74 protein-coding genes and 1 pseudogene (2 of these 75 running past the window's edge) are annotated in these 54,360 nt (G+C 42.7%); 53 read left to right on the top strand and 22 right to left on the bottom strand.

Features of this window, described 5'->3' with window-relative positions:
- From dynA to exnP, 4 genes are all read left to right on the top strand, one after another.
- On the top strand, positions 1-2,020 hold the 3' portion of the coding sequence (gene dynA / locus M0696_RS10855; RefSeq protein ID WP_222143035.1) for a dynamin GTPase. Its footprint begins 1,562 nt before the window's first position; only the last 2,020 of its 3,582 coding nucleotides appear in the window; the start codon falls outside the window, past its left edge; its stop codon occupies positions 2,018-2,020.
- Between the two features lie 64 nt (positions 2,021-2,084).
- Positions 2,085-2,342, top strand: coding sequence for a YpbS family protein (locus M0696_RS10850; protein WP_166851525.1), 258 nt, complete (start codon positions 2,085-2,087; stop codon positions 2,340-2,342).
- 74 nt (positions 2,343-2,416) lie between these two features.
- Positions 2,417-2,563 carry a hypothetical protein gene (locus tag M0696_RS10845; RefSeq protein WP_003230761.1) on the top strand — a complete coding sequence of 49 codons (147 nt, stop codon included), beginning with the start codon at positions 2,417-2,419 and terminating at the stop codon, positions 2,561-2,563.
- Between the two features lie 99 nt (positions 2,564-2,662).
- A complete protein-coding gene (exnP, locus tag M0696_RS10840; RefSeq protein WP_166851528.1) occupies positions 2,663-3,556 on the top strand; it encodes a 5'-3' exonuclease ExnP in 894 nt (297 codons plus the stop codon).
- Between the two features lie 7 nt (positions 3,557-3,563).
- On the opposite strand, the gene sspL is transcribed toward exnP, so the two are convergent.
- Genes sspL through M0696_RS10825 form a run of 3 tightly spaced genes read right to left on the bottom strand, consistent with a single transcriptional unit; the run spans position 3,564 to position 4,820 of the window.
- On the bottom strand, positions 3,564-3,692 hold the full coding sequence (sspL, locus tag M0696_RS10835) for a small, acid-soluble spore protein L (protein WP_003218255.1): 129 nt from the start codon (positions 3,690-3,692) through the stop codon (positions 3,564-3,566).
- A gap of 40 nt (positions 3,693-3,732) precedes the next feature.
- Positions 3,733-4,131 (bottom strand): reverse transcriptase-like protein, encoded by a 399-nt coding sequence (locus tag M0696_RS10830; RefSeq protein WP_166851531.1) that lies wholly within the window; start codon positions 4,129-4,131, stop codon positions 3,733-3,735.
- Positions 4,131-4,820 carry a queuosine precursor transporter gene (locus M0696_RS10825; protein ID WP_166851534.1) on the bottom strand — a complete coding sequence of 230 codons (690 nt, stop codon included), beginning with the start codon at positions 4,818-4,820 and terminating at the stop codon, positions 4,131-4,133. Before M0696_RS10825 ends, M0696_RS10830 begins: the two co-directional genes overlap by 1 nt.
- Positions 4,821-4,902: 82 nt before the next feature.
- Here M0696_RS10825 and M0696_RS10820 point away from each other — a divergent pair, with 82 nt between their 5' ends.
- Both M0696_RS10820 and M0696_RS10815 read left to right on the top strand, forming a co-directional pair.
- Complete coding sequence (locus M0696_RS10820) at positions 4,903-5,583, top strand: ribonuclease H family protein (RefSeq protein WP_166854645.1); 681 nt, start codon at positions 4,903-4,905, stop codon at positions 5,581-5,583.
- On the top strand, positions 5,576-5,758 hold the full coding sequence (locus M0696_RS10815; RefSeq protein WP_004397944.1) for a zinc-finger domain-containing protein: 183 nt from the start codon (positions 5,576-5,578) through the stop codon (positions 5,756-5,758). The genes M0696_RS10820 and M0696_RS10815 overlap by 8 nt, the downstream gene beginning before the upstream one ends.
- A 28-nt stretch (positions 5,759-5,786) precedes the next feature.
- On the opposite strand, the gene M0696_RS10810 is transcribed toward M0696_RS10815, so the two are convergent.
- Entirely contained in the window at positions 5,787-6,056 is a 270-nt protein-coding gene (locus tag M0696_RS10810; protein WP_166851538.1) for a DUF2564 family protein, read from the bottom strand.
- A gap of 152 nt (positions 6,057-6,208) precedes the next feature.
- Between M0696_RS10810 and degR the strand changes: the two genes are divergently transcribed.
- Positions 6,209-6,391: a transcriptional regulator DegR gene (gene degR, locus M0696_RS10805; RefSeq protein ID WP_003218247.1), complete on the top strand. Its 183-nt coding sequence runs from the start codon at positions 6,209-6,211 to the stop codon at positions 6,389-6,391.
- Between the two features lie 51 nt (positions 6,392-6,442).
- On the opposite strand, the gene cspD is transcribed toward degR, so the two are convergent.
- The 4 genes from cspD to metA form a co-directional block, all read right to left on the bottom strand.
- Entirely contained in the window at positions 6,443-6,643 is a 201-nt protein-coding gene (gene cspD, locus M0696_RS10800; RefSeq protein WP_003230776.1) for a cold-shock protein CspD, read from the bottom strand.
- A 15-nt stretch (positions 6,644-6,658) separates the two neighbouring features.
- A complete protein-coding gene (locus M0696_RS10795) occupies positions 6,659-6,808 on the bottom strand; it encodes a hypothetical protein (protein ID WP_166851540.1) in 150 nt (49 codons plus the stop codon).
- Positions 6,809-6,887: 79 nt separating this feature from the next.
- Positions 6,888-8,036: a diglucosyl diacylglycerol synthase gene (locus tag M0696_RS10790; RefSeq protein ID WP_166851542.1), complete on the bottom strand. Its 1,149-nt coding sequence runs from the start codon at positions 8,034-8,036 to the stop codon at positions 6,888-6,890.
- Between the two features lie 229 nt (positions 8,037-8,265).
- Positions 8,266-9,171: a homoserine O-acetyltransferase MetA gene (metA, locus tag M0696_RS10785; RefSeq protein ID WP_166851544.1), complete on the bottom strand. Its 906-nt coding sequence runs from the start codon at positions 9,169-9,171 to the stop codon at positions 8,266-8,268.
- Between the two features lie 355 nt (positions 9,172-9,526).
- On the opposite strand from metA, the gene M0696_RS10780 reads away from it, so the two are divergent.
- From M0696_RS10780 to M0696_RS10730, 11 genes are all read left to right on the top strand, one after another.
- Positions 9,527-10,009, top strand: coding sequence for a glutathione peroxidase (locus M0696_RS10780; RefSeq protein WP_166851545.1), 483 nt, complete (start codon positions 9,527-9,529; stop codon positions 10,007-10,009).
- A gap of 13 nt (positions 10,010-10,022) precedes the next feature.
- Positions 10,023-10,640, top strand: a complete 618-nt coding sequence (locus M0696_RS10775) for an HD domain-containing protein (RefSeq protein ID WP_222143034.1) — start codon at positions 10,023-10,025, stop codon at positions 10,638-10,640.
- A gap of 59 nt (positions 10,641-10,699) precedes the next feature.
- Positions 10,700-11,833: a conserved virulence factor C family protein gene (locus M0696_RS10770; RefSeq protein WP_222143033.1), complete on the top strand. Its 1,134-nt coding sequence runs from the start codon at positions 10,700-10,702 to the stop codon at positions 11,831-11,833.
- A gap of 289 nt (positions 11,834-12,122) precedes the next feature.
- Positions 12,123-13,799: a dihydroxy-acid dehydratase gene (gene ilvD, locus M0696_RS10765; RefSeq protein WP_166851550.1), complete on the top strand. Its 1,677-nt coding sequence runs from the start codon at positions 12,123-12,125 to the stop codon at positions 13,797-13,799.
- Positions 13,800-13,905: 106 nt separating this feature from the next.
- Entirely contained in the window at positions 13,906-14,340 is a 435-nt protein-coding gene (gene brxA, locus M0696_RS10760; protein WP_248601951.1) for a bacilliredoxin BrxA, read from the top strand.
- Between the two features lie 41 nt (positions 14,341-14,381).
- Complete coding sequence (locus M0696_RS10755) at positions 14,382-15,167, top strand: class I SAM-dependent methyltransferase (protein WP_248601950.1); 786 nt, start codon at positions 14,382-14,384, stop codon at positions 15,165-15,167.
- A 259-nt stretch (positions 15,168-15,426) separates the two neighbouring features.
- Positions 15,427-16,041, top strand: a complete 615-nt coding sequence (locus M0696_RS10750; protein ID WP_222143031.1) for a YpjP family protein — start codon at positions 15,427-15,429, stop codon at positions 16,039-16,041.
- 17 nt (positions 16,042-16,058) lie between these two features.
- On the top strand, positions 16,059-16,592 hold the full coding sequence (locus tag M0696_RS10745; protein ID WP_166851567.1) for a phosphatidylglycerophosphatase A family protein: 534 nt from the start codon (positions 16,059-16,061) through the stop codon (positions 16,590-16,592).
- An 83-nt stretch (positions 16,593-16,675) separates the two neighbouring features.
- A complete protein-coding gene (locus M0696_RS10740) occupies positions 16,676-17,470 on the top strand; it encodes a thymidylate synthase (protein ID WP_222143030.1) in 795 nt (264 codons plus the stop codon).
- The gene (gene dfrA, locus M0696_RS10735) at positions 17,467-17,973 is read left to right on the top strand and encodes a dihydrofolate reductase DfrA (RefSeq protein ID WP_166851572.1); all 507 of its coding nucleotides are present in this window, start codon (positions 17,467-17,469) and stop codon (positions 17,971-17,973) included. The genes M0696_RS10740 and dfrA overlap by 4 nt, the downstream gene beginning before the upstream one ends.
- Positions 17,974-18,594, top strand: a complete 621-nt coding sequence (locus M0696_RS10730; protein WP_166851574.1) for a lysophospholipid acyltransferase family protein — start codon at positions 17,974-17,976, stop codon at positions 18,592-18,594.
- A gap of 32 nt (positions 18,595-18,626) precedes the next feature.
- On the opposite strand, the gene trhA is transcribed toward M0696_RS10730, so the two are convergent.
- Positions 18,627-19,268: a PAQR family membrane homeostasis protein TrhA gene (trhA, locus tag M0696_RS10725; protein ID WP_166851577.1), complete on the bottom strand. Its 642-nt coding sequence runs from the start codon at positions 19,266-19,268 to the stop codon at positions 18,627-18,629.
- A gap of 20 nt (positions 19,269-19,288) precedes the next feature.
- Positions 19,289-20,290 carry a sigma 54-interacting transcriptional regulator gene (locus tag M0696_RS10720; protein WP_222143029.1) on the bottom strand — a complete coding sequence of 334 codons (1,002 nt, stop codon included), beginning with the start codon at positions 20,288-20,290 and terminating at the stop codon, positions 19,289-19,291.
- 247 nt (positions 20,291-20,537) lie between these two features.
- On the opposite strand from M0696_RS10720, the gene ilvA reads away from it, so the two are divergent.
- The 7 genes from ilvA to M0696_RS10685 all read left to right on the top strand — a co-directional run bounded on the left by ilvA (position 20,538) and on the right by M0696_RS10685 (position 25,910).
- Complete coding sequence (gene ilvA / locus M0696_RS10715) at positions 20,538-21,806, top strand: threonine ammonia-lyase IlvA (RefSeq protein WP_248601949.1); 1,269 nt, start codon at positions 20,538-20,540, stop codon at positions 21,804-21,806.
- Positions 21,807-21,892: 86 nt separating this feature from the next.
- A complete protein-coding gene (locus tag M0696_RS10710) occupies positions 21,893-22,144 on the top strand; it encodes a DUF2535 family protein (protein WP_248601948.1) in 252 nt (83 codons plus the stop codon).
- Positions 22,145-22,294: 150 nt separating this feature from the next.
- A complete protein-coding gene (scuA, locus tag M0696_RS10705) occupies positions 22,295-22,876 on the top strand; it encodes a cytochrome c oxidase assembly accessory protein ScuA (protein ID WP_222143027.1) in 582 nt (193 codons plus the stop codon).
- 77 nt (positions 22,877-22,953) lie between these two features.
- A complete protein-coding gene (locus tag M0696_RS10700; RefSeq protein WP_222143026.1) occupies positions 22,954-23,721 on the top strand; it encodes an SGNH/GDSL hydrolase family protein in 768 nt (255 codons plus the stop codon).
- A 9-nt stretch (positions 23,722-23,730) separates the two neighbouring features.
- Positions 23,731-24,294, top strand: a complete 564-nt coding sequence (locus M0696_RS10695) for a YpmS family protein (protein ID WP_222143025.1) — start codon at positions 23,731-23,733, stop codon at positions 24,292-24,294.
- 12 nt (positions 24,295-24,306) lie between these two features.
- Positions 24,307-24,501: a protein YpmT gene (gene ypmT, locus M0696_RS10690; RefSeq protein ID WP_166851615.1), complete on the top strand. Its 195-nt coding sequence runs from the start codon at positions 24,307-24,309 to the stop codon at positions 24,499-24,501.
- Positions 24,502-24,572: 71 nt separating this feature from the next.
- Positions 24,573-25,910: an MATE family efflux transporter gene (locus tag M0696_RS10685; protein WP_248601947.1), complete on the top strand. Its 1,338-nt coding sequence runs from the start codon at positions 24,573-24,575 to the stop codon at positions 25,908-25,910.
- 51 nt (positions 25,911-25,961) lie between these two features.
- On the opposite strand, the gene M0696_RS10680 is transcribed toward M0696_RS10685, so the two are convergent.
- A complete protein-coding gene (locus tag M0696_RS10680) occupies positions 25,962-26,387 on the bottom strand; it encodes a MarR family transcriptional regulator (RefSeq protein WP_003241533.1) in 426 nt (141 codons plus the stop codon).
- 131 nt (positions 26,388-26,518) lie between these two features.
- Between M0696_RS10680 and msrA the strand changes: the two genes are divergently transcribed.
- Together msrA and msrB are read left to right on the top strand one after the other, a co-directional pair.
- Positions 26,519-27,052 carry a peptide-methionine (S)-S-oxide reductase MsrA gene (gene msrA / locus M0696_RS10675; protein ID WP_222143023.1) on the top strand — a complete coding sequence of 178 codons (534 nt, stop codon included), beginning with the start codon at positions 26,519-26,521 and terminating at the stop codon, positions 27,050-27,052.
- Positions 27,053-27,487, top strand: a complete 435-nt coding sequence (gene msrB, locus M0696_RS10670; protein ID WP_166851623.1) for a peptide-methionine (R)-S-oxide reductase MsrB — start codon at positions 27,053-27,055, stop codon at positions 27,485-27,487.
- A 43-nt stretch (positions 27,488-27,530) separates the two neighbouring features.
- Here msrB and M0696_RS10665 read toward each other — a convergent pair whose 3' ends face one another.
- The gene (locus tag M0696_RS10665) at positions 27,531-28,556 is read right to left on the bottom strand and encodes an SDR family NAD(P)-dependent oxidoreductase (RefSeq protein WP_248601946.1); all 1,026 of its coding nucleotides are present in this window, start codon (positions 28,554-28,556) and stop codon (positions 27,531-27,533) included.
- Positions 28,557-28,924: 368 nt separating this feature from the next.
- On the opposite strand from M0696_RS10665, the gene M0696_RS10660 reads away from it, so the two are divergent.
- Positions 28,925-30,073 carry a phytase gene (locus tag M0696_RS10660; protein ID WP_222143021.1) on the top strand — a complete coding sequence of 383 codons (1,149 nt, stop codon included), beginning with the start codon at positions 28,925-28,927 and terminating at the stop codon, positions 30,071-30,073.
- Positions 30,074-30,143: 70 nt separating this feature from the next.
- Here the strand turns inward: M0696_RS10660 and cgeB are convergent, their stop codons facing one another.
- Entirely contained in the window at positions 30,144-31,097 is a 954-nt protein-coding gene (gene cgeB, locus M0696_RS10655) for a spore maturation protein CgeB (RefSeq protein ID WP_166851633.1), read from the bottom strand.
- Positions 31,098-31,103: 6 nt separating this feature from the next.
- Positions 31,104-31,499, bottom strand: a complete 396-nt coding sequence (gene cgeA / locus M0696_RS10650; protein WP_166851636.1) for a spore crust protein CgeA — start codon at positions 31,497-31,499, stop codon at positions 31,104-31,106.
- Positions 31,500-31,705: 206 nt separating this feature from the next.
- Between cgeA and cgeC the strand changes: the two genes are divergently transcribed.
- The 14 genes and pseudogenes from cgeC (at position 31,706) to M0696_RS10585 (ending at position 42,141) form a co-directional block, all read left to right on the top strand.
- On the top strand, positions 31,706-32,008 hold the full coding sequence (cgeC, locus tag M0696_RS10645) for a spore maturation protein CgeC (protein ID WP_248601945.1): 303 nt from the start codon (positions 31,706-31,708) through the stop codon (positions 32,006-32,008).
- A 64-nt stretch (positions 32,009-32,072) separates the two neighbouring features.
- Entirely contained in the window at positions 32,073-33,353 is a 1,281-nt protein-coding gene (gene cgeD / locus M0696_RS10640; RefSeq protein WP_222143019.1) for a spore maturation glycosyltransferase CgeD, read from the top strand.
- A gap of 28 nt (positions 33,354-33,381) precedes the next feature.
- A complete protein-coding gene (cgeE, locus tag M0696_RS10635; RefSeq protein WP_222143018.1) occupies positions 33,382-34,161 on the top strand; it encodes a spore maturation N-acetyltransferase CgeE in 780 nt (259 codons plus the stop codon).
- A 1-nt stretch (position 34,162) separates the two neighbouring features.
- On the top strand, positions 34,163-34,354 hold the full coding sequence (locus M0696_RS21145; RefSeq protein WP_376768343.1) for a YjcZ family sporulation protein: 192 nt from the start codon (positions 34,163-34,165) through the stop codon (positions 34,352-34,354).
- A pseudogene (locus tag M0696_RS21140) lies at positions 34,348-34,504 on the top strand (hypothetical protein). Before M0696_RS21145 ends, M0696_RS21140 begins: the two are co-directional and overlap by 7 nt.
- Positions 34,485-35,819 carry an aspartate aminotransferase family protein gene (locus tag M0696_RS10625; protein WP_222143017.1) on the top strand — a complete coding sequence of 445 codons (1,335 nt, stop codon included), beginning with the start codon at positions 34,485-34,487 and terminating at the stop codon, positions 35,817-35,819. Before M0696_RS21140 ends, M0696_RS10625 begins: the two are co-directional and overlap by 20 nt.
- Before the next feature lie 6 nt (positions 35,820-35,825).
- On the top strand, positions 35,826-36,515 hold the full coding sequence (locus M0696_RS10620) for a CoA transferase subunit A (RefSeq protein ID WP_166851654.1): 690 nt from the start codon (positions 35,826-35,828) through the stop codon (positions 36,513-36,515).
- The gene (locus M0696_RS10615; RefSeq protein ID WP_222143016.1) at positions 36,500-37,153 is read left to right on the top strand and encodes a 3-oxoacid CoA-transferase subunit B; all 654 of its coding nucleotides are present in this window, start codon (positions 36,500-36,502) and stop codon (positions 37,151-37,153) included. Before M0696_RS10620 ends, M0696_RS10615 begins: the two co-directional genes overlap by 16 nt.
- A gap of 8 nt (positions 37,154-37,161) precedes the next feature.
- Positions 37,162-38,472 (top strand): peptidase, encoded by a 1,311-nt coding sequence (locus tag M0696_RS10610; protein WP_222143015.1) that lies wholly within the window; start codon positions 37,162-37,164, stop codon positions 38,470-38,472.
- Positions 38,450-39,277 carry a putative beta-lysine N-acetyltransferase gene (gene ablB, locus M0696_RS10605; protein ID WP_222143014.1) on the top strand — a complete coding sequence of 276 codons (828 nt, stop codon included), beginning with the start codon at positions 38,450-38,452 and terminating at the stop codon, positions 39,275-39,277. Before M0696_RS10610 ends, ablB begins: the two co-directional genes overlap by 23 nt.
- Before the next feature lie 31 nt (positions 39,278-39,308).
- Positions 39,309-40,724 (top strand): lysine 2,3-aminomutase, encoded by a 1,416-nt coding sequence (kamA, locus tag M0696_RS10600; RefSeq protein ID WP_222143013.1) that lies wholly within the window; start codon positions 39,309-39,311, stop codon positions 40,722-40,724.
- Positions 40,721-40,999, top strand: coding sequence for a YokU family protein (locus M0696_RS10595; protein WP_222143012.1), 279 nt, complete (start codon positions 40,721-40,723; stop codon positions 40,997-40,999). The genes kamA and M0696_RS10595 overlap by 4 nt, the downstream gene beginning before the upstream one ends.
- Positions 41,000-41,085: 86 nt before the next feature.
- A complete protein-coding gene (locus M0696_RS10590; RefSeq protein ID WP_166852045.1) occupies positions 41,086-41,310 on the top strand; it encodes a YozE family protein in 225 nt (74 codons plus the stop codon).
- Positions 41,311-41,460: 150 nt separating this feature from the next.
- Positions 41,461-42,141: a hypothetical protein gene (locus M0696_RS10585; RefSeq protein WP_014114114.1), complete on the top strand. Its 681-nt coding sequence runs from the start codon at positions 41,461-41,463 to the stop codon at positions 42,139-42,141.
- Here M0696_RS10585 and M0696_RS10580 read toward each other — a convergent pair.
- The gene (locus M0696_RS10580) at positions 42,138-42,281 is read right to left on the bottom strand and encodes a hypothetical protein (protein WP_003218150.1); all 144 of its coding nucleotides are present in this window, start codon (positions 42,279-42,281) and stop codon (positions 42,138-42,140) included. The genes M0696_RS10585 and M0696_RS10580 overlap by 4 nt on opposite strands.
- Before the next feature lie 120 nt (positions 42,282-42,401).
- Here M0696_RS10580 and M0696_RS10575 point away from each other — a divergent pair, with 120 nt between their 5' ends.
- The 3 genes from M0696_RS10575 (at position 42,402) to yodL (ending at position 43,644) form a co-directional block, all read left to right on the top strand.
- Positions 42,402-42,578, top strand: a complete 177-nt coding sequence (locus M0696_RS10575) for a YozD family protein (protein WP_003241581.1) — start codon at positions 42,402-42,404, stop codon at positions 42,576-42,578.
- A gap of 79 nt (positions 42,579-42,657) precedes the next feature.
- Positions 42,658-43,269 (top strand): phosphatidylglycerophosphatase PgpB, encoded by a 612-nt coding sequence (gene pgpB / locus M0696_RS10570; RefSeq protein ID WP_222143011.1) that lies wholly within the window; start codon positions 42,658-42,660, stop codon positions 43,267-43,269.
- A gap of 60 nt (positions 43,270-43,329) precedes the next feature.
- Positions 43,330-43,644, top strand: coding sequence for a shape determination protein YodL (gene yodL / locus M0696_RS10565; protein WP_003218144.1), 315 nt, complete (start codon positions 43,330-43,332; stop codon positions 43,642-43,644).
- A 38-nt stretch (positions 43,645-43,682) separates the two neighbouring features.
- Here the strand turns inward: yodL and M0696_RS10560 are convergent, their stop codons facing one another.
- A complete protein-coding gene (locus M0696_RS10560; RefSeq protein ID WP_003218142.1) occupies positions 43,683-43,808 on the bottom strand; it encodes a hypothetical protein in 126 nt (41 codons plus the stop codon).
- Positions 43,809-44,010: 202 nt separating this feature from the next.
- Here M0696_RS10560 and deoD point away from each other — a divergent pair, with 202 nt between their 5' ends.
- Together deoD and ldcB are read left to right on the top strand one after the other, a co-directional pair.
- Entirely contained in the window at positions 44,011-44,712 is a 702-nt protein-coding gene (gene deoD / locus M0696_RS10555; protein WP_166852048.1) for a purine-nucleoside phosphorylase, read from the top strand.
- An 82-nt stretch (positions 44,713-44,794) separates the two neighbouring features.
- Positions 44,795-45,616 carry an LD-carboxypeptidase LdcB gene (gene ldcB, locus M0696_RS10550; RefSeq protein WP_222143010.1) on the top strand — a complete coding sequence of 274 codons (822 nt, stop codon included), beginning with the start codon at positions 44,795-44,797 and terminating at the stop codon, positions 45,614-45,616.
- Between the two features lie 81 nt (positions 45,617-45,697).
- On the opposite strand, the gene M0696_RS10545 is transcribed toward ldcB, so the two are convergent.
- Both M0696_RS10545 and M0696_RS10540 read right to left on the bottom strand, forming a co-directional pair.
- Positions 45,698-45,949 carry a hypothetical protein gene (locus M0696_RS10545; protein WP_166852056.1) on the bottom strand — a complete coding sequence of 84 codons (252 nt, stop codon included), beginning with the start codon at positions 45,947-45,949 and terminating at the stop codon, positions 45,698-45,700.
- Positions 45,950-46,036: 87 nt separating this feature from the next.
- Positions 46,037-46,738 (bottom strand): class I SAM-dependent methyltransferase, encoded by a 702-nt coding sequence (locus tag M0696_RS10540; protein ID WP_222143009.1) that lies wholly within the window; start codon positions 46,736-46,738, stop codon positions 46,037-46,039.
- Between the two features lie 152 nt (positions 46,739-46,890).
- On the opposite strand from M0696_RS10540, the gene ctpA reads away from it, so the two are divergent.
- Complete coding sequence (gene ctpA / locus M0696_RS10535; protein WP_222143008.1) at positions 46,891-48,291, top strand: carboxy-terminal processing protease CtpA; 1,401 nt, start codon at positions 46,891-46,893, stop codon at positions 48,289-48,291.
- Between the two features lie 31 nt (positions 48,292-48,322).
- Here the strand turns inward: ctpA and M0696_RS10530 are convergent, their stop codons facing one another.
- Together M0696_RS10530 and M0696_RS10525 are read right to left on the bottom strand one after the other, a co-directional pair.
- Positions 48,323-49,813 (bottom strand): sodium:solute symporter family protein, encoded by a 1,491-nt coding sequence (locus M0696_RS10530; RefSeq protein WP_222143007.1) that lies wholly within the window; start codon positions 49,811-49,813, stop codon positions 48,323-48,325.
- Positions 49,813-50,013 carry a DUF3311 domain-containing protein gene (locus tag M0696_RS10525; protein ID WP_166852067.1) on the bottom strand — a complete coding sequence of 67 codons (201 nt, stop codon included), beginning with the start codon at positions 50,011-50,013 and terminating at the stop codon, positions 49,813-49,815. The genes M0696_RS10530 and M0696_RS10525 overlap by 1 nt, the downstream gene beginning before the upstream one ends.
- A 183-nt stretch (positions 50,014-50,196) precedes the next feature.
- On the opposite strand from M0696_RS10525, the gene M0696_RS10520 reads away from it, so the two are divergent.
- On the top strand, positions 50,197-51,108 hold the full coding sequence (locus M0696_RS10520; RefSeq protein ID WP_166852070.1) for a ring-cleaving dioxygenase: 912 nt from the start codon (positions 50,197-50,199) through the stop codon (positions 51,106-51,108).
- A gap of 15 nt (positions 51,109-51,123) precedes the next feature.
- Positions 51,124-51,726 (top strand): alpha/beta hydrolase, encoded by a 603-nt coding sequence (locus M0696_RS10515; protein ID WP_222143005.1) that lies wholly within the window; start codon positions 51,124-51,126, stop codon positions 51,724-51,726.
- Between the two features lie 42 nt (positions 51,727-51,768).
- Here M0696_RS10515 and M0696_RS10510 read toward each other — a convergent pair whose 3' ends face one another.
- Positions 51,769-52,377 carry a nitroreductase family protein gene (locus tag M0696_RS10510; protein WP_166852076.1) on the bottom strand — a complete coding sequence of 203 codons (609 nt, stop codon included), beginning with the start codon at positions 52,375-52,377 and terminating at the stop codon, positions 51,769-51,771.
- Positions 52,378-52,506: 129 nt separating this feature from the next.
- Between M0696_RS10510 and yodB the strand changes: the two genes are divergently transcribed.
- Entirely contained in the window at positions 52,507-52,845 is a 339-nt protein-coding gene (gene yodB, locus M0696_RS10505) for a transcriptional regulator YodB (RefSeq protein ID WP_088679220.1), read from the top strand.
- Positions 52,846-53,018: 173 nt separating this feature from the next.
- Entirely contained in the window at positions 53,019-53,285 is a 267-nt protein-coding gene (locus tag M0696_RS10500) for a hypothetical protein (protein WP_248601944.1), read from the top strand.
- Positions 53,286-53,342: 57 nt separating this feature from the next.
- On the opposite strand, the gene M0696_RS10495 is transcribed toward M0696_RS10500, so the two are convergent.
- The gene (locus M0696_RS10495; RefSeq protein ID WP_166852079.1) at positions 53,343-53,732 is read right to left on the bottom strand and encodes a tautomerase family protein; all 390 of its coding nucleotides are present in this window, start codon (positions 53,730-53,732) and stop codon (positions 53,343-53,345) included.
- A 353-nt stretch (positions 53,733-54,085) separates the two neighbouring features.
- Here M0696_RS10495 and M0696_RS10490 point away from each other — a divergent pair, with 353 nt between their 5' ends.
- A protein-coding gene (locus tag M0696_RS10490) for a gluconate:H+ symporter (protein WP_222143004.1) crosses the window boundary here: on the top strand, positions 54,086-54,360 show its beginning. Its footprint extends 1,060 nt past the window's final position; the window shows 275 of its 1,335 coding nt (coding positions 1-275); its start codon is at positions 54,086-54,088; the stop codon falls past the right edge of the window.

The following is a 54,360-nucleotide window of genomic DNA, read 5'->3' as shown; positions in this document are numbered from 1 at the left end:
TTGGGAAGAGGAGTCCGCATGCCCAATGCACATAGACACCGACTGGTTTAAAATGAAGAAAAAAACAGTGGCGGCTCCGGAACAGAAACGAAGCCAAGGCCAGCAGACGCAGCAGATGATGCGGAAACCAGAAACCAAAATGGAGCAAGAACTGCCGCTTCAAGACCAGATCGAACGCTTTCACACTTTGTCTGACCTTTTAGGTGAATACAGCATGTTGTCAAAGCAAACTTCAGCCTTTCGGGAAAGGATTAAAAGGCTAGAGGAACGGAAGTTTACACTTGCTCTTTTTGGAGGCTTCAGCTCGGGGAAATCATCATTTGCCAATGCGCTTGTCGGTGAAAGGGTGCTGCCGTCCTCGCCAACGCCAACCACAGCCACAATTAACAAAATCACAAAACCAACCAATGGCAACATCAACAAAACAGCGGATGTGGTATTTAAGACGGAGGAAGACATAACGGCTGACATTATGCAGCTCACCGGAATACAAAAAGAACCAGCAGGCCGTTCTTTCACAGAGAAGTGGGAAAAGGCAGTCAAAAAAAGCCGGCTGCAGGAAGAACACATCAAATTTATCAGCAACTTCCTGTTTGCATACGAAAAGTATAAGCAATATATACAGGAACAAAAGAAATTAACGATTCCGCTGTCTGAATTAAAACCGTATGTGGCAGAAGAGTCAACAGCCTGCGCTGTGAAAGAGGTAACAGTCTATTATGCATGCCAGCTTACTGAAAAAGGGATTACAATCGTTGATACGCCTGGTGCGAGCAGTATGAATAAACGGCATACAGAGCTGGCATACCAATATATTAAAGATGCCGACGCGTTTTTTTATATGACCTATTACCAGCATTCCTTTTCGAAAGGTGACCGTTCATTTTTGCGAAAGCTCGGGCTTGTAAAAGAATCACTCAGCATGGATAAAATGTTTTTCGTCATTAATGCAGCGGACCTTGCGAAAGATAAGACAGAGCTCGAAACAGTGAGCGATTATGTCAGCGCAGAGCTTGTAAAAGAAGGGATCCATGATCCGCAGATCTTTACCGTATCTAGTAAGGAGGAACTGCTGAGAAAACCGGAATCATTTTATAACCAGTTCCCGAAAGTAAGAAAACACTTAGACCGGTTTATAGATGTGGATGTAAAAAAAGCGTCAGCTGCACAGCTCAGTTCGGAAGCAGACAAACTATGCGAAACGGTTTTCCAGCTTCACCAATCCCAGCATCAGTCTAAGGAAGAAAAGGAAGCGGAGAAACAGCGCATTATGCTGTCATTTGAGCGGACAGCAGCTGAGATCGAGAAGCGGCGGAACTCAGAAACCATCATTGAGAAAGTAAAAAAAGACACAAAAGAACAGCTTTATCACATTACACAGCGATTATCCTTCTTTGCAAATGATTTATTAAAATCGGCATTTCATCCCGGCCTTCAGAACGGGGAATGGAAAAAGAACGTCGGCAATGCGATGACAACCGCCTTACATGAATATCAGTTTGAATATGTTCAGGAAATCAAAACGCTTGATGTTCGCATGAGCGGTTTCATCGAGCGACATATTGCCGAAGAGTGGCTGGAAAGCTTTCAAAAAACATTAAATGAGGATGGTTATTTTTCCATTTATGCAGGTGAGCAGCATTCGAACGGCATACAGCTTAAGGAAGTTGAACCTGAATTAGATGAACGTGCCTTTGAGCAGGAACAAAAAGAGATCAAATCACCGAAGCAGTTTTTTGAACAGAAAGGAAAAGCGGCCTTCATCGAAGCTGTACGGATGAAACTCACGAAAATCACCGAGGCTTGGGTGAAAAATGAAGAAGAAAGCCTTATCTCTCATTACACAGATCATCTCAGGCGTTTACAGGAGGATATGGCTGAAAAAGCAATTGAACAAATAAAGGATCAAAAAGATACGTATATAGGAGGATATGGGGAAGGGGAACATGCGAATGAGGTTGAAAAGGCATATCAAGCATGTATCTTCTGGCAAAGATCAGACAATACAATAAAAACGTAAAATTCAGTTGGCTTGTATTTCAAGTCGTGATAGACTAAATAGAAAAAAGCGAGATGAACGATTCATGTCAGAGGTACATAAAGCAATTTCAGCACATTCATCAAAACAGCACGAGCATATCAAAGCATTTATGCGTCTTGAAAACATGCGTGAAATGGCCATTGAAGAAGCGGTTTCAAAATGCAAAAACGATGAGCCTTTTACTACAGATGCAATTAATGAAATTACCGAGCAGATCAATCAGCTCGCCAAAAAAGGCATCGTCCCGACAAGACGCCTTGTATCAAAAGAAATGGTCAAAGAATACGTAAGCCGTATGTAAGCTGGATGATCCTGTCGCGAGTGAATCTCCTGCCGGAAGCATATACTATATGTATCCGACGTAAGGGGGGATTCATGTTGGGCAGAACAAAACTGGGAAACAGAAATGCACAGGCGAATAACAATGCCAAAAAGAAAAACGGATTTCAAACCCATTTTGACTCTTACGCAGGACGCGAAGCTGAAAAGCTGATCGCCAGCAACAAAAGACACAACGACTGATGTTATTAAAACAGTATCTCTAATCGAAGAGATGCTGTTTTTTATTTTTCCGCTGCTTTATGGTAAAATAGAAAGAATGAAAGAAAAGGGAGTTAACTTATGAATAATAATAATAAACTATTGCTAGTTGACGGCATGGCTCTTTTATTCCGGGCGTTTTTTGCCACGGCCGTGCATCGTAACTTTATGATAAATGACAGCGGGGTGCCGACGAACGGCGTCAACGGATTTTTAAAGCATTTGATCACAGCTGTTGAAACATTCCAGCCGACACACGTCGTCTGCTGCTGGGACATGGGAAGCAAAACGTACCGAAATGACCTGTTCCAAGATTATAAGGCGAACCGCAGCGCACCGCCTGTGGAGCTGATCCCGCAGTTTGATTTGGCAAAGGAAGCGGCTGATGAGCTCGGTATCATGAATATCGGCTTTGCCGGGTATGAGGCGGATGATTGTATCGGAACCCTTGCCGCTTTGTTTGCGAATGAAGCTGACATTACGATTGTAACAGGGGACAGAGATTTACTTCAGCTGTTAACGGATAAAGTAAGCGTGGCTCTGCTCCAAAAAGGAATTGGAAATTATAAAGTCTATACAACAGAGACTTTTTATGAAGAAACAGGCGTCCTGCCGAAGGCTTTAATAGATATTAAAGCGCTTATGGGTGATTCCAGTGATAACTATCCTGGTGTCAAAGGAATTGGAGAAAAAACAGCCTACAAACTGATTCGTGAATACGAAACGATTGACCGGTTATTAGAAAATCTTTCTCTTCTTCCGAAGGGACAGCAGGGGAAAATTCAGCAAGGTTTGAGCGATTTGGAGATGTCGAGGAAGCTTGCGGAAATTCATTGCTCCGTGCCGCTGGTCTGCACATTAAAAGACGCTCTATTTACCCTGAAAATGGAGCAGGCGGCTGACATGCTTCGCCGCCACCAAATCAAAGGAATTGAGCGTATGCTCGAAAAACTGAACGCTAGAGAGATCGTGTAGATCTTCTCTAGCGTTTTGTGTTGCTTTTTTTGGCTCTTTCCTCAAGCTCTGTTTTAGGGTCGTTATGTGTATTGCCTTCCAGGTCGCCTTGCGGAGTCACACCGCCGGTCAGCCGGCCTTTATCTTTCTTTTTCATGTTTGTTCACCTCGTCATTAGGATGACCATTGATCGAGATTTAATTCTTATCATTCAGCCGAACTGCTTCTTTTGCCAGATGGTCGGCTTTTTGGTTTTGCTTGCCCGGTATCCATTTGATGAAAAAAAGAGGGAAGGCCGCTTTTAATCGGATGATTTCTTCCACATACGGGTGAAACGTTTTATTTTTAACCATTTCAAACTCAGCGGCCCGTTCCACAATATCTGAATCGGTTCGAAAGGAAACAGATTGATACCCGCGCTTTGCACATAGCTTCATCCCTTCAATTAACGCAATAAATTCCGCTTCCTGGTTTGTATGCATTCCGATTGGAATAGAGAAAGATTCTGCTTTTCCTTCATGTTTGATAAAAATGCCGATACCGGAAGGCCCGGGATTACCGGCACTTGCGCCGTCTACATATATTTCTGTAGGCATTATGAACCCCTTTCGTCATTCGGTATCATTTTTTTTGCTGCATAGGCATAAGGCAATGAAATCAAAGATACCGCAAACTTAATCAAATATGTAGAAATAAAAATATGAAGCCAAACGCCTGCAGGATAAATGCCGAAAAAAGCGACTCCAGTAAATATAAATGTATCAAACAGCTGGCTGACAGCTGTACTGCCGCCATTTCTGAGCCATAAAAGCCGATCAGAAGGAAATATCCTTCTAATTGCCGAATATACATAAACATCCAGCGTTTGGCTGAAGATAAAGGCAAGCAGACTTCCTAGCGCGACGCGTGGAAGGAATCCGAAAATCGTTTCCAGCGCTGTTTGTGATATGTCGCTGGAAGCCGGTTCGAAAAGCAGCACGCCCTGCATGACAAATGTCAGCGTCAGGAGTGTTGAGAATCCGAGCCATACCGCTTTTTTGGCTTCAGCCGGTCCGTATTTTTCATTCAGCACATCTGTCGCAAAAAAGATTGTGCCGTACATCACATTTCCGAGTGTTGCTGTTAAGCCAAACAGTTCGACTGTTTTGACGACTTGAAGGTTGGCGCAGACTGTCGCAAAACCGATCCAAACAAATAGTCCCATTTTGCCAAATCCTTTATAAAATAAAAGAACAATGATAAAATGAATGATCGCAAAAATGATCCAAAACGAATTATTAAACAAAATGAAAAAGCTTCCTTTCCGGGGTAAGAGTGGTTTGATTATAGCACAAGCCCGGCAACTAATGAATGGTAAGGTGATCGTAATGAAGCTCAGACCGCATATGAAAATAGAAGCAAAAGGGACGGGATCCGTCTCATTTTTGGGCGAAGACTGGCTGACAGCTCAGCAAGCACGTATGCTCGCCAGAGAACTTGGCCGTTTTCCATACATGAAAGAACTCGAGTTCGAAGACGAGAAAGGCGGCAGCTGGTCGCTGAAGGAATTAGAAAAGCTGACAGAGGAACTTGCTCAAGAGCCTGATGACATTACTGTTTACTTTGACGGCAGTTTCGATAAGGAGAGCGAACTGGCCGGACTCGGAATCGTCGTTTATTATTCATTGGGAGGAATCCGGCATCGCTTGAGAAAAAATAAAAGCTTCCGGCTGAAAACCAATAATGAAGCTGAATACGCGGCGCTTTATGAAGCAATAAGAGAAGTAAGAGAGCTTGGGGCAAGCAGAAATTCAATTACGATCAAAGGGGACTCACTTGTTGTGCTGAATCAGCTTGACGGCAGCTGGCCTTGCTATGATCCGTCTCATAATGAATGGCTGGACAAAATAGAGGCACTCCTTGAATCGCTGAAGCTTACTCCAACCTACGAAACCATACAGCGGAAAGACAACCAGGAAGCTGACGGCCTCGCTAAAAAAATTCTATCTCATCAATTCGTAGAAAGCCACACGAAATTAGACCGTAACGGAGATGACGAAATTGGATAAGAAAATGATTTTTAAAGAACTGACAGAACTGCACGATGAATATTGCAAGGACTGTTTTATTAAGAAGCAGTTTCGCAAAGAATTTGGCAAAACCTATGCGCATTCATTTTGTATTAATAAATGTACGGTTGGTGAAAAGCTGAAAGCATATGGAGATGTCTTAACCAACCACTAAAGAATAAAAACCGCAGAAGCTGCGGTTTTTATTCTTTGAATTCATCAAGCTGGTGCTGGCTGTCATCCAGCAGCTGCTGTTGCTGCTGTACAAATTCAGGATCATCGAGAGCTGCCAGCTCTTCAGTTTGTGACAGTTCTCTTGCATCGTCAATGGCTTGGTATGCGGAATCGACTAAAGTTGTGCTTTGGCCTCTCGTCGCAGCTCCTGTCGTTTTCTGCGCTGTTTCCACCGCTAGTTCCAGCTGCCGCTTATCCGTAAAGCCAGTTTGATCCTCATCATGAAATTCTGAAGTCACAAAAAACACCTCCGCAATTATTTTGCAGAGTTTTTTAAAATATATGTACCAAAATAGAAAATAAAATGAAAATAAGCCGATATAACTATTGAACCAGAAAAAATAGGACTGTTTTACTATTTGAGGTATCTTGGCAGAGAAGGGGAGCAGCTATGGATGATAAAGACTTAAAGTCGATCCTTCACAAAACATTTATAGAAATATACAGTGATTTAGAAGAACTGGCGGATATCGCGAAAAAAGGGAAGCCGTCAATGGAAAAACATGTTGAAGAGATTGAACAGAGGTGCAAGCAAAATATTTTGGCGATTGAGATCCAGATGAAAATCAAATAGGAGAGGCAAATGCCTCTCCTCTATTTGTCATCTCATCATCATGTACTGAGTTTAGAGTTTTACAACATTAGAAGCTTGAGGTCCACGATTACCTTCGACAATTTCAAAAGAAACTTCTTGTCCTTCTTCTAATGATTTGTATCCATCTCCTTCGATAGCTGTGAAGTGAACAAATACATCGTCTCCGCCTTCAACTTCAATGAAGCCGAATCCTTTTTCGTTGTTGAACCATTTTACTTTACCGTTTTGCATATTGCTTAATTCCTCCTAGTACTGTAGCACCCGTGTGCTAAAAAAAATTTTGTCACCATTTAACAACGTTGATTCATTGTTAAATGATGGTTCAACTATACACCATCTGGGAGCACCCGTCAAGTTGTGAAACTGCTTATTTTTCAAAAGAAGGGCAAGTTTCACAAAAAAATGTAACCGCTTTTATAAAAATTGAATATAAATAAAAAGAGCACACGAATTTCATGTGCTCTCCAAAACAACATTAAGATAGCGCTTTGGCTTTTTGTTTGGCTGTCATCATTTCTGATTCCTTCAGGATATCCTCTAAAATCACTTCAGATGAGTTTGCTAAATGAAGGTCCTTAATGTTTTTCTTCATGCGCTGTAACGTATCTTCATCTGCGAGAAGGGAAGTGACTGACTCGAGAATCTCTTCATGACGGTTCACGACGATGGCAGCTCCCCGATCTTCAAAGAAGTTTGCATTTTCTTTTTCCTGGCCAGGCACTGGTTTGTACAGAATGACAGGCACACCGATGGCAGTCGCTTCCGTCAAAGTAATGCCTCCAGGTTTTGTAATCATGCAATCTGTGATCCGGAACAGCTCATCAATGCGCTCCACATAGCCAAGAACTTTTAATTTGTCACCGTTTTCTGCTTCAAGCGCACTTAAAGATTCTTTTAAAGCCGTGTTTTTTCCGCATACGACAACCACTTGCACATGGTCATCTTTGACAAGGTTTTCGCACAGCTCTTTTACATTCTTTAATACTCCGTGGGCGCCAGCCATGATCAGAAGCACTTTTTTGTTTGGTGAAAGATTGTATTTTTTATATATCGGCTCCACTGGCATGGATTCTTCAAATTGCGGCCTGATTGGAATCCCGGTGATTTTCACATTGCTTGGATGAGTGCCGATCTCCAACAGTTTTTCCTTCACATAATCTGTCGCCACATAATATTTATCCACGTTTTCGTGAACCCAAATTTTATGAAGGCAAAAATCAGTCATAACGTTGAAGGTAGGGATGACTCTTCCTGTTCGGCGTCTGTATTCCGGCACGACGATCATCGGAAATGTATTAATAATAATATCGGGCTGATGTTCCTCGACAAGTTCGCCCAATCGTTTATTACCCATTTTAAAGTAAATATTGAATTTACGTTTATTATAGATTTTGTCAACTCCGTAATAAAACAAACGATAAAACTGTTTCCCGATTGAGAAGCTTTTTAAATAAAGGTACTGAGTTACCTCTGAAACAATCGGATTTGACTCTTGGTACAAATTAGAAACTGTTACATGCTGAAAGCCGAGACGTACACATTGCTCATAAAGCGTTTTGGCTACCTGCACATGTCCATTTCCGTAATTTGCAGTCAAAATTAATACTCTTTTATTGGTATTCAAGTAAATTCACCTCAATGTAATCAACAACAAGCAAGCTTCATGCATCGTAAGGAGTTATTGTCTATACATAAACATAACACAAATACATAATCGAATTATTAATGCAGTGAAAAAATTAAGCTAATTTTAAAAGATTTGATTCCAGTATTTTAAAATTTTGTTATACGCAGACTGAATCAGATGTATTTTATCATATTTTTTGCTCAGCGTATCACTAAAAAAAGAAAAATTAGTCCCATTCATAAGGAGTTTCTTGGTAAACGTAATAATTCAGCCAGTTCATAAACAATAATGTCGCATGCGCTTTCCAGCGATTCACCGGCTCCTTGCTGTCTTCTGCAAAATAATGTTTAGGCGCCTCGACAGTAGAAAGGTTTCGTTCCAGATCTCTTTCATACTCTTGAAGAAGCGTATTTGTATCATATTCGGGGTGCCCTGTTAAAAAGACTTGTTTTTCGTCTTTAGACACAATTAAGCAAACCCCAGCTTCCTTAGATGCGGTAAGAATATTTAACTCGGGCACTGCTTGAAGCTGCTCCATATTTATATCTGTATGCCGGGAATGCGGCACGTAGTATAGCTCGTCAAAACCTCTGACCAATCTCTCGTGTTTTGAAAGAACTGTATGTTCGAACACACCGAAGATTTTTTTCGGCGTTTGAATTTTTTCTACACCGTAATGGTAATACAAACCTGCTTGAGCGCCCCAGCAAATATGCAAGGTTGAAGTGACATTTGTTTTGCTCCACTCCATGATCTCTTTGAGCTCTTCCCAATATGAAACATCTTCAAACGCCAAATGCTCGATCGGCGCACCGGTGATAATCATACCGTCAAACTTCTTGTGACGGATATTGGAAAAAGTCGTGTAAAATTCGTCAAGGTGTTCTCTTGCAGTATTTTTCGGCGTATGTGTGCTTGGGATCAAAAATGTAAAATGAACCTGTAAAGGCGAATTTCCAAGCAATCTGAGAAGCTGGGTCTCTGTTTGGATTTTTTTCGGCATCAAATTCAATATGATAATTTTTTGCGGCCGGATATCCTGATGAAATGCTCTACTTTCATCCATTACAAATATATGTTCACTCTCAAGCACCTGTTTTGCCGGCAGGTGTGTTGGTATATTAATAGGCAACGTGCCACCTCCATCATTTCCCCGTTTGATTTTCTTCATTATAGGAATTTTCACGCCAATTTTCAATCTATCTATAAGTGTTGAAGGGGAAACAACAGAAAACTCTTTAAATAAAACGCATAGATACGCCTTTTGGTTTCACAGTAAAATGATTTTTCATGATGTATCTCAGAAGGGAATTGTATTATTTTATAGAATGATAAGATAAAAAATGAGCCGCATGAATTTATAATGAGCAGATGTTCACAGCTTATTTGATTCATTTCTTAAGAGTTCTGATAAATGATGTTTGCATTTTGAATTGAGCTATAAAAAAGGTAAAATAATCAGCAGCAGGGACATAGGAGGGACTTACATGTCTATATATGATATGAAGGTACGTACAATAACAGGGAAAGACATGACACTTCAGCCTTTTGCCGGAAAGATATTGATGATCGTGAATACAGCGAGTAAATGCGGCTTTACTCCCCAATTGAAGCAGCTTCAGGAGTTATATGATACATATCAGCAGGAAGGCCTGGAGATCTTAGGGTTCCCCTGCAATCAATTTATGAACCAAGAGCCTGGTGACGAGGCAGGCATAAAGGATTTTTGTGAAACAAATTACGGTGTTACGTTTCCTATGTTTTCAAAAGTGGAAGTAAACGGGAAAAACGCCCACCCGCTGTTTGTGTATTTGACAGAGCATGCGAAAGGGATGCTGGGAACTAAGGCGATCAAGTGGAATTTCACGAAGTTTATAGTGGACAGAAACGGAGAAATCGTTGGCCGCTATTCACCAAATACAAATCCGAAAGAGCTGGAAGATGTTATCGTAAAACTATTAGGGCAATAAAAAGGGTGTTTTTATGAAGGAATTGAAGCAGGCAGAACAAATCAGGACATGGGTTCAATCTGTCCTAACTGGCGAAAGTTCTGGACATGATTGGTTTCATATATCAAGAGTTGCGGATCTTGCTTTGTATATTGGAGAAAAGGAAAACGCGGATTTGTTCATTATTGAAACAGCAGCGTTGGTTCATGATTTAATTGATATCAAACTCCCTGATGCGGTCAGGCTTTCTGTGAGCGAAGTATATGATCAGCTCGTTTCTTTCGGAATTGGGAAAAAGGATGCTGACAGAGTGATTCACATTATCACAAGGATGTCCTTTCGGGACAGGGGAAAGCTTGAGGAGGAGCCGCTCTCAACTGAGGGAAAAGTCGTACAGGATGCTGACAGGCTTGATGCGATCGGTGCTGTCGGCATTGTGAGAGCTTTCATGTTTGCGGGCGCAAAAGGGCATGGCCTTTATGGAGATGATCAAAGCGCCTACGCTCATTTTTTTCAAAAGCTGCTGCGGCTGAAAGGTATGATGAATACAGACACCGCACGGGAACTGGCAGAAGAAAGGCACGATTTTATGCTTCAGTTTGTCCGCCAATTAGAAAAAGACATACCCGGGATTGATACCAAAACATCGTAATAGAAGGCTTGAAGCGACTATGATAGAATAAGTCACAGATATGCTATAGGAGGACGATCATGAAGATAAAATCAATTGAACCTACGCCAAGCCCGAATACAATGAAGGTCATCTTAACAGAAGAGCTTCCGGCGGGCAAAAGCAATAACTATAAACCGGATCAAGCAGAAGGCGCACCGCCTGTTATAGCGGAAATCCTTAAAATAGAAGGGGTAAAAGGGGTATATCACGTCGCTGATTTTCTTGCTGTTGAACGGAACGCAAGATACGACTGGAAAGACATTTTACCGCAAGTCCGCACTGCATTTGGGATGGAAAGTGCTGAAAGCAAAGAAGAAAACCGCTCTGATCAAGAGTCTTTTGGAGAGGTGAAAGTTTTTGTGCAAATGTTCAGCGGCATTCCTATGCAGGTCAAGTTGACGGATGGGGAGCGGGAAGAGCGCTTCGGCTTACCTGAACGCTTTCAGCAGGCGATCTTAAAACTCAGATCTGAAGCTTCAAATGTTGTGTTTGAGCGGGCCTGGAAAGAACAAGGTGTCAGATTCGGCGACTTCAATGAAATCGGTCATGACGTGACAGAAGAGCTTCAGGCCGCATACAGTGATGAACGGCTGAAACGGCTGACAGAAGCAGCCGCTCAAGGAAAGGGAGAAGCAAAACAAGCTGTACAGCGCAAAGCATATAAAGTAACGCTTGACATGCTGGATGATGAGGACTGGAAAAAGCGTTATGCACATCTGGAACAGATGGATCCGAAAGAGGAGGATATCCCGGTTTTACAGAAGGCATTGGATGATCCCAAGGTGTCCATCAGAAGACAGGCTGTTGTGTACTTAGGAATGATTGAAACACCAGGTGTTCTTCCTCTATTGTATAAAGCACTTGAGGACAAAGCAGTCTCAGTCAGAAGAACGGCTGGAGACTGCCTGTCTGATATCGGGGACCCTCAAGCCATTCCTGCTATGATCAAGTCGTTAAGCGACTCCAGCAAGCTTGTCCGCTGGCGTGCGGCTATGTTCCTGTACGAAGTCGGCGATGAAAGTGCAATTGAAGCTTTGCGTGCTGCCGAAGACGACCCCGAATTTGAGGTCAGCCTTCAAGTGAAAATGGCGCTAGAACGTATTGAGCATGGGGAAGAAGCAAAAGGCTCTGTGTGGAAACAAATGACGGAGAGCAGAAAAAAAGGTGAATAAAGAATAAAAAGGGTGCAGATCATGCACCTTTTTTATGTGAATTCACTTTTTATAAAAATTATTTCGAATATTGTTGAAAAATATCCGAAAACTATTTATAGTAAGTAACAATATTAATAGTTGGAGGGTTCACATCGACAGAAAGCTATATAAATATAAAAACATGAAGGAAACAATCAAGGCGAGGGCGGCCTGAATTTTATCTTTTAGCAAAAACAGCCCACAAATAAACTGAAAATTGTTAAAATAAAATCCAGTCTAACAATTGAAAGAATTTAGGGGGATCACCATGGCAGAATTACGCAGTAACATGATCACACAAGGAATCGATAGAGCTCCGCACCGCAGTTTGCTTCGTGCAGCAGGTGTAAAAGAAGAAGATTTCGGCAAGCCGTTTATTGCGGTTTGTAATTCATACATTGATATCGTTCCCGGTCATGTTCACTTGCAGGAGTTTGGGAAAATCGTAAAAGAAGCAATCAGAGAAGCTGGGGGCGTACCGTTTGAATTTAATACCATCGGAGTAGATGACGGCATCGCGATGGGGCATATCGGCATGAGATATTCGCTGCCGAGCCGTGAAATCATTGCTGACTCTGTGGAAACGGTTGTATCCGCACACTGGTTTGACGGAATGGTCTGTATTCCGAACTGTGACAAAATCACGCCGGGAATGCTTATGGCGGCAATGCGCATTAACATTCCTACGATTTTTGTCAGCGGCGGGCCGATGGCGGCAGGAAGAACTAGTGACGGGCGAAAAATCTCCCTTTCCTCAGTATTCGAAGGGGTAGGCGCTTACCAAGCAGGAAAAATTAACGAAAACGAACTTCAAGAACTAGAGCAGTTCGGATGCCCAACATGCGGATCTTGCTCCGGCATGTTTACGGCAAACTCAATGAACTGCCTGTCTGAGGCACTTGGACTTGCTTTGCCAGGTAACGGAACCATTCTTGCGACAGCACCGGAACGCAAAGAGTTTGTCAGAAAGTCGGCTGCGCAATTAATGGAAACCATTCGCAAAGATATCAAACCGCGTGATATCGTCACTGTAAAAGCGATTGATAACGCGTTTGCACTCGATATGGCGCTCGGCGGTTCAACAAATACCGTTCTTCATACGCTTGCCCTTGCAAACGAAGCCGGCGTTGAATATTCTTTAGAACGCATTAACGAAGTCGCTGAACGCGTGCCGCACTTGGCTAAGCTGGCGCCTGCATCAGATGTGTTTATTGAAGATCTTCATGAAGCGGGCGGCGTGTCAGCGGCGCTGAATGAGCTTTCCAAGAAAGAAGGAGCGCTCCATTTGGACGCGCTGACTGTTACAGGAAAAACACTTGGAGAAACCATTGCCGGACATGAAGTAAAGGACTATGACGTCATCCATCCGCTGGATCAACCATTCACTGAAAAGGGAGGTCTCGCTGTTTTATTCGGTAGTCTGGCTCCGGATGGCGCTATCATTAAAACAGGCGGCGTACAAAACGGAATCACGAGACACGAAGGGCCGGCTGTTGTATTTGATTCTCAGGATGAGGCGCTTGACGGCATTATCAACCGGAAAGTAAAAGAAGGCGACGTTGTCATCATTCGATACGAAGGGCCAAAAGGCGGACCTGGCATGCCGGAAATGCTTGCGCCTACTTCTCAAATCGTTGGAATGGGACTAGGACCAAAAGTAGCATTGATTACTGATGGACGTTTTTCCGGAGCCTCCCGAGGACTCTCAATCGGCCACGTATCACCAGAGGCCGCAGAGGGAGGGCCGCTAGCCTTTGTTGAAAACGGAGACCATATCATTGTTGATATTGAAAAACGTATCTTGGATGTACAAGTGCCAGAGGAAGAATGGGAAAAACGGAAAGCGAACTGGAAAGGTTTTGAACCAAAAGTGAAAACCGGCTACTTGGCACGTTATTCTAAACTTGTGACAAGCGCCAACACTGGCGGTATCATGAAAATCTAGGCAGCGGGGAACTCTTTCTCCTATTTTAAGGCGTGAACATTTGAAATCCGGTCCCCTCTATAGTATCCTTTACTTCAGATGAAGGATACTAGAGGGGGCTTTTATTATGTCAATGGCTTATGAAGAATATATGCGCCAGCTTGTCGTACCGATGCGCCGCGAGCTGACTGGAGCAGGTTTTGATGAATTAACAACAGCGGAAGAAGTAGAAAAATTTATGGAAAAGGCAGAGGGCACAACTCTTGTAGTCGTTAACTCTGTGTGCGGCTGTGCAGCTGGCCTAGCGCGTCCTGCGGCAACACAGGCAGTCCTCCAGAATGACAAAACACCTGACAATACGGTGACTGTATTTGCAGGCCAAGATAAAGAAGCTACTGCAAAAATGCGTGAGTATTTTACTGGTCAGGAGCCTTCTTCACCGTCAATGGCTCTATTGAAAGGCAAAGAAGTCGTACATTTTATTCCACGTCATGAAATTGAGGGACACGATATGGAAGAGATTATGAAAAATTTGACCGCAGCCTTTGATGCACACTGCTAAATGCCCGTTTTCCGGGCATTTTCTTTTTGGGAGTACAGAAGATGATAACAACAAGCTATAGACCGTCTGAACACACCATAAAAACCGCAAAGAAGCTTTCTAAAGAGCTGAATATGCCATATTGCAGCCGAAATAAACAAACGGTTGAAAACCTGCTGAAGTCAGCTGAACGTGATGTGCTTGTGGTCGGCAAAGAGCGGTTTGAGCTTTATACGAAACAAGGTGCCAAATTCTTTTTTCACCCGAATACAGCGATGTTCAGAGCCAAACGCTTCATACGAGGTGAACAGGAGCCGATGCTTCAGGCAGCTGGTTTATCGGAAGGGGATACGTTTTTAGATTGCACACTCGGGCTGGGTTCGGATGCCATTATCGCAAGTATGGCAGTAGGCGATACGGGTTCTGTGATTGGGATTGAAAAAAGCCATCTTGTTTCCGTTCTGGTGAGGATGGGACTGCAATCATGGGAAACGGGCATAGAAGAGCTTCAAGCTGCAATGAGAAGAATCCACGTGAAGAATGGGGATAGCTTTGAATACATCAAGCAGCTTCCTGACAACTCTGTTGATGTGGTTTATTTTGATCCAATGTTTCATGAGCCTGTAGAGACGTCTGACGGTATCGCGCCTTTACGGGATTTGGCAGAGGATTCCGTTTTGCACGAAGGGTATATCAAAGAAGCGGTGCGCGCTGCCAGAAAAAGTGTTGTGCTAAAAGACCACTGGAAGAGCCCGCGATTTGAACAGTTTGGTTTTACCGTCATGAAAAGAAAAACAGCATTATTCCATTATGGCGTTATTCAAGCCGCAAGCAAAACAAGCCCGTGATTGCTATCACGGGCTTTCTGTTAATCGGTGACTTCCATGACGACAAAGTATAACAATGTTAAGAGTGAAACTGTGGCAAACAAAGCGTCAATCATGCGGAAGGCCTCCTTTCACAGAATATTGTAAGCGTTTTTACACAAACCGCAAAGCAACGAATCTCCTAATTTGCATATCAGTTTCATATCATACATGACTTGCATGTTTCGGGTGTGCTAAAATAAGAGAAACATGACAATAAAATAGAGAGGAATAAGCAGTCATGAAATTGTGGATGAGGAAGACTCTTGTAGTTTTATTTACCATCGTAACGTTCGGGCTCGTATCTCCTCCGGCTGCTCTTATGGCGGACAAGCCCTCCGGACAGCCGAGCAGTCTTGAGCAGAATGATTACACCGCTTTTTATGATGAGCATGACCTGTACGATGATGCTGAGTCGGAAGACAGGCAAGACCCTGATCTGCTTTTTCAATCGTACAAGGAACAGCTCCTTGACAGTGCTGAGGATCAGTCCTTTTTGAAATTCGGCAGCAAAATCGCTCCGGTCATTGAGGATGACTATCGGAAAGAGATCCTGCCGCAAATTGAAAACGTGATTAGTGATTATTTAGCAACATTGCAAGATGATGAGGCATATCAAGATGTTGTGATTTCAAGCATGCCTTCAGCGGGCAAAACGGAAAAAATTTTCAACGTTTACAATCGGACGACTGGAGAAGATCTTCTCAGATTTCACGTGCGAAGAGACCACCCGCCTCACGATGGCTACTGGTTTAATTTTCACTATCATACAGCAGAGGATGGATTTCAATCACATCATGAGCTTGGGAGCATTTACTGGGACCGCAACACGCCTCCCAACTGGATGAGTGCGTAAAGGAGATGCCATTAGACATGAAAAAGTACACAATGAATGAAATGGTCGATATAACAAAAGATATGCTAAATAAACGGGGCGTTATGATAGAAGATATTGCGCAGATTGTTCAAAAACTTCAGGAAAAATACAATCCAAATCTGCCGCTCAGTGTATGCATGGAGAATGTAGAAAAAGTGCTGAACAAACGTGAAATTATTCATGCTGTTTTAACAGGCCTTGCACTTGATCAGCTCGCTGAACAGAAACTTCTTCCGGAGCCGCTGCAGCACCTTGTTGAAACGGATGAACCGCTTTACGGCATAGATGAAATTATCCCTCTTTCAATCGTTAATGTGTACGGATCGATCGGCTTGACCAACTTTGGTTATTTGGATAAAGAGAAGATTGGTATTATTAAGGAACTCGATGAAAGTCCGGACGGTATTCATACCTTTTTAGATGATATTGTGGCAGCCCTTGCAGCAGCAGCGGCGAGCAGGATTGCCCATACTCATCAGGATCTGCAAGATGAAGAGAAAGAACAGGATGAAAAGCCTGTCATTAGCTGACTATAAAAAAATCATTTCTGGGTTCAGAAGTGATTTTTTATTGTGTTACACTACTAGAAGACTACTTTTAAAGGATGAAAAAAATGAAACAGTATAAGGATTTATGCAGACATGTCTTAGAGCATGGCGAAAAAAAAGGAGACCGGACAGGGACCGGAACAATCAGCACCTTCGGTTATCAAATGAGATTTAATTTAGAAGAAGGCTTTCCGATGCTGACCACAAAAAAACTCCACTTTAAATCAATTGCGCATGAGCTGCTTTGGTTTTTAAAAGGGGATACCAATGTGCGCTATCTGCAGGAAAACGGAGTGCGGATCTGGAATGAGTGGGCTGATGAAAACGGTGAACTCGGACCTGTATACGGTTCCCAATGGCGTTCTTGGCGGGGAGCTGACGGAGAAACCGTTGATCAAATTTCCCGTCTTATTGAAGAAATTAAGACAAATCCAAACTCCAGACGATTAATCGTCAGTGCATGGAATGTTGGTGAAATTGATAAAATGGCGTTGCCGCCGTGCCATTGCCTGTTCCAATTCTATGTGTCTGACGGCAAGCTGTCCTGTCAGTTATATCAGCGCTCTGCTGATGTTTTCCTCGGTGTGCCGTTTAATATTGCTTCTTATGCCTTGTTAACCATGATGATTGCTCATGTGACTGGGCTTGAACCGGGCGAGTTTATTCATACATTTGGCGATGTTCATATTTATCAAAATCATATTGAACAGGTCAATTTGCAGCTGAAAAGAGATGTTCGTCCGCTGCCGAAGCTTCGTTTCGCCAGAGAGGTTGATTCTATTTTCAACTTTGCATTTGAAGACTTTATCATCAAGGATTATGATCCGCATCCTCATATAAAAGGAGCGGTCAGCGTATGATTTCGTTCATTTTTGCGATGGATGCCAACAGGCTGATCGGCAAGGACAATGATTTGCCGTGGCATTTGCCCAATGATCTAGCGTACTTTAAAAAAGTAACATCGGGCCATTCAATCATTATGGGCCGGAAAACATTTGAATCAATTGGACGTCCGCTTCCAAACCGGAAAAATATTGTCGTTACATCAGCGCCGGCTTCAAAATTTCCGGGATGCACGGTTATCAGTTCGGTAAAGGATGTTTTGGACATTTGTTCAGGCTCTGAGGAATGCTTTGTGATCGGAGGGGCTCAGCTCTACACAGCGCTGTTCCCTTATGCGGACAGATTGTATATGACGAAAATTCATCACGAGTTTGAGGGTGACCGCCACTTCCCTGAATTTGATGAAACCAATTGGAAGCTGGTTTCTTCTAAGCGGGGGATCAAGGACGAAAAAAACCCGTACGATTACGATTTTCTGATGTATGAAAAAAAGAATTCTTCTGAAGCGGGAGGATTTTAATTGGTTCGCTACAGCTTGCTAGTGGTTTATATTGTGTATATGCTGTTAAAAAATATGAAACAATTATTTAATCAAAGGATGCTTGACCCCCGTCTGTCATACAAAAAACAGATGACGCTTGTCTACAAGCAGCCAAAGGCATTTTTCGAAGGCTGTATCGGCATCACCGGTTCAGTTATAACGATCCATCAGCCTGAGCCGATACCGAGCGGTCCTGTTTTGTATGTGCATCCCCGTTTGCGTTTGGCTGAACTGGCTTTAATTGCTGGATATATTGAGGAACCGGCCGGCTTTATTGCCAAATCAAAAGTATTTCGCTTGCCTTTTATCGGGCAATGGCTAGATCGGATGGATGTGATTTCAGACGGGGATTCAGAAAAGGTATATGAAGATGTGACGATCCAGCTGGAAAAAGGACAAAGCCTGATTCTTTCATTAGATGGTTCTATAGATCCTGTAGAGCTTGCGGTCCGCTATCATCTTCCGTTGGTGATGGTGGAAACGAAAGGAACAGATGACCTGCAAAAGGGATCGTTCTTTAAACGTTTAAAACCAGCAGACATTGAATTGTCCTTTTCAAAAGCTTATATACCTGCAAATGAAAAACAATTACGAGCATGAAAAAGCGCAGTCTTAAAGACTGCGCTTTTCTGTTACGAAATGAAAGGCACCTTCACACAATAAAACAGCACACAGAAAAACATCGCAGCGCTTCCGCCTAATACAAAGCTATGCCAAATGGCATGATGGAAGGGGATCTTTTTCCAAATGTAAAAAATGGTTCCGACAGAGTATAAAATGCCGCCGAGAAAAAGAAGGCTGAATCCCGCTCCGCTCAGCGAAGCATATAAAGGTTTAACTGCGATAATCATCAGCCACCCCATAATTAAATATACTAAGGTTGATAATAGGATAAAGCGTTTCACGAAGAAAATTTTAAAAACGATTCCGCCTAGGGCAAGAGACCATACGATAATCAGCAGGGTGAAGCCGAGTGTGCCTTTCAGCGGCCCAAGCAAAAAAGGCGTATAGGTCCCGGCGATTAGTACATAAATGGCGCTATGATCAATAATCTCCAAAATATCCTTCGTCTTTTTATGTGTGATGCTGTGAAGCAGTGTTGAGCTTAAATATAACAGCAGCATAGAAACACCGAATATTGAAAAGCTGACAATGTCCCATGCGGACCCGTAATGAGCCGCAAATATGATCAAAAACACTAATGCCGGTATGGATAAGAGGACACCAATGCCGTGTGTAATCGCATTGGCGATCTCTTCTTTGATTGTAAACAAGTGCATTCTCCTTTCGATCGCTAGATCATTTGATTTTTTAGCGTTTCTAAAAAGGTCAAGCCCTCTAAAGTAATTTTAGTGCCGGCGCGTCCACGGCTTTTTGTGACATAATCTTTTTTCTCCAGATAATCGAGACGGCTTCTGACCTGCTGCGGAGTTAACGAGGTTTGGCTGTTTTTGCTATGTTCAGAAATGATTCTTCTGCTGGCAGGTTCTCCTTTTTCGTTTAACGCTTTTATTGTTTCCAAAATAAACAAAAACTCGGCTTTTTCCATTAAAGTCAGCAGCTTTGCTTTTTTCTTCGATGCTTTTCCGTCTATTGCGCCTCTTATATATGGAGGCACGTCATATGGATGAATCGTTCCCCCGTTTGAGACTGCCGCCATATAATCTGTGGCGTTTTTTAATTCCCTGACATTTCCTTCAAATGTGTGCTGCTCAAGCAGCGGAAAGACTGAGGGATCAATTAACAATTGCTGACCGGAATTTGAGAGAAAATACTGTGTCAAAAGCGGTATATCGCTTTTTCGTTCAGACAATTCCGGCAGTGTGAGCGTTAAAATATTCAGCCTGTAAAATAAGTCTTGCCTGAATGTATGTTCCGCGCTTCCGCTTGCAGAAGCACAGATGATTCGCGGTTTCTCCGTGTCTGAATCAAGCGCTTTTAGCAGCTGAGCTTGTACAGAAGGAGGCATGTGCCATACTTCATCAAGAAAAAGGGTTCCTCGAGCCGTTTTTTGAAACGCGCCTGAGTGTCCATTAGGGCCAAAAAGCTCACGCATAAGGCTTTCTTCCGAATGGGTACTGCAATTGACGCTAATAAAGGGCTCGCTGTATCTCGAAGATCCCTGGTGTATGGCTTGTGCAAAATGATCTTTTCCTGTGCCGATTTTTCCTGTTATCAGGACAGGATGCTCAGATAGTGAGAACTGCTTGGCGATTCGTTTCGCTTCCAGGAATGTTTGATGTTCTCCGATTAGATGTTGAAATGGTTTAGGTTTAATTATTGGTGCGGTATTCATCAATTGGCTCCTTTTGGTTCTAATTGGTTTTATTATATCATGCTTTTTGGCTGAAAACACCTCTTATTTACGATCATCTTTTTTCTTAGGCCCCCAGGATACTGGTGAAGCAGGTGTTACGCCAAGATGTAGTGAATGTTGTCTGTATTTTTTTAATTATTAAATATAAATAATTGTCTTATTTTTTGAATATTCGTGTTATAATGGCATATTAAATAGGGATTTAAAACAAGAAAGGAATCTGTACATGAAACCGTTGCTTAAAGAAAACTCTCTCATCCAAGTGAAAGACATTTTGAAGGCTCACCAAAACGTGAAGGACGTTGTAATTCACACACCTTTGCAAAGGAATGACAGACTTTCTGAGAGATATGAATGCAATATTTATTTGAAACGTGAAGACTTGCAAGTTGTCAGATCTTTTAAGCTCAGAGGGGCTTATCATAAAATCAAACAACTTTCCAGCGAGCAGACTGAAAACGGAGTTGTGTGTGCAAGTGCCGGAAACCACGCTCAAGGGGTGGCGTTCTCGTGTAAACATCTTGGCATTCACGGGAAAATTTTTATGCCGTCTACAACACCGAGACAAAAAGTATCTCAAGTTGAACTATTCGGTAAAGGATTTATCGATATTATTTTGACAGGTGATACGTTTGACGATGCGTATAAAAGCGCAGTTGAATGCTGTGAGGAGGAATCCCGGACGTTTATCCATCCGTTCGATGATCCGGATGTGATGGCGGGACAAGGAACATTGGCGGTCGAGATTTTAAACGACATTGATACAGAACCGCATTTTCTTTTTGCAAGTGTCGGAGGAGGCGGCCTTCTCTCAGGAGTAGGTACATATTTGAAAAACGTGTCTCCTGATACAAAGGTAATTGCTGTTGAGCCGGAGGGAGCGGCATCCTACTTTGAATCAAACAAAGCTGGGCATGTCGTTACACTTGATAAAATTGATAAGTTTGTAGATGGAGCAGCTGTTAAAAAAATTGGGGAGGAAACGTTCCAAACGCTGGAATCTGTCGTTGATGACATTCTCCTTGTGCCTGAAGGGAAAGTATGTACATCCATTCTTGAATTATATAACGAATGTGCGATTGTTGCTGAACCGGCTGGAGCTCTTTCTGTTGCAGTACTTGATTTGTACAAGGATGAAATTAAAGGAAAAAATGTGGTTTGTGTGGTCAGCGGGGGCAATAACGATATCGGAAGGATGCAGGAAATGAAGGAGCGATCCTTGATCTTTGAAGGACTTCAGCATTATTTTATCGTCAATTTTCCGCAAAGAGCGGGAGCGCTCCGCGAATTTCTTGACGAAGTCCTCGGGCCTAATGATGACATTACAAGATTCGAATATACGAAGAAAAATAATAAAAGCAACGGACCTGCTCTTGTCGGCATCGAGCTGCAGAACAAGGCCGACTATGGGCCGCTGATTGAACGGATGAACAGAAAACCGTTTCACTATGTAGAAGTGAATAAGGATGAGGACTTGTTCCATTTGCTAATCTAATTTTTTAACACAACCGCGTAAAATGACAGACAGCCCGGCTCGCATTGTATATAATAGAAGAAAAACACAAAAAGAGGATTGATAGCTTGTTACTCAAAAGCCTAGAGTTCAAACGCAGAGACGGGATTCAGGTGAAAGTGACAGAAATACCTGTATTAAAGGAAGGTGAGCACTATTTCTTTATGTTACATCACCATTTGCAATTCTACTTAAAAGAAGTGTTTTCATCAAACAGCAGGACAAAAGTGTATTCTTTCCGACATTATATGAAGCGCCGGATGAAATGGGCAGATTATCAGGCCGTTTTTCATCAAGAGGTGTTAAAGCACAACGCGTAATATGCCGTTTATACCTGTATGCCCCCTTTCTAATCGTTGATTGGGAGCATGCAGGATTTTTTTTGCCCGGTATCGAATACAAACATGGAATACAGCAGGCAAGGCCGATTTTGGAAAGCGCTTTTATGCTGGCTGGAAAGGGTGAATGTCATGAAGGTTATCAAGAGTTTAACGGCAGGTCTGCTTTTTCTGCTATTATGTGCCTGCGGAGGACAACAGATTAAAGATCCACTCAATTACGAGGTGGAGCCTTTTACATTTCAAAACCAAGACGGCAAGGACGTTTCTTTAGAAAGTTTAAAAGGAGAAGTATGGCTGGCGGATTTTATTTTTACCAATTGTGAAACTGTTTGTCCGCCGATGACCGCTCATATGACCGATCTGCAAAAAAAATTGAAAGCTGAGGATATAGATGTCCGCATTGTATCTTTTAGTGTCGACCCAGAAAACGATAAGCCGAAACAGCTGAAAAAATTTGCCGCAAATTATCCATTATCTTTTGATAACTGGGATTTCCTCACGGGATACAGTCAGAGTGACATTGAGGCGTTCGCGCTTAAGAGCTTTAAAGCGATTGTAAAGAAACCGGAGGGAGAGGACCAAGTCATTCATCAATCTTCTTTTTATTTGGTAGGCCCGGACGGCAAGGTGCTGAAAGATTACAATGGAGTGGAAAATACTCCGTACGATGACATTATCGCTGATGTGAAGTCAGCCAGAACACTCAAGTAAGCTAGAAGACTAGGCATTTTCAAATCTTCTAAAACATGATACACTTTCCACTAGTAGAATGGGAAGGAGCAACAAGATTGAAGCTGCGCATTTTTTCACTCATGGCCAGTTTGATTTTGCTTCTTACTGCTTGTACGGGGATACGTACAGCATCTGAGGGAAAACAAAAAGCTCATGAACCGAAAACGAAAGAGCACATTGTCATTGCGGCTGTCGGAGATTCGCTGACAGAAGGAGTCGGAGATCCAGACGGAGAGGGCTATGTCGGCAAGGTTGCGGATTCCATCCGATCAGATAAACAAGTTAAAACGGTAGACGTAAAAAATTATGCCGTGAAAGGGAACCGTTCGGATGAGTTATTAGAGAAACTACAAGATAAAAAGGTTCAAAAAGGCATAAAGGACGCAGATTATGTCTTTTTTACCATTGGCGGTAATGATTTGATGAAAGTCCTTCATCAAAACTTTCTGCAATTAACCGTTGAACCGTTTCAGGAAGCGGAAAAGCCGTACGAAAAGCGTTTTGAAAAAATCATTTCAGAAATTCGGGAGCTGAATGATCACGCTGAGCTGATTTATGTCAGCATGTATAATCCGTTTACGTTTACATTATCTGAATTAAATGAAATAAACGGAGTCGTCACTGATTGGAACCAAATTGCTGCAAAAGAGCTAAAAAAAGATAAACATGCGAAAATCATTCGTATTGAAGACTTGTTCAATGAAAAAAGTGACAGCAGCCGAATTTCTGAGGAAGATGATTTTCATCCTAATGGTACGGGTTATTCCCTTATCGCGAAGCGCGTCTATCAAGCCATAAAAAAAGAAGGATTACCGAAAGAGTAGGGTGACATCATGAATATGTGGAAACGACTGTTTTTTATATTGCTTGCAATCAATATGATCCTTGCCGTTGGGTTTATGGCATTTGTTATGCTGCCGGGAGAACAAGCTCAGGTAAAGGATTCAGCTGAGAGCGAGTATGGATTTCAAGTGACAAGCACAAAAGAATCATTAGCTGCGTTTGTCAACTCATATTTAAACGACAAAGCATCAAACAAGCTTGATTACAAAGTAGAGATAGATGATGATGTTCATGTCGCAGGGAAAATCAAGGCTTTTTCCACGTCCATTGATGCGTTTGTCGCTTTTGAACCGACCGTGAAAAAAAATGGTGATGTGGAGCTGAATGTTACGAAGTTTTCGTTAGGGAAATTGAGTATACCGATTAGCTTTGTGTTAAATTATATGGACAGCTTTTACGAATTGCCATCATTTGTCCACGTTCATCCCGGCGATAAAAGCATTGAAGTGCGTCTGTCAGAAATGCCTTTAACGAATGGAATGTATGTCAAAGCGGATAAAATAAATTTAGAAAAAGATGAAATTGAGTTTTCCTATTACCATCCCAAACAATAGAGGTGACTGAAAATGAACCGGATTTACCAGTATTTCAGTTTATTATCCTTTACATTTTCTCTGTATTTTGGCTGGCTTGCATATCATCATCTAGCCGCTGAAGATATGGACCAAATGTACTTGAACATTTCCTATTGTGCCTTGTTCCTAAGTGTGATGGTGTTTACATTCGGTATGAGAGACCGGAAAAAAACCGATAAATCATGAAAAAAGAGACATGAAACAACGTCTCTTTTTTCGTGCGGTCTGACGAAAATTTGAGAACATAAGGAGAAAAAATGAAAGCATACGATTTTACACAGGGGAATGTGCTGAAACAGCTTGTGCTGTTTTCAACGCCTATTATGCTCGGAAACGCATTGCAGGTTTCCTTTCAATTTATAGACAGTTTGTGGATCGGCAATTTACTGGGGGCACAGGCTCTAGGGGCAGCAGCAGTATCAAGCACGATTGTTATAACCGTGCTGTCTTTTATTTTGGGCCTTAACAATGCGACGTTAACAATATTGTCACAGCAAAAGGGAAAAGATGATGAAAAAGGAATGGCGTCGTATATTAACGCTTTTGTCGTTTTATTAACAGGTTTAAGCATCGGATTCGGCGCGGCCGGTTTTTTTCTGTCAGAGCACTTGCTTCGTCTTCTGAAAACGCCGGAGTCGATGATACCGCTTGCTGAGACCTATTTACAGATTCAATTTATCGGCATTTTATTTTTGTTTGGCTATAACTTTATCAGTACTGTGCTTCGGGCGCTCGGCGACAGCAAGACACCTCTCCGGTTTATTGCGTTTGCCGTTGTGCTGAATACAGTGTTGGCACCGCTCTTTATTTCTGTGTTCCGCATGGGGATAGCGGGAGCTGCTTATTCGACGATTTTGTCACAGGGTATTGCGTTTCTATATGGATTGTTCTATGTCATCAAACACAAGCTTGTGCCGTTCTCTATTCCGCGAGTGCCCAAGTGGGAAGAGTCCGCGCTGATTTTGAAACTTGGGATTCCAGCCGGTCTGCAGATGATGGTGATCACAGGGGGAATGATGGCGATTATTAGTGTTGTCAACTCATACGGGGAGCAAGTGGTGTCAGGCTTCGGAGCGGTGCAGCGGCTCGATAGCATCATTACGCTACCAGCAATGGCTGCCGGTACGGCGGTTAACAGTATGGCAGGGCAAAATATCGGAATCGGAAACTATAAAAGAGTGGGGACGATTGCAAGGCTAGGTGTGATGGCTGTTATTTCTTGCATGCTGGTGATTGCAGTTGTGATTTGGGTATTTGGTAAATACCTTATGAGGTTATTTATCAGCGAGCCCGATGCGGTAGCGTTTGGTGAACAATATTTGCGATGGATTGCGTTTTTCTATCCTTTTATCGGGATTAACTTTGTACTGAACGGAATTGTCAGAGCTGCGGGAGCGATGCTGCAGGTTCTTGTTTTAAATTTGATATCGTTTTGGGTTTTGAGATATCCTTTCACAGCTCTATTTTCAGCTTGGCTTGGACAGAAAGGAATCGGGCTCGGCATCGGAATGAGTTTTTTATTAAGCAGCTGTGCGGCGTTTTTGTATTACAGATACGGCCGTTGGAAAACAATGAAATTGCTCACTGGAAAATAAGTGAAGCGCTTCAAAAAGCACATACCCATATGTAGCGGTATGTGCTTTTTTTTACCGTTTTTTATCTAGTTTGCTGAAGAGCTCAATTAGTGAGGCAAGTTCGGCATCACTGTAGCAGTCAAAGCGTTTAAAGAAATATTCCGTTTTTTTCTCGTTGAAATGCTGGAGGACTTTTTCGCCCGCTTCAGTGATATGAATGCGGATGATGCGTCTGTCTTCCTTCGATCTGATTCTCGTAATCCATTCCTTTTCTACTAACGCATCAGTCACGGCTGTAATGTGGCTTGCCGATACCTCTAAAATAGGCGCAAATTCGGTGACTTTTTTAGGCCCTTGTTCACTGAGGATCCGCAGAATGGTGAATTCATTCCGTGACAGCTCTTTATCTAGAATCTCATTGATTTCATTGCGTATTTGTTTAAAGACTTTACGGAGTAAAGTTTCCATATCGTACATCATCTGTGTTCTTACTTTCAAATTTGTGAACCTCCATTACATAAGCATATTGCTTAAAACCTATAGATTTTATTGAAAAGCAGAATCATTTTCATTCTATTTTTACATGCTATAATATAATAATACCACGTATTAACAAAGGAGGCACCAGTATGTCTGAAAAAAAAGAAATCGCCACATTTGCAGGAGGCTGTTTTTGGTGTATGGTTAAACCTTTTGACGAACAGCCGGGAATTGAAAAAGTGGTGTCCGGGTATACAGGCGGCCATACTGAAAACCCTACGTATGAAGAGGTGTGCAGTGAAACGACAGGACATCGTGAAGCCGTTCAAATCACGTTTCATCCTGATGTGTTCCCTTATGAAAAACTGCTTGAATTATTTTGGCAGCAAATCGACCCGACAGATGCCGGCGGCCAGTTTGCTGATCGCGGCAGTTCCTACCGTGCAGCCATTTTTTATCATAATGATAAACAAAAGGAGCTTGCGGAAGCTTCCAAGCAGCGCTTGGCGGAAAGCGGGATCTTCAAAGATCCGATTGTAACAGACATTTTAAAAGCTGAACCATTCTATGAAGCGGAAGGCTACCATCAGCATTTTTATAAAAAGAATCCAGGACATTATCAGCGCTACCGGACAGGTTCTGGACGTGCCGGATTTATCAGCGAGCATTGGGGGGCGAAATAAATGGCGTACAATAAAGAAGAAAAAATTAAGTCACTAAATCGCATGCAATATGAGGTGACGCAAAATAACGGCACGGAGCCGCCGTTTCAAAATGAATATTGGGATCATAAAGAAGAAGGGCTGTATGTAGACATTGTGTCAGGCAAGCCGTTGTTTACATCAAAGGATAAATTTGATTCCCACTGCGGCTGGCCAAGCTTTACAAAGCCAATTGAAGAAGAAGAAGTGGAAGAAAAACTAGACACGAGCCACGGCATGATTCGCACAGAAGTGAGAAGCCGTACCGCTGATTCTCATCTTGGCCATGTATTTAATGACGGACCGGGTCCAAGCAGGCTTCGTTACTGCATAAATTCAGCGGCGCTGCGGTTTGTGCCGAAAGATAAGCTGAAAGAAGAAGGATACGAAAGTTATCTGCATCTCTTTGATAAATAAAACACAAAAAACAAGCCTGCCTAATGGATAGACAGGCTTGTTTTTATGCCTTTTTTTCTTGATGCAATTCTTCAATAATCTGGGCAATTCTGTCTTTTGTAATGAGAGGGGCTTGATTTGATTGATACCCAGGCAGATTGACTTTGCGAAAATCAGGATGTTTTTCAGGTTCTGGAAGGATCGCATAAAGATTGCCCCATTCATACAGTAATTCAATTTCATGAGGAGATGTTAATTCTTCGTGAAGCTTTTCACCTGGACGTTTGCCGACTTCTACTGCAGCCGGCCGCGGAAGCCCGTGCTGCGATGCATATTCTTCAAACCCATGAATCAGTTCTTCAAGTTTCAGTGATTCCATTTTAAAAATAAAGGTTTCTCCGCCTTTTGTAATAGCAGCTGATTGCAATGTCAGGGTAGCCGCATCGTCTATTGACATGAAAAATCTGGTCATGTTCTTGTCTGTGATGGTCAGCGGTTCACCCTCCATCATTTGTTCAAATAAAATAGGGATGACCGAACCCCTTGAGCCGAGAACATTTCCGAAGCGGACTGAACAAAACACGGTTCCTCTGTTTTGAACGTGGCGGTTTGCTTGATGAAACAGCTTTTCGGATAACAGCTTGGTGGCACCCATTGTGTTCACAGGAGATACAGCTTTATCTGTGCTGATATTGATGACATGCTGCACTCGGTGTAAAAGGGCAGCCTCCACCACATTCTGTCCGCCGATAAGATTGGTCTGGATCGCTTCAAATGGATGGTCTTCACATGTCGGAACCTGTTTCAGCGCAGCCGCGTGAAAGACGATATCAACGCCTTTCATCACCTGATTCACCCTTCTGTAATCGCGCACATCTCCGAGTACAAATAAAAGCCGCTTATCCTCCGCATACTTTTGGCTCATGACATACTGTTTACTGTCGTCTTTGCTGAACACAATCACTTGTTTAGGTGTAAGCAGCAAAAGGCGTTTGACAATTTGACTCCCGATTGAACCCGTTCCGCCAGTGACTAAAACTGTTTTGTTATGGAAAAATGGTTCCAGCTCTGCTGTTTGCTGTTTAGGCATGGCTTATCCTCCAACTCTCGTTTCTCTACCATGCATCATATGTTCAACTTTGTAATCGAGTTAATGAAAGCAACCAATAAAACAAAATTTAGGGGAATGATCATGTCACAAAGTGTTCTTTTTTAAAAGAAAATGGAAAAATAGACGCAGCTAGAGGATAAAATAACTAAATAAACAATGTACTAAATTTTCAATGTTATTGTATTTCGCGCCGCAAAAGCCAATCTGACCGATTCATTTCACGTACCTCGTAGGCAAAAGTGGTTTATGAGTCAGAAACACTATAAAAAAAGGTTCATTTTCCTCACAGTTAAACACCTGTATATATTTTACAATAGAAGTGATAGTGATAAAGAGGAGGGTACCAAATGAAGGTTTCAAAAACAATGCTGCTAAGCACTGCTGCGGGATTATTGCTTATCCTGACAGCAAACTCGGTGTCGGCTCATCATGTAAATGCGGAACATCATTTTAAAGTGACAGCGCAAACCGAGACAGATCCTGTCGCTTCTGGCGATGACGCAGCAGATGACCCGGCCATTTGGGTTCATGAAAAACATCCGGAAAAAAGCAAGCTGATCACGACAAATAAGAAGTCAGGGCTCGTCGTGTATGATGTAGACGGCAAGCAGCTTCATTCTTACGAATTTGGCAAGCTCAATAATGTCGATCTGCGCTATGGTTTTCCATTGAACGGCGAAAAAATTGATATTGCTGCCGCCTCCAATCGGTCTGAAGGAAAGAATACAATCGAAGTATATGCAATTGACGGGGATAAAGGAAAATTGAAAAGCATTACAGATCCGAAACATCCTATTTCTACTGATATTTCTGAGGTATACGGCTTCAGCCTGTATCACAGCCAGAAAACAGGAGCATTTTACGCATTAGTGACAGGCAAACAAGGAGAATTTGAGCAATATGAAATTGCTGATAATGGAAAGGGTTATGTAACAGGAAAAAAAGTGCGCGAATTTAAATTGAATTCTCAGACTGAAGGCCTTGTTGCAGATGATGAATATGGGAACCTGTATATAGCAGAGGAAGATGAGGCCATTTGGAAATTTCATGCTGAGCCAGGCGGAGGATCAAAGGGGCAGGTTATCGACCGTGCGACAGGAGAACATTTGACAGCTGATATAGAAGGACTGACGATCTATTATGCACCAAACGGCAAAGGATATCTCATGGCCTCAAGTCAGGGAAATAACAGCTATGCAATGTATGAACGGCAGGGAAGCAATCGCTATGTAGCCAACTTTGACATCACAGATGGCGAGAAGATAGACGGTACTAGTGATACGGACGGTATTGATGTTCTCGGTTTCGGACTTGGCCCAAAATATCCTTACGGGATTTTTGTGGCGCAGGACGGCGAAAATATCGACAACGGACAAGCCGTCAATCAAAACTTCAAAATTGTGTCGTGGGAACAGATTGCACAGCATCTTGGCGGAAAGCCTGATCTTCATAAACAGGTGAATCCGAGGAAGCTAAAGGACCGTTCCGATGGTTAGAAAAAAAGCAGCTGAAAAAGCTGCTTTTTTCTGTGAATGAAAAAATCGTTCATTGCTATGAACGATTTTTTTAAGAAAGCGCCAGATGAATCGCCTTTAGTTTTTCAGGAAGCTCATCATACGTATTTGCGGGTACGGTCTCTTTGTAATTGGATGCCGCAACTTTATGCCGTTCTTCAGGATGGTTGAGATAGAAAGCGGCTTTTTCCTTAAAATCGTTGAAGTTGTGATAAGAAATAAAGGATGAAAAAGGATGGGCCGCGGGTAAATCTGTTAATTGAAATGCTTCGCATGCAGCGATATCAAACGTTCGGTTATTAAAACTGGCATTTTTGATGCGAATGTTATTTTTGTTGAAAGCAAAATGATAAGGCCGATGCGTATTGATCACGATGTCTGCCCCGTTATAATAATGAACGGCCTGTTCGGGTGGAATCCATGTGCTGACGACATCAATATGAGGCTGTTTGAGCACTTTTTTAGGCAGATATTTTCTCCATTCCTTTCCGATTACTCGAACCGTGAAAGGCAGATGTACCGCTTCTTTCATTAGCTGAACCCGATTAGGGTAAGGGTAGCCGATGATAAGCAGATTTGAATGAAAGGAATGTTCGGTGTCCATTTTTTTAAACAGCCGATGATTAACTGGAATCGGAACATAATAGACGTGCTGGAAGCCAAGCCCCCGATAATAGAGAGCGGCATTTTGTTCAATCGTTAATATGGCGTCAGCATGTTTAATCACCTGAAGACTGATATCAATATAAAATGGGTCTTCGGTTAGCCAAATATACACGGGAATACCCTTACCCTTTAACCAGGTCAGCCAGTCGTGAGGAACGCGGTCTCCAACCATCATAAGTGCGAAGTCTGGCTGAAACGTTTCGATCTTCACCAGAGATTCTGTTTCTGGTGTATCTGCTGACATATACTCTGTATGAGTATTCCGAAAACATTCTTCAGCCCAGCGATCAAAATAACTGTATATTCCTCCGTATCCCGACTGGATATACAAGACTTTCATCAGATGTTATGAAAAGAACGTAACGCTTTCTACTTTGTCTACATCAATTAATGTTGTAGCTTGACCTGCCGGAGTGACGGAGCTTTCCTGTGTTACAAATACGATACCGTGAACTTGATCGAAAGCAACAAAGACAACCGGGCCGATCATGTCACCGGAATCAGTCACAATGCTGATTGTCGTGCCTGGCGTAACTCTGGCAAAAATCCATCTTGCCGGAAGGGAAGGATCTAAAAGAGATTCAGCCGTAACGGTTTCGCTTTCATCTACTTTTTGATCAATGGCAGCTTCAAGCATATCTTTAAGATTATTATCCACGTTTACTCCTCCTTCTGTTGAGAATAAAGGGCTTAAAAGGGTTTTAATCAAATCCTTTTTTAACTGTGCATTTTCAGAGCTCATTACACACACCTCCTATCCAATAGTGAACTCACGTTAATCATATTCTTCTAATTGCCAATTGGTATGAGTCGAACGCCGTACCTGATCTATTTTTCAATATATTTAAGCAAAATGCTGAATTTTTAAAAGAGTGGACATAGCCTATACCATAAATTGAAGTCTTTCATATTGTGAAACAGAGTATAAGGAAAAGGGAGAGGGATTGTTTGGATTTAGAACACGTGAATCAAGAAGAAAATCAAGATGAACTTCATTTTATTCTGCTTTTGCTGATTCTGCTCATACGTCAATCATCTTCTGAAGGAAATCCATCTGATCTCAGACGACAGCTCGTATTTGCAAAAGAGCTTGGCGTACCGATTTCAACAGTTCATCTGTCGAATGGAGATACGCTTCAAAACGTCATCGTAAAAGAGGTTCTGACTGATTTGGTTATTTTTCAAAACCCGTTAAATAACACGAGATCGAATGTCGCACTCTCAAGTATTGTAAGCTGGGGTGCTTTTTAAATGATGACAGAGGCTCTGCTTGCTGCGGAGCCGTTTTTATGTTTGACGATAGGGGGCTGTATAGATGGGAGAAAAAGTGTCTATTATTTTAACAAGTTACAACAAACCTGATTATCTGCAAAAAGCGATTGAAAGCGTCCTGAAGCAAACGTATGATCACTGGGAGCTTTTTATTATGGATGATCATTCTAATGAAGAAACAACAGCGGTGATTCACAAGTACCTTCATGACCAGCGCATTCGTTATCAAAACAGTTTCATACATCCTGCAGAACGATTAAAAACAACCCGTTATGCCACATTAATTAACGCAGCACTCCCATTTGCCGACGGCGATTACATTTCCTATCTCACCGATGACACTGTTTATCATCCTGAGCGGCTGAGTCGTATGGTGCAGACGTTTTTAGATAAGCCTGAAGCACAGGTTGTCTATTCAAAACAAAAAGTTGTACATGTAAACGAACGGGGAGAGGAAATCTCACATTTCTATAGAAATGCCAATGCAGTGCTAGATCAGGCCGCTTTTCAAGTCGATCATTGCTCAGTTATGCATCGCCGTTCGTTACTTGATCGTATTCAACATAAATATGGAAGCTATTGGGATGACGATATGAAGCATTGGAATCATGGCGACTCAATTTTTTGGGCCAGGATCAACAACTTTGCTCCATTTCTGCCGATAAATGAAGTATTAGATACAACCTATAAAACCCCCGATTCATTTCAAAATGCGTATCGGTTTCTGCCCGCCGATTTAATTGACGGCTCTTTTGTAAAAGGATCAGATCAAAATGTGTATTTTCTTGATCGGGGTGTAAGACATCCTGTCGGAGAAAGGTGGAGTTCGTTGTATCTAAATCGGACTGTGGCTGTTCCAGACCCGTATATATTCCAATATGGGATTGGAAAAATTTTAAACATTCCGAATTATATTTTGGTAAAGGAAGCTGATCATCCTGCAATATTTTATATCGAAGCCGGAAAAATAAGGAGGATTGTAGGTCAGTATGCTTTTCAGTTTTATCAATTTAAAAGAAGAGACATACTGACAATTGAAAAAGAAGAACTAAAGGCGCTGCCGGAAGGGCTGCCGATTACGTGGGAACGATCTGGATTAATCGAAAATCCGCCTGGGCGAAGGCTGTTTTTCATAGAACGCGAACCGTTTTTGTTTCTAAACGGAGTCTTTCACCCGATTAGTGAACAAGTAATAAGGAAGTTCTTTTTACATCAGAAGCCCATATCCGCTTCTTTCCGAAATATTCAGCAATTTCCAATTGGAAAGCCGTTTTATCCGGTGTACGATGAGATTATAAAGAAATTGAATATTGCAACTGAATAAAGGGATAGGTCATTAAAAGGAGACGTTCATGACAGGACATTATTCAAAAACGGAACATCAATATATATTGTTAACGTCTGAATCGGCATCGTTTGATCATTACAGCGTTTACAGAGATCCGAAGCTTCCGCAAATTTTTTCTCATAACTTTGTTCAGCTCCATGATACGTTTCCATTGGAGCGGTTACTGGACTTTTTGCCCTCCGTTCCAAAGCTGCTTGATGCGAATTATCTCCATTTAAAAGTGTCGCCGCTGCATGTTTTTCCGCTCGGTTTGAAGCAATCACTTGTCAAAAGCGGGTTTGTCGTCGAGGATGAGCTGTTATATGACATGAAGCTTAGTGACTGGAAGGGGCAGATGGGGCATCCGTTAACGGCGTGGGGGACGGCAAAAAGCCTTAGCGATGGATCTTCTATTATGAAAATTTATGATTCCATTTATATTGGAGAAGCGATCGCTGAACAAAAATTAAAAAGAAAATATCCTTTTTACGAATCGGGTGCAATCATCCTTGTTGTTTGTTACAGCGACCAAGCACAGAAGATTCCGATTGGCTGTGGCGAGTTGTTCATTCATCGGAAAGAGAAAACGGCTAAAATCGAAGAAGTGGCCATTTTGGATCAGTTTCAAAGGAAGGGCTATGGTAGTATCTTAGTAAAAGAAATGCTGTCCATCGCCAAATCATTAGGAATGGAAGCAGCCTATTTAGTGGCTACAAGCACTGACGGCGCAACCCATTTTTACGAAAAGCTGACGTTTAAAAAATATGAGCGGGTGCATACTGTTTTTCATTATTTCCTGACATGAAATAGGCGTTTGCACAAACCATTTGGGACTTGGCCCGCATAAAATGCCGTATATCGTGATAAGAAAGGATGAAAACAACATGTATAGATATTCTGGATACGGTTACGGATTTGGCTGCGGGACCAATACGTTTGTATTGATTGTTGTCTTGTTCATTTTATTAATTATTGTCGGAGCCGCTTTCATTTGCTAGATGATGAAATTTCAAAAGGAGCCTTTCCGTTCAGGAAGGCTTTTTTTGTGTGAAAAAGATTTTGCGGGGAACGTCATGCCGCAAATTGAACACTCATATAATTTATCAAATGGGTTTTTGAGGTGGGAGCATGAGCAGTTATTTGATTAAGCCGGAGCTTGGTTCGGCCTATCCGGTTGTCAGTTATGCAAAGGGTTCATATGTTTATGATCAAACTGGAAAAAGATATCTTGACGGCTCATCAGGTGCGGTGACATGCAATATCGGCCACGGGGTTTCTGATGTGACTGAGAAGCTGAAAGAACAGCTTGATCAAGTGTCTTTTGCTTACCGATCACAGTTTACGAGCGAGCCTGCCGAGCAATTAGCCGCTCTCTTGGCGCAGGAGCTGCCGGGAGATGTGAATTGGTCTTTTTTTGTCAACAGTGGATCAGAAGCGATAGAAACAGCTATGAAAATCGCCGTACAGTATTGGCAGGAAAAAAAGCAAACACAAAAATCCATCTTTTTGTCGCGGTGGAGCAGTTACCACGGAATAACTTTGGGAGCGCTTTCATTATCTGGTTTTTATGAAAGGAGATATCGATTCACCCATCTCGTTGAACGATATCCCGCTATTTCAGCTCCTCATGTTTATCGGCGGAATCATGGAACGGAAGAAGACTTTGTTCAGGCTGCAGCTGATGAACTGGAAACGGCCATCAAAAGAATCGGAAGCCAATTTATCGCCGGCTTTGTGGCTGAGCCTATTATTGGTGCCGCAGGAGCAGCGATTACTCCGCCTCCGGGATATTATGAGAGATTAATGGAAGTATGCCGCACACACGAAGTGCTCTTTATTGCAGACGAAGTGATGACAGGGCTTGGGAGAACAGGAAGGATGCTCGCGACAGAGCATTGGCACACCGTTCCTGATATAGCTGTACTGGGGAAGGGTCTCGGTGCCGGGTATGCGCCTATTGCCGCTGCTGTTGTATCTGATTCTATTATTGAAACGATAAAAGAAGGTTCAGGTGTGATTATGAGCGGCCACACATATAGTGCACATCCCTATTCAGCCAAAGCCGCTCTTGAAGTTTTGCGGTATGTGTTAAAGCAAGACTTGATCAAACAATCAGAAAAAAAGGGGGCTGTACTGAAAAAGAAGCTTGATGAAAGAGCGTCTCAAAGCGGAATCATAGGTGATGTGCGCGGAAAAGGTCTGCTATTAGGTGTTGAATTTGTAGCGGACAAGAAAACGAAGAACGTTTTCCCGCCAGAGCAGGCGGTTACCCAGCGTATTGTCGGCGAGGCGAAAAAACGCGGGCTGATTGTTTATCCTGCCAAAGCGGGAATAGACAGCGGGGAAGGAGATGCTGTCATTATTGCTCCTCCTTTTACCATTTCAGAAGGTGAAGTAGAAGAGCTGACATCAATTTTTTCAGAAACAGTTGCAGCGGTCGAAAAAATACTGAAAAAGGATTGAAATCAAATGGCGCCATTTCAAAAAACAATCAGCATCGAAACAGCAATTGCAGATGTTCAGGACGGATCGGTCCTGATGTTTGGCGGTTTTGGGGGAGTCGGCTCGCCTCCTTCATTGATTGAAGCTATATTGGATAGCGGCGTAACGGATTTAACCGTCATTTGCAATGATGCCGGGTTCCCGGAAATAGGGATCGGCCCGCTTATTGTCAATAAACGAGTCAAAACCCTGATCGCATCGCATATCGGTTCCAATCCTGTAGCCGGAAAACAGATGACAGACGGGACGTTAGAGGTTCAATTTTCACCGCAGGGAACGCTCGCAGAACGGATTCGCGCGGGCGGATCAGGACTCGGCGGCATTTTAACAGACGTCGGTATTGATAATCAAATGGTTTGTGAGGAAAAGGACATCGTGTCCGTGGCTGGCAAGCGATACTTGGTTGAAGAGGCGCTGACGGCTGATTTTGCTTTCATCAATGCGCACATTGCCGATGAATTCGGCAATTTAACGTATGACAAAACAGCACGCAATATGAATCCGCTTATGGCAATGGCCGCCAGGAGAACCTTTGCCGAGGCTAAACATATTGTTACGATGGGAGAGATCTCCGAAGAAATGATTGTCACACCGGGGGTTTTTGTCGAGGGGGTTGTGAGAAGCGAAGGAGTGAAGTGGAAATGGGCTTGGGAGTAGCAGAGAGAGAGCAGATCGCAAAGCGGGCCGCGTCTGAAATCAAGCCGGGCATGATTGTAAATCTCGGTATCGGCATCCCATCCTTGGTGCCGAACTTTTTGCCGCCTGACATGCAGGTCATGCTGCAGGCGGAAAACGGAGTGCTCGGCATTGGCGAAAGCCCCGGAAAGGGTGAAGAGGATGAACATTTATGCAACGCTGCGGGTTATCCTGTCCGCGCTGTAAAAGGGGCGTCTTATTTTGATACAACAATGTCTTTTGCGATGATTAGAAGAGGCAAAATTGACATTACGATTTTAGGAGCCCTGCAGGTGAGCCAGTCAGGTGATTTGGCAAATTGGCTTGTCCCGGGAAAAAAGGTGCCGGGCATGGGCGGAGCGATGGAACTGGCCCAAAAAGCGAAAAAAGTGGTTGTCGTCATGAGTCATACAGATCAAAAGGGAAGGCCTAAATTAACAGAAACATGCACGCTTCCGTTAACTGCAGCAGGCTGTGTAGATTTGATCATTACTGAAAAAGCTGTTCTTGAGGTCGGAGCCCATCATTTCATTTTAAAAGAGCTGATGAATGGCTCGACAATCGACGAGGTAACAAGGCTGACTGACGCTGAAATCAAAATAGATATGCCTTTTTCTTAAAAGGGGGAATGAGGATGCAAGACATTGAGAGAAAAGTAACCGGGTGGCTTGATCAGCATTCTGCCAAAGCCATTCGTCTTCTCAAAAGGCTGATTGGAGAAAAAAGCACTTTGGGCTCTGAGTTTCATGCCCAAGCTGTTGTGCTTGAAAAGCTGCGGCAATTTCACATGGACATTGACGTGTGGGAGCCAAGCCTAAAGCAATTAAAACAGCATCCCTACTTTAAATCAGACCGTTCCGATTTTCATGAAAGCCCGAATATCGTTGCAAAAAAAACGGGAGCGGGCGGGGGCCGGTCGCTGATCTTAAACGGTCATATCGATGTTGTGCCTGAAGGAAGCGTAAAGGATTGGAAGTATGAACCGTATCAAGCTTTCGAAGAAGACGGTAAAATATACGGCCGCGGCTCAACGGATATGAAGGGAGGCAATACAGCCCTTCTTTTTGCTTTAGAAGCCCTGCACGCCTGCGATGTTAAATTGAAGGGAGATGTATTGTTTCAAAGTGTTGTAGATGAAGAGTGCGGCGGTGCGGGAACACTGTCTGCCATCATGAGAGGCTATCGTGCTGACGGGGCACTGATCCCAGAACCGACAAATATGAAACTATTTATAAAGCAGCAGGGCTCAATGTGGTTTCGGATCACAGTGAAGGGGTTAGCGGCACATGGGGGCACACGCTATGAGGGTGTAAGTGCGATTGAAAAAAGCATGCACGTTATCACAGCCATACAAGAGCTGGAGAAAGTCCGCAATGCGAGAATTTCAGATCCGCTGTATGACAATGTCCCAATACCGGTACCAGTGAATATCGGCACCATCTCAGGGGGTGCATGGCCTTCTTCAGTTGCAGACCGTGTCGTTATAGAAGGAAGATGCGGAATTGCTCCCCATGAAAAACCAGAAGCAGTAAAACTTGAATTGGAAAACTGGCTGAAGGATTTAGAATACCATGACGAATGGTTTAAACGCCATCCGGTAACAGTAGAATGGTTCGGCGCTCAATGGCTGCCGAATGATTTACCTGATGATCACCCTTTAATTTCAGTGCTTCAATCAGCCTATCAAAAAACGAAACAGACAGAGCCAATCATCGAAGCTTCGCCATGGGGAACGGACGGAGGGCTTTTATACCATGCAGGAGATACGCCAGTGATTGTCTTCGGGCCTGGGGAAACAAAAACAGCTCATCAGGCAAATGAATACATTGAGATTGAAGCCATGATAGAATCTGCTAAAATCATTGCACTTTTTGTTATGGATTGGTGCGGACTTCATACAGACGGGGAGGATGCGGATGCTCAAGTCGATAAAGAGTAACGGTGTTACAGCGGTTCTGGACCTCGACGGCTTTAATAAACGAATCAGAGTGGTTCGTTATGACGGAGCCATTGAGAAGGCTCTGCCTGATATCGTGGCAGCGGCAAAAGAAGAGGATGCGGAAAAAATCATCGTCTATACGAAACAGCATGATGAGGCAGTGCTAGCCCAACATTTGTTTGTGCCGGAGGGTTTTCTCAAGGGCTATTATCTCGGCCACCCGGCTTGTGTCATGGTCCGTTACCTCACAGAAAACCGGAGACAAACAGATTCTTATATACAGGAACAGGAAACGATCGAAGCTTTATATCGCTCAGCACCTCGCTTCCGCAGCGATAATACACCCGCCTTTACGATGAGAAAAGCAGAAATGAACGACATGTATCAGCTATCGATGCTGTATAAAAAAGTATTCCGTACGTACCCGACCCCGGTATTTGACCCTGCTTATATTGAAAAGACGATGAATACAAATACGATGTATTATGTCATGCTTGACGATGACCGCCTGATCAGCGCAGCAAGCGCGGAAATCAATCCAGAGCTGGGGCATGCAGAAATAACCGACTGCGCTGTGCTTCCGGAATATCGAGGCCATTCGCTGACAAGCTTTTTAATCGAGGCATTAGAAAAAGATATGGCTGAAGAGAATATCTTTCATGTATTTTCTCTCGCCCGCGCTGCGTCTTTTGGGATGAATGCTGTGTTGTACCATTCCGGTTATCAGTACGGAGGAAGGCTGATCAATAATTGCTATATAGCGGAAGGTCTTGAAAACATGAATATTTGGTGCAAGCACCTGTAAGTCAAAAAATGATGCACAAGGAGGAATTCATTTGGAAAACAAATGGTACAAACCGAAACGGCATTGGAAGGAGATAGAGTTATGGAAGGACGTTCCGGAAGAGAAATGGAACGATTGGCTTTGGCAGCTGACACATACGGTAAGAACGTTAGATGATTTAAAAAAAGTCATTAACTTGACCGAAGATGAAGAGGAAGGCGTCAGAATTTCAACCAAAACGATCCCCTTAAATATTACACCTTACTATGCTTCTTTAATGGACCCCGATAACCCAAGATGCCCGGTCCGCATGCAGTCTGTACCGCTTTCTGAAGAAATGCACAAAACAAAATACGATCTGGAAGACCCGCTACATGAGGATGAAGATTCACCAGTACCCGGTCTGACGCACCGTTATCCCGACCGCGTGCTGTTTCTTGTCACCAATCAATGTTCCATGTACTGCCGCTACTGCACAAGAAGACGTTTTTCCGGACAAATCGGAATGGGAGTTCCTAAAAAACAGCTTGATGCTGCAATTGCTTATATCCGGGAAACACCCGAAATCCGCGATTGTTTAATTTCAGGCGGTGACGGACTGCTAATCAATGACCAAATTTTAGAATACATTTTAAAAGAGCTGCGCAGCATTCCGCATCTGGAAGTAATCAGAATCGGAACAAGGGCGCCGGTCGTCTTTCCGCAGCGCATCACCGATGAGCTGTGCGAGATTTTGAAAAAATATCATCCGGTCTGGCTGAACACCCATTTCAATACAAGCATCGAAATGACAGAGGAATCCGTTGAGGCCTGTGAAAAACTGGTGAACGCAGGAGTGCCGGTTGGAAATCAGGCCGTCGTGTTAGCCGGTATTAATGATTCCGTTCCAATCATGAAAAAGCTCATGCACGACTTGGTAAAAATCAGAGTCCGTCCGTATTATATTTATCAATGTGATCTTTCAGAAGGCATCGGGCATTTCAGAGCTCCTGTTTCCAAAGGTTTGGAGATTATTGAAGGGCTGCGAGGCCATACCTCAGGCTATGCCGTTCCTACCTTTGTCGTTGATGCACCAGGCGGCGGGGGGAAAATCGCCCTGCAGCCAAACTATGTACTGTCGCAAAGCCCTGACAAAGTCATCTTAAGAAATTTTGAAGGTGTGATTACGTCATATCCGGAACCGGAGAATTATATCCCTAACCAGGCCGACGCCTATTTCGAGTCCGTTTTCCCTGAAATCGCTGACAAAAAGGAGCCGATCGGGCTCAGTGCTATTTTTGCTGACAAAGAGGTGTCTTTTACACCAGAAAATGTAGCCAGAATCAAAAGGAGAGAGGCATACACATCGAATCCGGAGCATGAAACATTAAAAGACCGGCGTGAGAAAAGAGACCAGCTAAAAGAAAAGAAATTTTTGGCGCAGCAGAAAAAACTGAAAGAGGCTGAAAGCGGGGGCGATTCTTCATGAAAATATGCGAATGGTGCGGCGAACTTGAAGCGGTCTCTGGCAAGAACAGAGTGTACTGGGAGCTCCCTGACGGAACTAGAGCCATAGAACTGACAGACACTCCCGCCATGGTGTGTGCTTCCTGCGGAATGACCTATCAAGAGGAAACCACGATTAAGGAGATTGAGGATCAGCTGCTTTTGATTCAAACAAAAAAACTGCCTGAAAGCCTGACATATCAGCAGCTCATGGAGAAAGAAAGGATTTTGAAACGCAACTATTTTGACTTCTCCTGAATGATGTTTCGGTATTCTTTTGTTGTAATTTTACACTTGAACTGTATAATAGAACAACAAAAGACAGACACCAGGAGGGGAAACCCATGAAATCCTTTTATCACTATTTATTGAAATACAGACACCCGAAGCCGCAGGACAGCATCAGTGAATTTGCCAATCAGGCGTATGAGGACCACAGCTTTCCGAAAACCTCAACCGATTATCATGAAATCAGTTCATATTTGGAACTAAACGCTGATTACCTTCACACGATGGCGACGTTTGATGAAGCTTGGGATTTATACGAGGCTGAGGTGCACGGCAGATAATATTTGTTTCATCCGCAGATCACTGCGGATTTTTTTATGTCCTCACCCATACCATAATTGGATATTTCCTTTGGTTTTCATGCCCATGCGAATTGGCGTCACCCGGCATACGATAGCGTATGAGAAATGTTGCGGCGAGGGGGAGACACCATGAAGCAAAATAAACCGAAATTCCAAGTAGGGGATATCGTAGTCGTCATTATGTATGGAACAGTCGGCACCATCACAAAAGTACACCAAATTGATAAACATTATCTTTATGAAGTGAATCATAATGAAGTCTTATACTTTGAATCGTCCATTCAGCTTTATAAAGATTATGAGGGTGTCATTGTCGACATGGAAAAGCTTGATATTGAGTATGAATTCCTTATTGGGGACGTCGTTTATGTCAAAGATTATGGAAAAGAACTCTTTCGCATTATTGGCCATAGAACAGAAATTTGGAGATATTTAGAAGATGGCTGGGAAGATATTATTTATGAGCTGACCCGTTTAAAGGATGGAGAGTGGCTTGAAACGGAGGAAGAGGATCTCACGCTGGTGCTGAGAAAATATGAAATGGACCAGTTTGTACACCAGCTTTTGTTTGTCCACTATGTCGGAGAAACTGGCCATGAGATCGGCGAAGATATCGCATCGTCTGCTCTTCTTCAGTTTGAAGGCGATGATGAAGATCAAGATACCCTTCACATCCTTGCTGTATCAATTGTTGATGAGCTTCTGGATATTTACAATGACTACAAAATTCTGTATGAAATGTTTCGAGATGAAGAATATAAAGATATGATGATGTTTGTTCTGGAAAGTTTAAAAGAACATTTCAGTTAGTTTGTGAACATACGGATCAAGACATATAAAAAATAAGGCAGACAGCCCCAAATCATCACATGCGTCATTCCTTTGAGCGTTTTTTCCATTATGATATCAAATCTTTCTCCGTCCAATGCTTCCATCATTTTAGCAATCATTGCGTCAGCCTCCCATGGCTAGTTTTTTATTCAATGTATATGACTGAAAGAATTGTTTAGAACACAGGGTATAATTCAGCCTGTTTTTTCATAAAACATAAAAAAGGAGGCGGTACGGAGATGAAAGAAATAGATCTTGTGATTGATACGGAAGAAATCGCTGAATTTTTTTACAGAGAGCTTGCAAGACGGGGCTACATACCGAGTGAGGATGAGCTGTTTGAAATCGCTGATATTACCTTTGATTATTTGATAGAAAAATGTATGATAGATGAAGAGCTGGATGAAGATGATTGAGGTTCAAAAACCGGAGCGATCAGCTCCGGTTTTATTATTTGTGATTTATGACTTCTGTGAAATCGAGGTGGTTAAATTGTTGTACAAGCCCGTTAGTCTGTTTCTTTTCTTTCTTTTACTAGCTGCGGCCATTCATACAAATGCTGTTCAATCAGCGGATGAAGCGATAAGCAAGGCAGCTGTTTTGATCCGTCAGCCATGGCTTAATGATGTCATGACAGGGATTACGCATCTTGGTGCTTCTTCTTTTCTGCTCCCTCTTATCGTGATCATTGGAGCTGGTCTGTTTTTTTACAGAAAAACATGGGACGGCCTTTTGATGCTCTTGGTATTTGGTGCAGATCGGCTGTTAAACAAAGTCTTAAAAGAATGGATCGAACGAGTGAGGCCTGATTTTGCACCGCTGGTTCATGAATCATCTTTCAGCTTTCCGAGCGGCCACTCTATGAACGCTGCCTGTGTCTATCCTGTCATTGCCTACTTTTTAGTGAAACATCTCCCGTTTTTGTCCAAACATAAAAAAATAGTATATACAATAGCTGGTTTGATCACAGTTTTGGTCGGCATAAGCAGAGTCTACCTGGGGGTTCATTTTGTAACCGACGTGTTAGGAGGCTTTAGTCTTGGTTTGCTTCTGTTTTTCCTTGTAAAAGGTTTTGACGAAAAGATGAAGCGGTTTCGACAAAAATAGAGAGAGGAAAACGTGACAAAAACGCCAATATGTTAAAGAAATAAAAGGGAGGGGATCTTGATGATGTTATCCGTGTTTAAAAAGAAGTCTTGTTCCTATGACGTGACAATATTTCAGACACCCCGGTTTGGCGAAAAAAAGGGCTACAGAGCCGTCTATCGAACTGAACTCAACGGGAGCGATCATCAAGACGTGCTGAAAAGAGCATTCTCTTTATTTAATGTATTTGACACCGTTCCAAGTGATTATGATGCGAGATTTATGGCCACAGGGGACGTGATTCTGATTGATGAAGGCAGAAAAGGGAAAACATATTACAAACTGCTTCCCGCCGGATGGAGAAAAATTAATCGTCTGATTGTACAAACGACATAACGAAAAGAAAACTGCGGATTTCCGCAGTTTTCTGCAGTTTAAGGCTTGCGTTTGGCAGCGGAATACTCTTTCCCGTGTGCCTCTTCAGCTGCAATTACGTCCTTTGCAGGTATGTGGTTGTTCTTTTTTTGTCCGGTGATCCGGTTGCGCTGTTTTTTACCCATGTCCTATCCCTCCTTCCTGCGGTTAGGTTTTCAAATAAACACGCCGATTATCCCGTTTTTCTCAGGAAGTGCCCAAACGGCCTCGGAACATTTCTTTTTTTGCCATATTCCTTTATAATCAATGCTGAAGTTTGTCTCATCATGATGTTCGTTGTAAAATGAACGGACTGGATGATAATTTAGATTTACAGGAGGATATGAGATGAGTGTACATATAGGTGCTGAAAAAGGACAGGTTGCGGATACAGTGCTTTTGCCGGGAGACCCTCTCAGAGCAAAATTTATTGCTGAAACGTATCTTGAAAATGTAGAATGCTACAATGAAGTGAGAGGCATGTATGGATTTACGGGTACATATAAAGGCAAAAAAATCTCCGTGCAAGGCACGGGAATGGGCGTTCCGTCTATTTCAATTTATGTGAATGAATTAATTCAAAGCTACGACGTGCAAAATCTAATAAGAGTAGGTTCTTGCGGCGCTATCCGTAAAGATGTCAAAGTGCGGGACGTCATTTTGGCTATGACCTCCTCAACTGATTCACAAATGAACAGAGTCGCTTTCGGAAGCATCGATTTTGCGCCTTGCGCAGATTTCGGGCTTTTAAAAAATGCCTATGATGCTGCAAAGGATAAAGACGTGCCGGTGACGGTAGGAAGCGTATTTACAGCTGATCAGTTCTACAATGACGATTCGCAAATCGAAAAGCTTGCAAAGTATGGTGTGCTGGGTGTTGAGATGGAAACAACTGCGTTGTATACATTAGCAGCGAAGCACGGAAGAAAAGCGCTGTCAATTCTCACCGTGAGTGACCACGTTTTAACAGGAGAAGAAACGACAGCGGAAGAGCGTCAAACTACATTTCATGATATGATAGAAGTGGCTTTACATTCCGTATCACAATAAAATAAATCAAGAGGCGTGCTGGGTGCCGGCAGCCTCTTCTTTGTGAATGCGGAAATGATTGATAAAAGGAAGGTAATGTAATATGAAAAAGTCCGGTAAATGGTTCTCACTGGCTGCCGCTTTGAGTGTAACGGCAATAGTCGGAGCCGGCTGCAGCATGTCGAATGGAGATGCTCAAAAGGATACGAAAACCACAGCAGAAACAAAGCAAACAGAACAAAAAACAGCTGACAGCAAAAAAACAAACACTCAAGACAATGAGTTTTCATTGGAAAGCAAATATTTCAATAACACTAAAAAAGTAGACGGTCTGGAAACCATTCAAAATCCAGAAAATATACTCGCGCTTGTCAATAAACAATACGCACTGCCCGGAAACTATGAACCTAGCGATCTAGTCATACCTGATGTAGAGTTTTCTTTTGAAGAAAAGATTCAAAAACGTTACATCAGAAAAGAAGCGGCCGATGCATTAAAAACGATGTTCGATGCTGCGAAAAAGGAAGGCTATGAACTGGCAGCTGTCTCGGGCTATCGTTCGTATGACAGACAGAAAGTCATTTTTGACAATGAAGTAAGCCTAAAAGGGGAAAAGAAGGCGAAGGAAGCGGTCGCTTACCCGGGTGAGAGCGAGCATCAAACAGGCCTTGCGATGGACATTTCGAGCCGGAGCAATGGCTTTGAGCTAAATGAAGCGTTCGGAAGCACGGCAGACGGAAAATGGGTACAGGACAATGCTTATAAATATGGCTTTATCATTCGTTATCCGAAAAATAAAGAAGATATCACGAAATATGAATATGAGCCATGGCATCTGCGTTATGTAGGCAAAAAGGCTGCAAAGGTCATCCAAGATAATGATTTAACGCTCGAAGAATACTTTGAAAAAGTGAAGAAAATCTAAAAGAGAAAGCCCGCTTACAATTGATAAGCGGGCTTCATTGTGTCTAGTGAATCTAGCATTAAATAGATAGTTATTCTATGCTTACCAGAAGAATAAACCAGCCAGAGCCACTCCTGTAATTAAACCGAGGGAAATACCGTAAGCCGCTCCATATCCCCAATAACCGCCCCAATATCCGTAACCGAAGCCTCTTGGCCCTGCGCCGGCCGGAGCTATATATACTTTGTCTCTTGTGACACGGGTAATTCTGCCGACGTGAACTCTTCCGCCTCTCTCTGTAATTCTGACGACTTTACCTTGATGGTTTCGGCAAAGATGGTAATATCTTTCCAATATTGTGTCCCTCCTAAACTGACTTTCTACCAGCATATGATAGATAGGAGAAAAAGGTTGGACGAAAACAGGGGGCGATACGCCGTTTTACTTATACGCGATAAAGATACAATGACCCATATACTCGCTATATATCTGCATGAGTTCATAATGTGTTTGAAGCGTATCGTAATAAATAGGAGCAATCGTTTGCGATAAATCCATTTCTGTGGTTGGCTCAAATTCCATGTCGTCCGGAAGAAGTGTTATCGCTTTAGTACTTTGAAAGCCATAAGACTTTAAGATTTTATGCCACTCGGTTTCTTCATGTAGGCAAGTAAAACCGTAGAAATCTATCATTCGCTCTTTTTCTGCAGGGGGCATCGGTTTTTTTAAAGCTGCTTCTATACCAATCAGCATCCCGCCGGGCTTCAATACTCTTGAAATTTCTTGAAGGGAGGATGTGAGATGGGAAAAACTGAGAACCGATTCTGACAGGACGCAGGAAAAGGACTCAGAAGAAAAGGGGAGGTGTTCCAGCTCCGCTTGATATGCAGGGATGGCAAGCCCTTCATTTGCAAATCTTTTTTTCGCTTTCTCAAGCATGATAGGATCTTTATCAACGACTGTTACAGGATACAGTAAATGTCCTAAGTAAGCCGCAGTTTGGCCTGTTCCGCATCCGGCATCAAGTATCGGCTGATTCGGGGAGGGTGCAGCCTTTTGCAATACCGCTTTTGAAAAAGCAAGCCCGCCTGGATGCGCGCCCGCGACACCGAATAAGGACAGCATTTCTAAATATCGGCTCAATATCAAATCCTCCTTTTTCTTTATCATATGTCGTATAAAGACATAGGTTTATGAAATGCGAAAGAAGGGCGTTTCTCTTTCATTTCTGCTCCGAGTTGACGAATAAGTATTCGTCCATGATAATATTGTAAGAAGAAAAAGGTGGTGTTTAATTGAAACGGCAATTTAAACTGTTTTTGATTGTGCTGATCACTGCGGTTGTCGCTTCAGCGCTTACTTTATTTATTACGGGCAATTCCAGTATCCTGGGCCAGAAATCAGCAAGCACGGGAGACAGCAAGTTCGACAAATTAAATAAAGCGTATGAGCAAATCAAAAGTGATTATTACCAAAAAACAGATGATGACAAATTAGTAGACGGAGCAATTAAAGGAATGATTCAATCTCTGGATGATCCGTATTCCACATACATGGATCAAGAGGAAGCAAAATCATTCGACGAGACGATTTCTGCATCCTTTGAAGGCATCGGAGCCCAAGTAGAGGAGAAAGACGGTGAAATCCTTATTGTGTCGCCAATTAAAGGTTCACCTGCTGAAAAAGCCGGAATCAAACCGAAGGACCAAATCCTGAAGGTGAACGGGAAAAGCGTTAAAGGCATGAATGTAAATCAAGCCGTCGCTTTAATCCGCGGCAAAAAGGGCACAAAAGTGAAGCTTGAGCTGAACAGGGCGGGAGTCGGAAATATCGATCTTTCCATTAAACGCGATACCATTCCTGTAGAGACCGTCTATTCCGAGATGAAAGACAACAACATCGGCGAAATCCAAATCACTTCTTTCTCTGAAACAACTGCTAAAGAGCTGACAGATGCGATTGACAGTTTAGAGAAAAAAGGCGCCAAAGGCTATATTTTAGACTTGAGGAGCAACCCGGGCGGCTTAATGGATCAGGCGATTACGATGAGCAACCTGTTTATCGATAAGGGTAAGAACATCATGCAGGTTGAATACAAAAACGGTTCAAAAGAAGTCATGAAGGCCGAAAAAGAACGAAAAGTGACCAAGCCGACCGTCGTTTTAGTAAATGACGGCACAGCCAGCGCTGCGGAAATTATGGCAGCTGCCCTTCATGAGTCGTCAGGCATACCGTTAATCGGCGAAACGACATTTGGCAAAGGCACAGTGCAAACAGCAAAAGAATATGAAGATGGCTCTACCGTCAAACTGACAATCGCCAAATGGCTGACTGCCGACGGTGAATGGATTCACAAAAAAGGCGTCAAGCCTCAAGTGAAAGCAGAGCTGCCTGATTACGCGAAGCTGCCGTATTTGGACGCGGATAAAACGTATAAATCAGGTGATTCAGGCACAAACGTCAAAGTAGCTCAGCAAATGTTCAAAGCACTTGGCTACAAGGTAAAGGTTAACAGTACGTACGACCAGGATTTTGTATCTGTGGTTAAACAGTTCCAGAAAAAAGAGAAGCTGAAAGAAACAGGTGTACTGACTGGCGATACAACAATGAAATTAATGACAGAACTTCAAAAGAAGCTGTCAAATAATGATACGCAAATGGAAAAAGCAATTGGAACACTGAAAAAAGAAATGTAAAAACCATACGCGGTTTCCGCGTATGGTTTTTTTATGCACCCTTTTGATTCGGGTTAGCGTCTTGTTTTTTACCAAATAAACCTTCAATGACAGGATTGGACCCTGCCTTTTTGACGAACAGCGGATTCAGAATAACCACCGCGATGATGTTGGCGGCCAATCCCCAGAACCCTTCATAAATGCCATGTGCGGATTGAGTGGCATATACAATAAACGTTACCGCAAGGCCGACTAATAATCCGATAACCGTCGCTTCTTTGGTTTGATGCTTCCAGAATAGACTGACAGCAATCGCCGGGAAGATTTGCACCATGCCAGATACACCTAATAGCTGAAGTGTCACTAAGGCAGTCGGGAACAGCATTCCAAACAGAAGCGCAAGGCCGATGACAACAAACACCATTGAACGTGTGATGAGGGTCAGCTTGCTTTGAGACACATTCGGATGAATCAAATCCCGATATAGGTTATTGGCGAATAAATTTGATGCCCCGATTGCCATGATGGAACAAGGAATCAATGAAGCAAGTGCAATAGTGGCATATGCAAAACCTTGTGTCACGCCGCCATAAGATGTTTGAATCAAATGCAGCAGCGCCAGTCTTGGGTTTGTATCTTCCGGCAGGACAAGAAAGGCGATAAAGCCAAGAAAAATGACCAAAATTAACACAATATTATAAAGAGGCAAAAACATACTGTTTTTTCTTACTGCATCGGCGCTTTTCGCTGTGAAAACTCCTGTAGCGGCATGTGCCCACATAAATAGTGCCAGTGCTGAAACAATAGATGCTGTGATAAACCAAGGAATGCCTTTTGGCCCTTCTGTCGGTATCGTCAGCATATGCGGCGCTTCCTTCACTAACGTGTCAATCATTGGCGTCCAGCCGTTAAAATGAATAAGAGGGAGGGACACCACCATAAACAGCATAATGACCCATACTAAAATGTCTTTAATGATAGCCGTAAATGTAGGCCCTTTAATCCCGCTGAAGAATGTGTAAAGAGCAACAAGAATAAATGAGATGATCACAACGAATTTTACGTTAATATACCCGGTGCCGGCAACTTGGAGCGTATCTTGAATGCCGCTCAGCTGAAGACATATGTATGGAATAAGCATGAGTACACCGACGATGGCAACAAGGCTTGCTAAAAGCTTACTGTCAAAACGTTCCCGTGCATAATCTGCAAGTGTCGTTAATTTATGAATTTTCGCAACTTTCCAAAGTTTAGGCAGGAAGAAGTAGGCGATAAAGTAGGCCAAAACAGAATAAGGAATAGCAAAAAATGCTACACTTCCGCCTGTAAAAGCAGTACTGGTTAACCCTAAGAAAGTATAGGCCGTATAGAGGTCAGCGCCTACTAAAAACCAGACGAGAAGACCGCCAAAACGTCTGCCGCCGACAGACCATTCTTCCACCGAGGCGCGTGAGGATTTGTCTCTTCCGGCGAGAAATCCGATACAGACAACGGTTAAAACGATAATAGCTGTAATGAGAAGTGCAGTCAGATTCCCTTGCATTATTCAAGTCCTCCATCTTTTTTTTGCATCTGATAAATGCCAAACGAGCATAACGGCGTAATGATAATCCACATTAGCAGCCAAAAGTGGAAAAACGGAAGGCCGAAAATAATGGGTTCAATTCGATTCACAAGCGGCAATAGCGCAAGCTGAGCGAATGGTAAAAGAATGAGAATAACAATAAGTGCTTTTTTAACCATTTACTTTCCTCCTGAACCATGATAATGCTCACTATAATAGCAGTTGTAAGAAAAGATCACAAGATAATTATTAGAAAAAAGTGATTTTTTCAATTATTTAATCAAAACACATGGTTTGCATCTTCTTCAATAAAGGTTTAAAATAATAAATATCTTGAATTCGAGATAAGCAGGAGTGGGAAAATGAAAACAGAAGGATTGCACCATGTCACAGCATTCGCCAGAAATCCGCAAGAAAACTTGCGATTTTATACAGAAGTGCTCGGGCTGCGGCTTGTTAAAAAAACAGTAAACTTTGATGATCCAGGAACGTATCATTTTTACTTTGGGAATCAAATTGGAGATCCCGGTACAATTATGACCTTTTTCCCGTTCCAAGGAAGCGGACAGGGAACGGTGGGCAAAGGCCAAGCGGGCCGGGTTTATTTTTCAGTTCCTAAAGGCTCCATGTCTTTTTGGAAGGAACGTCTTGAGAAAAACGGGCTGAACCTAGAGGAGAAAACGTTATTCGGTGAAAAGGGTCTTATTTTTGATGATACGGAAGACCTTCCGCTAGCGATCATTGAGGATGCGAAAAGCGGCAAAAGCGAGTGGACGCCTGACGGCATTTCAAAACATGAAGCGATTACGGGAATGAAAGGCGTGCTGCTGTATTCCTATGACCCGCAGGCGACTATTCAATTGTTAACGGAAAGCTTTGGATACACTAAAGCGGCGGAAGAAGCCCAGATTATCAGACTGACATCCTCAGCGGCTATCGGCGGCGTCATTGACATACATTTACACCCTGAAAAAAGAGGGGTGGGAGGTTATGGCACGGTACACCATGTAGCGTTTCGGACAACAAAAGAGGAACAGGCGAATTGGCTGCCGATTATTGCGAAAAACCTTCTTCCTTCGTCAGAAATCCTTGACAGAGAATACTTTACATCCGTTTATTTCAGGGAGAAAGGCGGTATCTTATTTGAAATCGCCACAGATGAACCTGGCTTTATGACAGATGAAACGTTTGATGAGCTAGGAACCTCATTAAAACTGCCTAAATGGCTGGAGAAACATAGACAGCAAATTACAGACATTTTGCCTGAACTTTAAAAGGGGGACTTTACGATGAAGCATATTTATGAAAAAGGGACATCTGACAACGTACTTTTGCTGTTACATGGCACCGGAGGAAATGAACACGATTTGCTTTCATTGGGACGGTTTATAGACCCTCATGCCCATTTGCTTGGTGTCAGAGGATCGGTACTTGAAAATGGAATGCCGCGATTTTTCAAACGACTGAGTGAAGGTGTCTTTGATGAAAAGGACCTCGTGGAGCGGACAAGAGAATTGAAAAACTTTATCGACGAGGCTGCTGAAACGCATCAATTTGACCGCAGCCGAGTGATCGCGGTCGGTTATTCAAACGGCGCAAATATTGCGGCAAGCCTGCTTTTCCATTATAAAGATGTCCTAAAAGGGGCTATTCTGCATCATCCGATGGTTCCGATCCGCGGTATACAGCTGCCTGATATGACAGGACTCCCTGTTTTTATCGGTGCCGGGAAATACGACCCTCTCTGCACGAAGGAAGAATCAGAAGAGCTTCACCGCTATTTACGTGACAGCGGGGCATCAGCCTCCGTTTTTTGGCAGGATGGGGACCATCAGCTGACTCAGCATGAAGCTGAACAGGCTCGTGAATGGTACAAAGCTGCGATTGTATAAAAAAACCTTAGTCCGTATTTCGGACTAAGGTTTTTCATATCCTTACAGCCAAGTTGACACTTTTGAAAGCGGTAAGCGATTGCTTTGATGAGCAGGTTTCACTGCTTTTCCGATTGAAATAAGCATAACCGGAACAAAACGCTCACTGATATCAAATTGCTTTTGGAACTGCTCTTTGTTAAATCCGCCGATTGCGCAAGTGTCATAACCCTTTGCTTTTGCGGCAATCATAAGCTGCATAGCGGCTAAAGAAGCATTTAAGAAAGCGGAATCACGTGCGAATTGCTCGCTTTGGTAGGCGCCGTTAATTTGGCCAAGCAATGTTTGTTTGATTTCATCTGTAATATAGCCTTGGCTTGCTAATTCAGCGTAAACTTCTTCACCATTTTCGTTTGCTTTTAAATCGCCTAAAATAGCAACAACAGCAGAAGACTCAACGATTTGTTTTTGGTTATACGCTACAGGAAGAAGCGCCGCTTTTGATTCATCGCTGTGGAATACTGTGAAATGCCAATGCTGAAGGTTCCAAGCTGAAGGCGCTTTAGCCGCAAGGTCCAATAGCTCAGTCAGCTCCTCCTTAGAGATCGGAGCATTTGTATCATATTCCTTTACAGATGCACGTGCTTTTAAAACATCCAGAGTATTCGTCATAGTGTTTCCTCCTTCGGATAAACGTGGTATGATAATAGAAAAGTTAGAAGCTTACTAAATGTAACTTGAAAGATTATTGTAATGGATCATTGAATACATGTCAATCAATAGATGAAGGGATGAGGACTTGTGGGAAATACAATGTGCCCTAAAATGGAATCCGCTTTCTCATTGCTGGGAAAACGATGGAACGGTCTGATCATCCATGTGCTTATGGATGGGCCGAAACGGTTTAAAGAGATAACGGAAACAATACCGATGATCAGCCAAAAAATGCTGGCAGAGCGCCTTAAGGAGCTTGAACAAAACGAGATTGTCGAACGGCAGGTTCTCCCTGAAACGCCGGTCAAAGTCATCTACACGCTGACTGAAAAAGGAACAGCGCTTCAAACTGTATTCCAAGAGATGCAGGCATGGGCCGATCAATTTTGCGAGCCCGGTGACACAGTGTGCGAAGAAGAGAAATAGGGAAAGAGGCGTTCCGGGAAAGGGCCTTTGATAAAGTCATGTAAGGGGGGTTCATACCGTTTACATGACTTTTTATATTCGCCAGTAAGAGTCTAAGCCGGCGTTTCTTTTACAGATTTGCAAAAGTAATGTTAATATGAAGCGAATATACAAAAATAGGAAAGGGTCAATCTGTGAAAAAATTATTAGCAGCTAACCTTTTGTTAATGGGGATCATCATTTATCTCGTTATGCAAGTCGGCAAAACGGAACTCTATCTGCCTGAATTTTATAGTTACGGCCAAAACCCAGTCAGCTTCTATTGGAATTACATTGACATCGAAACTGGATTTAAAAAAGGAGATCCAGGCTCTATCCACCAAATTTGGATCACTCCGTTATACCTCGTTTTGCTGGCAGTTTTCGTTCTGATGATTGCCGCTTTTATCAAAAAGAAATAAGAGAATAAAAGAGAGAGCCTCTGATGAAGCTCTCTTTTTTTACTATGTTTCATTACTTTATAGTTTTCCATTCAAAAACTGCGCCTCACCGAGACCGAAACTCCAGTCTGCGTCACCATTCTCGGTGATGGAAACCATTAGGTCTTCTGGGGAAACACCGCATTCTGCTTCTAGCTTTTCAGCCAGCAGGGCATACAATTTTTTCTTTTGGCTTTCTGTTCTAGTTTTGCTTGTCATACTAATGATGACTAGATCTTTGCTTCGTTGAAACCCTAATCCTGTATCCTGGATCATTAGTTCGTTTTCCGGATGCTGATGGACAATTTGATAACGGTCTCTTTTCGGAACACCAAACGCTTCGACCATCGCTTGGTGGGCAGTATCTAATAACAATTGCAGTGATTTTTCATCACGGCCTTCAATTAAATCAAAACGTAATAATGGCATGTGAATTCCTCCTCTTGAGAAGTTGTAATCCGTCTGTTTTCACATCGTTAGATTGCTTCCAGACAATGGATAGATAAAAAGAGTGGCTGTTTACTTGATAAAAAACATAACATATAACCAAAAGTTAATCAACATATAACTAAAAATCATTTAGGTAGGCAATAGGCAATCGTGAAAAATCCATAAAACAATTGACAGTCATTGATTATGAGATTAGTATGAATATACTAGTTAACCAAGAGATGACAATGATATAACCAAGATGTTTTTAGTTATTGTTGAAAGCGTTTTCTTTTTTGAGGTACTGAAATATTGTCATCGTATCATTTTTAAAATACATATGGAGGGGTATCATGCCGATTTTTATCGTTGCTGTCGGAGTACTGATTCTGTTATTTCTCATTATTAAAGTAAAATTAAATACCTTTGTCTCACTTATTGTCGTTTCATTTTTAGTAGCCATCGGACTTGGGATGGATATCAATAAAATTGTTCTTTCAATTGAAGCGGGAATCGGCGGGCAGCTTGGGCATTTAGCTTTAGTGTTTGGACTTGGCGCGATGCTCGGAAGGCTTGTCTCAGATGCTGGGGGCGGCTATCGGATTGCCATTACGCTGATTGACAAATT

The sequence above is a fragment of the Bacillus rugosus genome (assembly GCF_023238245.1).
Taxonomy (GTDB): domain Bacteria; phylum Bacillota; class Bacilli; order Bacillales; family Bacillaceae; genus Bacillus; species Bacillus rugosus.
Note: the sequence above shows the minus strand (reverse complement) of the source record. Positions and strands in the feature narration are given on the sequence as shown.

Bases quoted from the DNA above. Each gene is read 5' to 3' on its own strand.
- M0696_RS10850 (WP_166851525.1), top strand. From the start codon at position 2,085: ATGTCAGAGGTACATAAAGCAATTTCAGCACATTCATCAAAACAGCAC.
- M0696_RS10845 (WP_003230761.1), top strand. From the start codon at position 2,417: ATGTTGGGCAGAACAAAACTGGGAAACAGAAATGCACAGGCGAATAAC.
- exnP (WP_166851528.1), top strand. From the start codon at position 2,663: ATGAATAATAATAATAAACTATTGCTAGTTGACGGCATGGCTCTTTTA.
- sspL (WP_003218255.1), bottom strand. From the start codon at position 3,692: ATGAAAAAGAAAGATAAAGGCCGGCTGACCGGCGGTGTGACTCCGCAA.
- M0696_RS10830 (WP_166851531.1), bottom strand. From the start codon at position 4,131: ATGCCTACAGAAATATATGTAGACGGCGCAAGTGCCGGTAATCCCGGG.
- M0696_RS10820 (WP_166854645.1), top strand. From the start codon at position 4,903: ATGAAGCTCAGACCGCATATGAAAATAGAAGCAAAAGGGACGGGATCC.
- degR (WP_003218247.1), top strand. From the start codon at position 6,209: ATGGATGATAAAGACTTAAAGTCGATCCTTCACAAAACATTTATAGAA.
- cspD (WP_003230776.1), bottom strand. From the start codon at position 6,643: ATGCAAAACGGTAAAGTAAAATGGTTCAACAACGAAAAAGGATTCGGC.
- M0696_RS10780 (WP_166851545.1), top strand. From the start codon at position 9,527: ATGTCTATATATGATATGAAGGTACGTACAATAACAGGGAAAGACATG.
- M0696_RS10775 (WP_222143034.1), top strand. From the start codon at position 10,023: ATGAAGGAATTGAAGCAGGCAGAACAAATCAGGACATGGGTTCAATCT.
- M0696_RS10770 (WP_222143033.1), top strand. From the start codon at position 10,700: ATGAAGATAAAATCAATTGAACCTACGCCAAGCCCGAATACAATGAAG.
- ilvD (WP_166851550.1), top strand. From the start codon at position 12,123: ATGGCAGAATTACGCAGTAACATGATCACACAAGGAATCGATAGAGCT.
- brxA (WP_248601951.1), top strand. From the start codon at position 13,906: ATGTCAATGGCTTATGAAGAATATATGCGCCAGCTTGTCGTACCGATG.
- M0696_RS10755 (WP_248601950.1), top strand. From the start codon at position 14,382: ATGATAACAACAAGCTATAGACCGTCTGAACACACCATAAAAACCGCA.
- M0696_RS10750 (WP_222143031.1), top strand. From the start codon at position 15,427: ATGAAATTGTGGATGAGGAAGACTCTTGTAGTTTTATTTACCATCGTA.
- M0696_RS10745 (WP_166851567.1), top strand. From the start codon at position 16,059: ATGAAAAAGTACACAATGAATGAAATGGTCGATATAACAAAAGATATG.
- M0696_RS10740 (WP_222143030.1), top strand. From the start codon at position 16,676: ATGAAACAGTATAAGGATTTATGCAGACATGTCTTAGAGCATGGCGAA.
- dfrA (WP_166851572.1), top strand. From the start codon at position 17,467: ATGATTTCGTTCATTTTTGCGATGGATGCCAACAGGCTGATCGGCAAG.
- M0696_RS10720 (WP_222143029.1), bottom strand. From the start codon at position 20,290: ATGAATACCGCACCAATAATTAAACCTAAACCATTTCAACATCTAATC.
- ilvA (WP_248601949.1), top strand. From the start codon at position 20,538: ATGAAACCGTTGCTTAAAGAAAACTCTCTCATCCAAGTGAAAGACATT.
- scuA (WP_222143027.1), top strand. From the start codon at position 22,295: ATGAAGGTTATCAAGAGTTTAACGGCAGGTCTGCTTTTTCTGCTATTA.
- M0696_RS10695 (WP_222143025.1), top strand. From the start codon at position 23,731: ATGAATATGTGGAAACGACTGTTTTTTATATTGCTTGCAATCAATATG.
- ypmT (WP_166851615.1), top strand. From the start codon at position 24,307: ATGAACCGGATTTACCAGTATTTCAGTTTATTATCCTTTACATTTTCT.
- M0696_RS10685 (WP_248601947.1), top strand. From the start codon at position 24,573: ATGAAAGCATACGATTTTACACAGGGGAATGTGCTGAAACAGCTTGTG.
- msrA (WP_222143023.1), top strand. From the start codon at position 26,519: ATGTCTGAAAAAAAAGAAATCGCCACATTTGCAGGAGGCTGTTTTTGG.
- msrB (WP_166851623.1), top strand. From the start codon at position 27,053: ATGGCGTACAATAAAGAAGAAAAAATTAAGTCACTAAATCGCATGCAA.
- M0696_RS10665 (WP_248601946.1), bottom strand. From the start codon at position 28,556: ATGCCTAAACAGCAAACAGCAGAGCTGGAACCATTTTTCCATAACAAA.
- M0696_RS10660 (WP_222143021.1), top strand. From the start codon at position 28,925: ATGAAGGTTTCAAAAACAATGCTGCTAAGCACTGCTGCGGGATTATTG.
- cgeB (WP_166851633.1), bottom strand. From the start codon at position 31,097: ATGAAAGTCTTGTATATCCAGTCGGGATACGGAGGAATATACAGTTAT.
- cgeA (WP_166851636.1), bottom strand. From the start codon at position 31,499: ATGAGCTCTGAAAATGCACAGTTAAAAAAGGATTTGATTAAAACCCTT.
- cgeD (WP_222143019.1), top strand. From the start codon at position 32,073: ATGGGAGAAAAAGTGTCTATTATTTTAACAAGTTACAACAAACCTGAT.
- cgeE (WP_222143018.1), top strand. From the start codon at position 33,382: ATGACAGGACATTATTCAAAAACGGAACATCAATATATATTGTTAACG.
- M0696_RS10625 (WP_222143017.1), top strand. From the start codon at position 34,485: ATGAGCAGTTATTTGATTAAGCCGGAGCTTGGTTCGGCCTATCCGGTT.
- M0696_RS10620 (WP_166851654.1), top strand. From the start codon at position 35,826: ATGGCGCCATTTCAAAAAACAATCAGCATCGAAACAGCAATTGCAGAT.
- M0696_RS10615 (WP_222143016.1), top strand. From the start codon at position 36,500: ATGGGCTTGGGAGTAGCAGAGAGAGAGCAGATCGCAAAGCGGGCCGCG.
- M0696_RS10610 (WP_222143015.1), top strand. From the start codon at position 37,162: ATGAGGATGCAAGACATTGAGAGAAAAGTAACCGGGTGGCTTGATCAG.
- ablB (WP_222143014.1), top strand. From the start codon at position 38,450: ATGCTCAAGTCGATAAAGAGTAACGGTGTTACAGCGGTTCTGGACCTC.
- M0696_RS10595 (WP_222143012.1), top strand. From the start codon at position 40,721: ATGAAAATATGCGAATGGTGCGGCGAACTTGAAGCGGTCTCTGGCAAG.
- M0696_RS10590 (WP_166852045.1), top strand. From the start codon at position 41,086: ATGAAATCCTTTTATCACTATTTATTGAAATACAGACACCCGAAGCCG.
- M0696_RS10585 (WP_014114114.1), top strand. From the start codon at position 41,461: ATGAAGCAAAATAAACCGAAATTCCAAGTAGGGGATATCGTAGTCGTC.
- M0696_RS10580 (WP_003218150.1), bottom strand. From the start codon at position 42,281: ATGATTGCTAAAATGATGGAAGCATTGGACGGAGAAAGATTTGATATC.
- M0696_RS10575 (WP_003241581.1), top strand. From the start codon at position 42,402: ATGAAAGAAATAGATCTTGTGATTGATACGGAAGAAATCGCTGAATTT.
- yodL (WP_003218144.1), top strand. From the start codon at position 43,330: ATGATGTTATCCGTGTTTAAAAAGAAGTCTTGTTCCTATGACGTGACA.
- M0696_RS10560 (WP_003218142.1), bottom strand. From the start codon at position 43,808: ATGGGTAAAAAACAGCGCAACCGGATCACCGGACAAAAAAAGAACAAC.
- deoD (WP_166852048.1), top strand. From the start codon at position 44,011: ATGAGTGTACATATAGGTGCTGAAAAAGGACAGGTTGCGGATACAGTG.
- ldcB (WP_222143010.1), top strand. From the start codon at position 44,795: ATGAAAAAGTCCGGTAAATGGTTCTCACTGGCTGCCGCTTTGAGTGTA.
- M0696_RS10530 (WP_222143007.1), bottom strand. From the start codon at position 49,813: ATGCAAGGGAATCTGACTGCACTTCTCATTACAGCTATTATCGTTTTA.
- M0696_RS10525 (WP_166852067.1), bottom strand. From the start codon at position 50,013: ATGGTTAAAAAAGCACTTATTGTTATTCTCATTCTTTTACCATTCGCT.
- M0696_RS10520 (WP_166852070.1), top strand. From the start codon at position 50,197: ATGAAAACAGAAGGATTGCACCATGTCACAGCATTCGCCAGAAATCCG.
- M0696_RS10515 (WP_222143005.1), top strand. From the start codon at position 51,124: ATGAAGCATATTTATGAAAAAGGGACATCTGACAACGTACTTTTGCTG.
- M0696_RS10510 (WP_166852076.1), bottom strand. From the start codon at position 52,377: ATGACGAATACTCTGGATGTTTTAAAAGCACGTGCATCTGTAAAGGAA.
- M0696_RS10495 (WP_166852079.1), bottom strand. From the start codon at position 53,732: ATGCCATTATTACGTTTTGATTTAATTGAAGGCCGTGATGAAAAATCA.